The 57,671-nt window shown below is 60.9% G+C and carries 50 protein-coding genes (2 of these 50 running past the window's edge); 34 read left to right on the forward strand and 16 right to left on the reverse strand.

Translation table 11 applies throughout. The annotated features are described in order from the left end of the window. The 3 genes from T3A99_RS21280 to T3A99_RS21290 form a co-directional block, all read left to right on the forward strand. Positions 1–227 carry the final stretch of a pyridoxal phosphate-dependent aminotransferase gene (locus T3A99_RS21280; RefSeq protein WP_107321540.1) on the forward strand. It extends 922 nt beyond the left edge of the window, so only the last 227 of its 1,149 coding nucleotides appear in the window; its start codon lies beyond the left edge, outside the window; its stop codon occupies positions 225–227. Next, complete coding sequence (locus T3A99_RS21285; RefSeq protein ID WP_281459517.1) at positions 215–1,006, forward strand: amidohydrolase; 792 nt, start codon at positions 215–217, stop codon at positions 1,004–1,006. Before T3A99_RS21280 ends, T3A99_RS21285 begins: the two co-directional genes overlap by 13 nt. A 70-nt stretch (positions 1,007–1,076) precedes the next feature. Beyond that, positions 1,077–1,493, forward strand: coding sequence for a hypothetical protein (locus T3A99_RS21290; protein ID WP_047227483.1), 417 nt, complete (start codon positions 1,077–1,079; stop codon positions 1,491–1,493). 206 nt (positions 1,494–1,699) lie between these two features. Here T3A99_RS21290 and leuA read toward each other — a convergent pair whose 3' ends face one another. From leuA to xseA, 3 genes are all read right to left on the reverse strand, one after another. Next, positions 1,700–3,379: a 2-isopropylmalate synthase gene (leuA, locus tag T3A99_RS21295; protein ID WP_047227484.1), complete on the reverse strand. Its 1,680-nt coding sequence runs from the start codon at positions 3,377–3,379 to the stop codon at positions 1,700–1,702. Positions 3,380–3,845: 466 nt separating this feature from the next. After that, positions 3,846–4,667, reverse strand: coding sequence for a peptidoglycan DD-metalloendopeptidase family protein (locus tag T3A99_RS21300; RefSeq protein ID WP_047227485.1), 822 nt, complete (start codon positions 4,665–4,667; stop codon positions 3,846–3,848). Positions 4,668–4,670: 3 nt separating this feature from the next. Next, the gene (gene xseA, locus T3A99_RS21305) at positions 4,671–6,050 is read right to left on the reverse strand and encodes an exodeoxyribonuclease VII large subunit (RefSeq protein WP_322834932.1); all 1,380 of its coding nucleotides are present in this window, start codon (positions 6,048–6,050) and stop codon (positions 4,671–4,673) included. A gap of 151 nt (positions 6,051–6,201) precedes the next feature. Between xseA and T3A99_RS21310 the strand changes: the two genes are divergently transcribed. The 3 genes from T3A99_RS21310 to guaA all read left to right on the forward strand — a co-directional run bounded on the left by T3A99_RS21310 (position 6,202) and on the right by guaA (position 10,120). Further along, positions 6,202–6,750, forward strand: coding sequence for a hypothetical protein (locus T3A99_RS21310; RefSeq protein ID WP_047227486.1), 549 nt, complete (start codon positions 6,202–6,204; stop codon positions 6,748–6,750). Positions 6,751–6,993: 243 nt separating this feature from the next. Further along, positions 6,994–8,463 carry an IMP dehydrogenase gene (gene guaB, locus T3A99_RS21315; protein ID WP_047227487.1) on the forward strand — a complete coding sequence of 490 codons (1,470 nt, stop codon included), beginning with the start codon at positions 6,994–6,996 and terminating at the stop codon, positions 8,461–8,463. A 79-nt stretch (positions 8,464–8,542) separates the two neighbouring features. Next, positions 8,543–10,120 (forward strand): glutamine-hydrolyzing GMP synthase, encoded by a 1,578-nt coding sequence (gene guaA, locus T3A99_RS21320; protein WP_047227488.1) that lies wholly within the window; start codon positions 8,543–8,545, stop codon positions 10,118–10,120. 184 nt (positions 10,121–10,304) lie between these two features. On the opposite strand, the gene T3A99_RS21325 is transcribed toward guaA, so the two are convergent. After that, a complete protein-coding gene (locus T3A99_RS21325) occupies positions 10,305–12,602 on the reverse strand; it encodes an autotransporter outer membrane beta-barrel domain-containing protein (RefSeq protein ID WP_173407358.1) in 2,298 nt (765 codons plus the stop codon). 268 nt (positions 12,603–12,870) lie between these two features. After that, entirely contained in the window at positions 12,871–13,770 is a 900-nt protein-coding gene (locus T3A99_RS21330; RefSeq protein ID WP_322834933.1) for an alpha/beta hydrolase, read from the reverse strand. A gap of 495 nt (positions 13,771–14,265) precedes the next feature. Here T3A99_RS21330 and T3A99_RS21335 point away from each other — a divergent pair, with 495 nt between their 5' ends. The 4 genes from T3A99_RS21335 to tadA all read left to right on the forward strand — a co-directional run bounded on the left by T3A99_RS21335 (position 14,266) and on the right by tadA (position 17,111). After that, on the forward strand, positions 14,266–14,541 hold the full coding sequence (locus T3A99_RS21335) for a hypothetical protein (RefSeq protein ID WP_322834790.1): 276 nt from the start codon (positions 14,266–14,268) through the stop codon (positions 14,539–14,541). Between the two features lie 3 nt (positions 14,542–14,544). Next, positions 14,545–15,069 (forward strand): helix-turn-helix transcriptional regulator, encoded by a 525-nt coding sequence (locus T3A99_RS21340; protein WP_047227490.1) that lies wholly within the window; start codon positions 14,545–14,547, stop codon positions 15,067–15,069. A gap of 168 nt (positions 15,070–15,237) precedes the next feature. Further along, positions 15,238–16,614 carry a multicopper oxidase family protein gene (locus tag T3A99_RS21345; protein WP_076386220.1) on the forward strand — a complete coding sequence of 459 codons (1,377 nt, stop codon included), beginning with the start codon at positions 15,238–15,240 and terminating at the stop codon, positions 16,612–16,614. Continuing rightward, positions 16,614–17,111, forward strand: coding sequence for a tRNA adenosine(34) deaminase TadA (gene tadA / locus T3A99_RS21350; protein WP_047227492.1), 498 nt, complete (start codon positions 16,614–16,616; stop codon positions 17,109–17,111). The genes T3A99_RS21345 and tadA overlap by 1 nt, the downstream gene beginning before the upstream one ends. Before the next feature lie 260 nt (positions 17,112–17,371). Here the strand turns inward: tadA and cmoB are convergent, their stop codons facing one another. From cmoB to T3A99_RS21390, 8 genes are all read right to left on the reverse strand, one after another. Continuing rightward, on the reverse strand, positions 17,372–18,328 hold the full coding sequence (gene cmoB, locus T3A99_RS21355) for a tRNA 5-methoxyuridine(34)/uridine 5-oxyacetic acid(34) synthase CmoB (protein ID WP_047227493.1): 957 nt from the start codon (positions 18,326–18,328) through the stop codon (positions 17,372–17,374). Next, positions 18,325–19,068 carry a carboxy-S-adenosyl-L-methionine synthase CmoA gene (gene cmoA / locus T3A99_RS21360; protein ID WP_139051087.1) on the reverse strand — a complete coding sequence of 248 codons (744 nt, stop codon included), beginning with the start codon at positions 19,066–19,068 and terminating at the stop codon, positions 18,325–18,327. The genes cmoB and cmoA overlap by 4 nt, the downstream gene beginning before the upstream one ends. Before the next feature lie 95 nt (positions 19,069–19,163). Continuing rightward, positions 19,164–19,799, reverse strand: a complete 636-nt coding sequence (locus T3A99_RS21365) for a lysoplasmalogenase (protein ID WP_047227495.1) — start codon at positions 19,797–19,799, stop codon at positions 19,164–19,166. A 2-nt stretch (positions 19,800–19,801) separates the two neighbouring features. After that, a complete protein-coding gene (locus T3A99_RS21370) occupies positions 19,802–20,194 on the reverse strand; it encodes a protease inhibitor I42 family protein (protein ID WP_107321546.1) in 393 nt (130 codons plus the stop codon). A 209-nt stretch (positions 20,195–20,403) separates the two neighbouring features. Beyond that, positions 20,404–22,818 (reverse strand): endopeptidase La, encoded by a 2,415-nt coding sequence (lon, locus tag T3A99_RS21375; RefSeq protein ID WP_047227497.1) that lies wholly within the window; start codon positions 22,816–22,818, stop codon positions 20,404–20,406. A 150-nt stretch (positions 22,819–22,968) separates the two neighbouring features. Further along, entirely contained in the window at positions 22,969–24,282 is a 1,314-nt protein-coding gene (locus T3A99_RS21380; protein WP_047227498.1) for an MFS transporter, read from the reverse strand. A gap of 172 nt (positions 24,283–24,454) precedes the next feature. Continuing rightward, positions 24,455–25,696 (reverse strand): HlyC/CorC family transporter, encoded by a 1,242-nt coding sequence (locus T3A99_RS21385; protein ID WP_173407355.1) that lies wholly within the window; start codon positions 25,694–25,696, stop codon positions 24,455–24,457. Positions 25,697–25,708: 12 nt separating this feature from the next. After that, entirely contained in the window at positions 25,709–26,521 is an 813-nt protein-coding gene (locus T3A99_RS21390; RefSeq protein ID WP_047227500.1) for a cytochrome C assembly family protein, read from the reverse strand. Between the two features lie 207 nt (positions 26,522–26,728). On the opposite strand from T3A99_RS21390, the gene ffh reads away from it, so the two are divergent. From ffh to T3A99_RS21445, 11 genes are all read left to right on the forward strand, one after another. Beyond that, positions 26,729–28,105: a signal recognition particle protein gene (gene ffh / locus T3A99_RS21395; protein WP_047227501.1), complete on the forward strand. Its 1,377-nt coding sequence runs from the start codon at positions 26,729–26,731 to the stop codon at positions 28,103–28,105. Positions 28,106–28,356: 251 nt separating this feature from the next. Continuing rightward, on the forward strand, positions 28,357–28,608 hold the full coding sequence (gene rpsP, locus T3A99_RS21400; RefSeq protein ID WP_003198088.1) for a 30S ribosomal protein S16: 252 nt from the start codon (positions 28,357–28,359) through the stop codon (positions 28,606–28,608). Positions 28,609–28,613: 5 nt separating this feature from the next. After that, on the forward strand, positions 28,614–29,150 hold the full coding sequence (gene rimM / locus T3A99_RS21405; protein ID WP_047227502.1) for a ribosome maturation factor RimM: 537 nt from the start codon (positions 28,614–28,616) through the stop codon (positions 29,148–29,150). Continuing rightward, a complete protein-coding gene (gene trmD, locus T3A99_RS21410; RefSeq protein ID WP_171061421.1) occupies positions 29,132–29,941 on the forward strand; it encodes a tRNA (guanosine(37)-N1)-methyltransferase TrmD in 810 nt (269 codons plus the stop codon). The genes rimM and trmD overlap by 19 nt, the downstream gene beginning before the upstream one ends. Before the next feature lie 9 nt (positions 29,942–29,950). After that, complete coding sequence (gene rplS, locus T3A99_RS21415; protein WP_003175895.1) at positions 29,951–30,301, forward strand: 50S ribosomal protein L19; 351 nt, start codon at positions 29,951–29,953, stop codon at positions 30,299–30,301. Between the two features lie 131 nt (positions 30,302–30,432). Beyond that, on the forward strand, positions 30,433–31,329 hold the full coding sequence (gene xerD, locus T3A99_RS21420) for a site-specific tyrosine recombinase XerD (RefSeq protein WP_047227504.1): 897 nt from the start codon (positions 30,433–30,435) through the stop codon (positions 31,327–31,329). Between the two features lie 321 nt (positions 31,330–31,650). After that, positions 31,651–32,382, forward strand: a complete 732-nt coding sequence (dsbC, locus tag T3A99_RS21425) for a bifunctional protein-disulfide isomerase/oxidoreductase DsbC (RefSeq protein ID WP_076386216.1) — start codon at positions 31,651–31,653, stop codon at positions 32,380–32,382. A 132-nt stretch (positions 32,383–32,514) separates the two neighbouring features. Then, positions 32,515–33,819, forward strand: coding sequence for a homoserine dehydrogenase (locus T3A99_RS21430; RefSeq protein ID WP_047227506.1), 1,305 nt, complete (start codon positions 32,515–32,517; stop codon positions 33,817–33,819). A gap of 146 nt (positions 33,820–33,965) precedes the next feature. Further along, positions 33,966–35,375: a threonine synthase gene (gene thrC / locus T3A99_RS21435; RefSeq protein WP_047227507.1), complete on the forward strand. Its 1,410-nt coding sequence runs from the start codon at positions 33,966–33,968 to the stop codon at positions 35,373–35,375. A gap of 120 nt (positions 35,376–35,495) precedes the next feature. Then, entirely contained in the window at positions 35,496–36,866 is a 1,371-nt protein-coding gene (locus T3A99_RS21440; protein WP_076386214.1) for a transporter substrate-binding domain-containing protein, read from the forward strand. A 185-nt stretch (positions 36,867–37,051) separates the two neighbouring features. Further along, positions 37,052–37,339: a DUF3509 domain-containing protein gene (locus tag T3A99_RS21445; protein ID WP_047227509.1), complete on the forward strand. Its 288-nt coding sequence runs from the start codon at positions 37,052–37,054 to the stop codon at positions 37,337–37,339. A 332-nt stretch (positions 37,340–37,671) separates the two neighbouring features. Here T3A99_RS21445 and T3A99_RS21450 read toward each other — a convergent pair whose 3' ends face one another. Next, positions 37,672–38,871, reverse strand: a complete 1,200-nt coding sequence (locus tag T3A99_RS21450) for a CaiB/BaiF CoA transferase family protein (RefSeq protein ID WP_139051084.1) — start codon at positions 38,869–38,871, stop codon at positions 37,672–37,674. Positions 38,872–39,017: 146 nt separating this feature from the next. Here T3A99_RS21450 and T3A99_RS21455 point away from each other — a divergent pair, with 146 nt between their 5' ends. The 3 genes from T3A99_RS21455 (at position 39,018) to T3A99_RS21465 (ending at position 42,894) form a co-directional block, all read left to right on the forward strand. Beyond that, a complete protein-coding gene (locus T3A99_RS21455) occupies positions 39,018–39,560 on the forward strand; it encodes a YaeQ family protein (protein ID WP_047227511.1) in 543 nt (180 codons plus the stop codon). Between the two features lie 171 nt (positions 39,561–39,731). Continuing rightward, a complete protein-coding gene (gene recJ / locus T3A99_RS21460) occupies positions 39,732–41,441 on the forward strand; it encodes a single-stranded-DNA-specific exonuclease RecJ (protein ID WP_274090887.1) in 1,710 nt (569 codons plus the stop codon). Between the two features lie 346 nt (positions 41,442–41,787). Beyond that, positions 41,788–42,894: an NADH:flavin oxidoreductase/NADH oxidase gene (locus T3A99_RS21465; protein ID WP_047227513.1), complete on the forward strand. Its 1,107-nt coding sequence runs from the start codon at positions 41,788–41,790 to the stop codon at positions 42,892–42,894. Between the two features lie 202 nt (positions 42,895–43,096). Here T3A99_RS21465 and T3A99_RS21470 read toward each other — a convergent pair whose 3' ends face one another. After that, complete coding sequence (locus T3A99_RS21470; protein ID WP_047227514.1) at positions 43,097–44,722, reverse strand: glucan biosynthesis protein D; 1,626 nt, start codon at positions 44,720–44,722, stop codon at positions 43,097–43,099. Between the two features lie 364 nt (positions 44,723–45,086). Between T3A99_RS21470 and T3A99_RS21475 the strand changes: the two genes are divergently transcribed. Continuing rightward, entirely contained in the window at positions 45,087–45,272 is a 186-nt protein-coding gene (locus T3A99_RS21475; RefSeq protein WP_047227515.1) for a hypothetical protein, read from the forward strand. 267 nt (positions 45,273–45,539) lie between these two features. On the opposite strand, the gene T3A99_RS21480 is transcribed toward T3A99_RS21475, so the two are convergent. After that, the gene (locus T3A99_RS21480) at positions 45,540–46,964 is read right to left on the reverse strand and encodes a gamma-aminobutyraldehyde dehydrogenase (protein WP_047227516.1); all 1,425 of its coding nucleotides are present in this window, start codon (positions 46,962–46,964) and stop codon (positions 45,540–45,542) included. 196 nt (positions 46,965–47,160) lie between these two features. Here T3A99_RS21480 and T3A99_RS21485 point away from each other — a divergent pair, with 196 nt between their 5' ends. From T3A99_RS21485 to prfB, 9 genes are all read left to right on the forward strand, one after another. Next, on the forward strand, positions 47,161–47,874 hold the full coding sequence (locus T3A99_RS21485; protein ID WP_160891624.1) for a tellurite resistance TerB family protein: 714 nt from the start codon (positions 47,161–47,163) through the stop codon (positions 47,872–47,874). A gap of 271 nt (positions 47,875–48,145) precedes the next feature. Then, positions 48,146–49,768, forward strand: coding sequence for a methyl-accepting chemotaxis protein (locus T3A99_RS21490; RefSeq protein ID WP_076386211.1), 1,623 nt, complete (start codon positions 48,146–48,148; stop codon positions 49,766–49,768). Further along, positions 49,768–50,304, forward strand: coding sequence for a chemotaxis protein CheW (locus tag T3A99_RS21495; protein ID WP_047227519.1), 537 nt, complete (start codon positions 49,768–49,770; stop codon positions 50,302–50,304). Before T3A99_RS21490 ends, T3A99_RS21495 begins: the two co-directional genes overlap by 1 nt. Continuing rightward, a complete protein-coding gene (locus T3A99_RS21500; RefSeq protein ID WP_322834791.1) occupies positions 50,301–51,578 on the forward strand; it encodes a protein-glutamate O-methyltransferase CheR in 1,278 nt (425 codons plus the stop codon). The genes T3A99_RS21495 and T3A99_RS21500 overlap by 4 nt, the downstream gene beginning before the upstream one ends. After that, positions 51,575–52,246 (forward strand): chemotaxis protein CheW, encoded by a 672-nt coding sequence (locus T3A99_RS21505; RefSeq protein ID WP_047227521.1) that lies wholly within the window; start codon positions 51,575–51,577, stop codon positions 52,244–52,246. The genes T3A99_RS21500 and T3A99_RS21505 overlap by 4 nt, the downstream gene beginning before the upstream one ends. After that, positions 52,243–54,504, forward strand: a complete 2,262-nt coding sequence (locus tag T3A99_RS21510) for a hybrid sensor histidine kinase/response regulator (RefSeq protein WP_274090888.1) — start codon at positions 52,243–52,245, stop codon at positions 54,502–54,504. Before T3A99_RS21505 ends, T3A99_RS21510 begins: the two co-directional genes overlap by 4 nt. Further along, a complete protein-coding gene (locus T3A99_RS21515; RefSeq protein WP_047227523.1) occupies positions 54,501–55,511 on the forward strand; it encodes a chemotaxis response regulator protein-glutamate methylesterase in 1,011 nt (336 codons plus the stop codon). Before T3A99_RS21510 ends, T3A99_RS21515 begins: the two co-directional genes overlap by 4 nt. A gap of 46 nt (positions 55,512–55,557) precedes the next feature. Next, complete coding sequence (locus T3A99_RS21520) at positions 55,558–56,559, forward strand: diguanylate cyclase domain-containing protein (RefSeq protein WP_047227524.1); 1,002 nt, start codon at positions 55,558–55,560, stop codon at positions 56,557–56,559. A 256-nt stretch (positions 56,560–56,815) separates the two neighbouring features. After that, positions 56,816–57,671 (forward strand): peptide chain release factor 2 gene (gene prfB, locus T3A99_RS21525; protein ID WP_107321555.1). Its coding sequence is split into 2 segments (ribosomal slippage): positions 56,816–56,887 and positions 56,889–57,671, totalling 1,095 coding nucleotides; it runs 240 nt beyond the window's last position; the frame shifts between segments, so codons are not numbered across the junction.

The raw sequence follows: 57,671 nt of genomic DNA on the forward strand, positions 1-57,671 counted from the left end.
AGCGAGTACCCGGCACCTATTTCCAACTGGTGGATTACTCGCAGATCCGCCCGGACCTCAATGACGTCGACATGGCAGTCTGGATGACCCGTGAGCACGGCGTGGCGACGATCCCTGTCTCGGTGTTCTACCAGAACCCACCCGAAGGCCAGCGCTTGGTGCGCCTGTGCTTTGCCAAACGCGAGGAGACGCTGCGCGAAGCGGCGGAAAAACTATGCGTGATCTGAGTACCTTGCCCAATCTCAATGTTGCGCTGATCCAGACCACCCTGGCCTGGCACGATCGCCAGGCCAATCTGGAACATTTCGAGGGCTTGCTTGCGCAGGCGCGCGGGGCGGACCTGATTATCCTGCCGGAAATGTTCACCACGGGTTTTTCCATGGAGTCCGAGACCCTGGCTGAGCCGGAAAACGGTCCTTCGCACAAGTGGCTCCAGGCTCAGGCTGCGAAGCTCGGAGCGGTGATCACCGGCAGTGTGATTATCCAGGCCGCCGACGGCAGCCATCGCAATCGTCTGCTCTGGGCACGACCGGACGGCGAAGTGCTGCATTACGACAAGCGTCATCTGTTCCGCATGGCCGGTGAGCATAATCACTACACGCCGGGCGAGCGCCAGGTGCTGTTCGAACTCAACGGCTGGCGGATCCGCCCGCTGATTTGCTATGACCTGCGTTTCCCGGTGTGGAGCCGCGACGCCGAGGACACCGACCTGTTGCTGTACACCGCCAACTGGCCCGGCGCGCGGCGCCAGCACTGGAACCGCTTGCTGCCGGCCCGAGCAATCGAGAACCTGTGCTACGTGGCCGCGGTAAACCGCATCGGTCACGACGGCAAGGGCTTTGCCTATACCGGTGACAGTCAGGTGCTGGACTTTCAGGGCGAAACCCTGCTCAGCGCCGGTGAGGCCGACGGGGTATTCACTGTGTGCCTGAGTGCAGCGGAGCTGGCGGCATATCGCACTCGCTTTCCGGCGAACCTGGATGCCGATCGTTTTGAATTCATCTGATTGAAACGTTTCAGCCCTTCAGAAGCGCTGGTGTTTGCCGATAACCGGGGCAGCCAAGGAGAAGTCCCTTATGACCAGCATCAGCGCAATCACGGTAAATCCATACCCTCTCTCTGCACCCAAGGTTTCCATCAAGGGTGCGGAAGACGAAGCAGCAGTCAGCCCTGCGGTATCGACTGACGCCAGCGAAGACAAAGACCGCCAGTTGAAAGTTGACACCAGTGGCGCGAACATCGGCGGTGCTCCAGCCAGCGGCAGCGGCGATGTCATCGAGCAGCTGAAAAAACAGATAGAGCAAACTGAAAAACTGCTGGCCGAGCAGCAAGCCCAGTTGGCTCGCGTGCAGAAAAGCCAGGCCAACCAGGAGCAGAAAGCCCAGGAAGCCATGGCGATCCAGACTCAGATCATGGCGACCCAGGCCACATTACAGACCTTGCAGGCCGCTTTGCTGCAGGCGATGACAATTTCGATCGATACCCATGCCTGATATTTGGGTTGTCTGACAGGCCGCCATCGCGAGCAAGCTCGCTCCCACACTGATCTTCAGCGGGTTCAAAATCCTGTGCCCACCTCAGATTCCCTGTGGGAGCGAGCCTGCTCGCGATGAGGCCGGAACAGTCACCCAAGTCATCAGCCAAACAAAAAGGCCCCAGGGTTCACACCCCAGGGCCTTTTTGCATTTCAGCTAAACCATCAGGCCGCTTTGGCTTCCGGCTGGCTCAGGGAGCGGTTCAGCGCGCTGAACAGGGCCTTGAAGCTGGCGGTGGTGATGTTTTCATCGATACCCACGCCGTGCACCGCACGCTCACCGTTGACCCGCAGCTCGATGTACGCCGCAGCCTTGGCGTTGGTGCCGGCGCCGATGGCGTGTTCGTTGTAGTCCATGATCTCCACCGGAATCGGCAGCCCGGCCACCAGCGCTTCCAGCGCGCCGTTGCCCTTGCCGCGCCAGTGCAGGTTGGTCTCGCCCTGGCCCTTGCTGGCCACTTCGACTTCCACGGCGCTGTTGCCGTTTTCTTCCTGCAGACGATGGCTGACCAGCGCGTACGGGGTGTTGGCTTGCAGGTATTCGCTGTGGAGCAGGGCATGGATCTGCTGGGCGGTCATTTCCAGGCCCAGGCGATCGGTTTCGCGCTGAACCACCTGGCTGAACTCGATCTGCATGCGACGCGGCAGGCTGATGCCGTATTCCTGCTCCAGCAGGTAGGCGATACCGCCCTTGCCCGACTGGCTGTTGACCCGGATCACCGCCTCGTAGCTGCGGCCAATGTCGGCCGGGTCGATCGGCAGGTACGGCACTTCCCACAGGGTGTCCGGTTTCTGCTGGGCAAAACCTTTGCGAATGGCATCCTGGTGCGAGCCGGAGAACGCGGTGTGAACCAGGTCGCCCACGTACGGATGACGCGGGTGCACCGGGATCTGGTTGCACTCTTCGACCACTTTGCGCACGCCGTCGATGTCGGAGAAATCCAGCTCAGGGTTGATGCCCTGGGTGTAGAGGTTCAGCGCGACGGTCACCAGGTCGACGTTACCGGTGCGTTCGCCGTTGCCGAACAGGCAGCCTTCGACACGGTCGGCGCCGGCCATCAGGCCCAGTTCGGTGGCGGCTACGCCGGTGCCACGGTCGTTATGGGTGTGCAGGCTGATGAGCACGCTGTCGCGACGGGTGATGTTGCGACCGAACCACTCGATCTGGTCGGCGTAGACGTTCGGAGTCGCGACTTCCACGGTGGCCGGCAGGTTGAGGATGACCTTGCGCTCAGGCGTCGGGTTCCAGACCTCGATCACTGCATCGCAGACTTCCTTGGCGAACTCCAGCTCGGTGGCGCTGAAGGTTTCTGGCGAGTATTCGAACTGCCACTGGGTTTCTGGCTGCTGCGCGGCGTATTTGACGAACAGCTTGGCCGCATTCACCGCGATTTCCTTCACGCCTTCCTTGTCCTGGTTGAACACGATGCGGCGGAACGAAGGGCTGGTGGCGTTGTACAGGTGGACGATGGCTTTTTTCGCGCCGCGCAGGGATTCGAACGTGCGGGCGATCAGGTCTTCACGGGCCTGGGTCAGCACCTGGATGGTGGTGTCGTCCGGGATGTGGCCTTCTTCGATGAGGGTACGCACGAAGTCGAAGTCGGTCTGCGAAGCCGCCGGGAACGACGCTTCGATTTCCTTCACGCCCACGGCGACCAGGGTTTTCCAGAAACGCAGCTTCTTGGCGGCGTCCATCGGCTCGATCAGCGACTGATTGCCGTCACGCAGGTCGGAGCTGCACCAGATCGGCGCGGCGGTGATGGTCTTCGACGGCCAAGTGCGATCCGGCAGGTTGATGGTCGGGAAGGCGCGGTACTTGGAAGACGGGTCTTTGAGCATGCTCATCGCAGAATCCTTTTATTGTCGTGGCCGGGAAAAGGCGGCCTGCCGGTGGTTCGAACGGGGTGGCTTTACAGCCGGAACGAGGTGCCGCGATTCAGCCCGGCAGTCGTGCGCTGACGAGGCACAGGCTACGGTGCTGGCGAAGCTGAATGAGGGTGTGAGAGGTTTTCATGCCTTCAACCCTAACCGCGCGGAGGGCGGATCGCAAGCAGTCGGGAAAAATTGAGATAAGTTCTGTTTTTAGGCGGGTTTGCGCGATTTAATCGCGCAGGTTCGAGGTGATGATCTTTGAAATTGCGTGGATGTTTTGAGCTTGGCAATTCGCTGGATGGTGGTGATGCGGCTGCCGTCATCGCGAGCAGGCTCGCTCCCACAGGGATTTTCTGTTGGTCACAAATGGTGTGTTCACAAGAGATCCAAGTGTGGGAGCGAGCCTGCTCGCGATGACGGCAGCTTCACCGCAAAAAACTCAGGGCTGGAATGCCCCGATAAAAATCGCCGGATCCACCCGCGCATCGTTCAGGCTGATATTCCAGTGCATGTGCGGGCCAGTTGCCCGGCCCGTGGAGCCGACTTTGCCGACGACCGTGCCGCGCTTGAGCTGCTGGCCGACCTTCACGTCGATCTTCGACATGTGGCAGAACATGCTGATGAAACCCTGGCCGTGATCGACAAACACGGTGTTGCCATTGAAGAAGTAATTGCCGGTGAGGATCACCTTGCCAGCGGCCGGAGTCTTGATGGGTGTGCCGGCGGGCACGGCGAAGTCCAGGCCTGCGTGGGGGTTGCGTTCTTCGCCGTTGAAGAAGCGCCGCACGCCGAACTTGCTCGACATCGGACCATTGACCGGCTTGTCCAGCAGCAGGTTGCTGGGGATGTTCGGGCTGAAGCTGCGATAGGCCTTCAGTTGCACGGCCAGTTCGGCGTTGATGCGTTTGAGGTCCGCCGGGTTCGGATTGACCTGGCGCTTGTTCTTCAGGGTGATGTGTTGCTCGGGGTACTTTTTATAGCCGACCACGAACGGCTGGGTGCTGCCGCCACTGCTGATCTGCTGGGTGCCGGGCTTGACCGTCAGCGGGATGCCGACAATCGCCAGCCAGTTATCCTTTTCCTTGACCACCAGCACCGGTTTGCCCTGGTAACTGGCTTTTGGCGCCTGGGCCGCGCTGCCCAGGTCCACCACGGCCACGCCGCCGGGCACCGGTTTGTTCAGCAGGCGGGTGATGTAACTGTCGGCGTTGGCGTTGAAGGTCAGGCACAGCAAGAGCAATGGGGCGAGATATCGCGGCATGAATCAATCCAATAGAGAAAGGGTGACCGGCGTCAGGTGATTGTCTTCGACCCGCACCAGCAGTTCGCCTTCACCGAGCCGCGCGGTCAGGCGCTGGCCGGTTTGGGTCTGCGCGGCGTTGCGGATCGCCTGGCCGCGTTCGTCCAGCAAAATACTGTAGCCGCGGCCGAGGGTCGCCAGGGGGCTGACAATGTGCAGCGTCTGCATCTGGTTTTGCAGTTGCAGGCGTCGCGCCTTCAGGCCCTCGCGCATGGCCCGGGGCAAGCGCGCGGCGAGGCTGTCCAGGCGTTGGTGCAGCAGTGCCAGGTGCCGCCCCGGATGTTGCCCGGCCAGGCGGGTTTCCAGGCGGATCAGGCGTTCGCGGCGGGTATTGAGGCTGCGCTCGAAGGCCCGGCGCATGCGCATGTCCAGGTCGTCGAGGCGCTGGGCTTGCTGGCGCAGGCGCTCACCGGGGTGGCGCAGGCGTCGGGTCAGCCCTTCGAGGCGCAGTTGATCGCGCATCAGGCGGTCGCGTATGCGCATCACCAGCCGCCGGTGCAGGCTTTCGACCCGGCGCACCAGGTCGCCAGCATCGGGGGCCAGCAGTTCGGCAGCGGCGGACGGGGTCGGGGCGCGCACGTCAGCGACGAAATCGCTGATGGATACGTCGGTCTCATGGCCGACGGCGCTGACGATCGGCGTGACGCAGGCGTCCACCGCCCTGGCCACGGCTTCTTCGTTGAAGCACCACAAGTCTTCCAGCGAGCCGCCGCCTCGGGCCAGGATCAGCGCATCGAACCCCCGGGCATCCGCCAGTTTCAGCGCACGGACGATTTGCGCGGTGGCTTCGCGGCCCTGTACGGCGGTGGGGATCAGCGTCAGGGAAATCTGCGGCGCACGGCGGCGGAACACGCTGATGATGTCGCGGATCACCGCGCCGGTGGGCGAACTGATGATGCCGATGCGTTGCGGATGGGCCGGCAGCGGCACCTTGCGCTCGGCGCTGAACAGGCCTTCGGCGCTGAGCTTTTCCTTGAGCGCATCGAAGGCCAGGCGCAGGGCGCCATCGCCGGCCGGTTCCACGGTGTCGAGAATCAGCTGATAGTCGCCGCGCCCCTCGAACAGTGAGACCTTGCCGCGTACTTTCACCGCCAGTCCGTCTTTGAGGGCTTGACGCACCCGCGCGGCATTTTGCCGGAAGAGTGCGCAACGCACCTGGGCGCCGCTGTCCTTGAGGGTGAAATACACATGGCCGGAGGCAGGGCGGGCAAGGTTGGAAATTTCGCCCTCGACCCAGATGTTGCTGAACACGTCTTCAAGCAGCACCCGCGCACGGCCGTTGAGCTGGCTGACAGTCAGGACCTCGCGGTCCAGGCCCAGTCGGGCAAAGGGATCTTTAATCATGGGCAGCATGATAAGGGCATTCGCTGCTCAATCTCCATGTTCACCGAAAAACCTTCCGGGAATTGGCGCGGTACAATGCACCATTGCCCATAGGTTCAAGGTGGGCGCGGGCTTGCTCGTCGCCACCCGTAGATTCGCCGCAGGATGTCCCATGAATTCGCAAAGCATCATCGTCCCGAAAATTTCCTCCTTGCCGGTCCACGAGCCTCGGGCCCGGGCGGTTGTGCGCTGGCTGGTGCGCAAGAATATCGTCGAAGAACAACTGACCACCTGCGGGCGTACCGGCAATCGCATGGCCCACGCCATCGCCCCCGGCGCCCGCGAGGTGGTCATGCACCCTGAGGCCTTGCCGTTTGGCGAACCGGTCAATGGCCTGGAAATCATCACCAAGCGCTGCATCTATACCCCGGCCAAAGGCTTTCTCGAGGAAGCGGGCTGCGCCGAATGCCGCAAGGAAATCGGCGAGGCGCTGTTCGAAAGCCTGGAAGACTGGATGCCGGCCCGCACCGACAACTTCACCTGCCCAGAGTGTGGGCATGAAGATGACATCAACGGGTTTCTGTTCCTGCAACCGTGTGGCTTTTCCAATTTGGGGTTTATCTTCAACAACTGGCTGGAGGCGGGGTTCAAGCAGGACTTTATCGACGAGTTCGCCGACTGGCTGGATCAGCCGGTGAGTTGGGTGAAGGTGGAGCTATAGAGGCGACGCGGTAACCGGTGTGGGAGCGAGCTTGCTCGCGAAAGCGGTGGGTCAGCTACATATAAGTGAATGACACCCCGCCATCGCGAGCAAGCTCGCTCCCACAGGGAAATGCGTTGGCAGTCAGGCATTGATTTAGCCCATCGATCACCCCGGCAATAATAGACAGAGTTTTACATTGAGCCAGAGGGGGTGCATGTATATAATGGCGCGCTTCCATTTTCCCGCTCGGGAGCCCCCGCGATGCTGCGTATCAGCCAAGAAGCTCTGACCTTCGACGACATTCTCCTAGTGCCCGGTTATTCCGAGGTACTGCCTAACGAAGTCAGTCTCAAAACCCGTCTTACCCGTGGCATCGAACTGAATATCCCGTTGGTTTCCGCCGCCATGGACACCGTGACCGAAGCCCGTCTGGCCATTGCCATGGCCCAGGAAGGCGGTATCGGTATCATCCACAAGAACATGACCATCGAACAGCAGGCCGCCGAAGTGCGCAAGGTCAAGCGGTTCGAGGCTGGCGTGGTCAAGGACCCGATCACCATCGAGGCTGACGCCACGGTTCGTGATCTGTTCGAACTGACCCGCATGCACAACATCTCCGGCGTTCCGGTGCTGCACGATGGCGACCTGGTCGGCATCGTCACCTCCCGCGACGTGCGTTTCGAGAACCGCCTGGACGCCACCGTCCGTCAGGTGATGACGCCTAAAGAGCGTCTGGTCACGGTCAAGGAAGGCATCGGCAAGGACGAAGTTCGCGAGTTGCTGCACAAGCACCGCATCGAGCGCGTGCTGATCGTCGACGACAAGTTCGCCCTCAAGGGCATGATGACCGTCAATGACATCGAAAAAGCCAAGGCTTATCCGCTGGCCAGTAAGGACGACCAGGGTCGTCTGCGCGTAGGCGCTGCGGTCGGCACCGGCAAGGACACTGGCGACCGCGTCGCGGCCCTGGTCAATGCCGGCGTCGACGTGGTGGTGGTCGACACCGCCCACGGTCACTCCAAAGGCGTGATCGACCGCGTTCGCTGGGTCAAGCAGAACTTCCCTGAAGTGCAGGTGATCGGCGGCAACATTGCCACCGGCGCTGCCGCCAAGGCCCTGGCCGAAGCTGGCGCCGACGCGGTCAAGGTCGGTATCGGCCCAGGCTCGATCTGCACCACCCGCATCGTTGCCGGTGTCGGCGTGCCGCAGATCAGCGCTATCGCCAACGTCGCCGCAGCCCTTGAAGGCACTGGCGTACCGTTGATCGCCGACGGCGGCATCCGCTTCTCCGGTGACCTGTCCAAGGCCATCGTCGCCGGGGCCTCCTGCGTGATGATGGGTTCGATGTTCGCCGGTACTGAAGAAGCGCCGGGCGAGATCGAGCTGTTCCAGGGCCGTAGCTACAAGGCTTACCGCGGCATGGGCTCGCTGGGTGCCATGTCCCAGGCCCAGGGCTCCTCCGACCGTTATTTCCAGGACTCCTCCGCGGGTGCCGAGAAGCTGGTGCCCGAAGGCATCGAAGGTCGCGTGCCATACAAAGGCACCCTGAGCGCCATCATCCATCAACTGATGGGCGGCCTGCGTTCTTCCATGGGTTACACCGGCAGCGCCAACATCGAAGAGATGCGCACCAAGCCGGAGTTCGTGCGCATCACCGGCGCCGGCATGGCCGAGTCCCATGTCCACGACGTACAGATCACCAAGGAAGCGCCGAACTACCGCGTAGGTTAAGGCCTTCAGCAAAACGTTAATCACCGGGGCTGTTCATTCAGCCCCGAGTTGTTTCTGATTCACTACATGAGAATGAGTCATGGCCCTCGACATTCACGCTCACCGCATCCTGATCCTCGACTTCGGTTCCCAGTACACCCAGCTGATCGCCCGCCGCGTGCGTGAAATCGGCGTGTACTGCGAATTGCATCCGTTCGACATGGATGACGAAGCGATTCGCGAATTCGCGCCTAAAGGCGTCATCCTCGCCGGCGGCCCCGAGTCCGTGCACGAAGCCGACAGCCCGCGTTGCCCGCAAGCGGTGTTCGACCTGGGCGTGCCGGTCTTCGGTATCTGCTACGGCATGCAGACCATGGCTGAACAGCTGGGCGGTAAGGTAGAAGGCTCCGACCTGCGTGAGTTCGGTTATGCCCGCGTCGACGTGGTCGGCAAGAGCCGCCTGCTGGATGGCATCGAAGACCACATCGACGCCGACGGCCTGTTTGGCCTCGACGTGTGGATGAGCCACGGTGACAAGGTCACCAAGATGCCGGAAGACTTCCACATCCTGGCCAGCACCCCGAGCTGCCCGATTGCCGGCATGTTCAACGATGATCGCCGTTACTACGGCGTGCAGTTCCACCCGGAAGTGACCCATACCAAGCAAGGCGGTCGCATCCTGTCGCGCTTCATCCTCGATATCTGCGAGTGCGAAGCCCTGTGGACACCATCGAAAATCGCTGAAGACGCCATCGCCCAGGTTCGCGCCCAGGTCGGCACCGACAACGTACTGCTCGGCTTGTCCGGCGGCGTGGACTCCTCGGTGGTTGCCGCGTTGCTGCACAAGGCCATCGGCGACCAGTTGACCTGCGTCTTCGTCGACAACGGCCTGCTGCGCCTGCACGAAGGCGAGCAAGTGATGGCCATGTTCGCCGAGAACATGGGCGTCAAGGTGATCCGCGCCAACGCCGAAGAGCAGTTCCTGAACAACCTGGCCGGCGAGTCCGACCCGGAGAAGAAGCGCAAGATCATCGGTCGCACCTTCATCGACGTATTCGATGCCGAATCCTGCAAGCTGGACAACATCAAGTACCTGGCCCAAGGCACCATCTACCCCGACGTGATCGAGTCGGCCGGCGCCAAGAGCGGCAAGGCCCACGTGATCAAGTCCCACCACAACGTCGGTGGCCTGCCGGAAGAAATGAACCTCAAGCTGGTCGAGCCGCTGCGCGAGTTGTTCAAGGACGAGGTGCGTCGCCTCGGCCTGGAACTGGGCCTGCCGTACGACATGGTCTACCGCCACCCATTCCCGGGCCCGGGCCTGGGCGTGCGGATCCTTGGTGAAGTGAAGAAGGAATACGCCGACCTGCTGCGTCGCGCCGACCACATCTTCATCGAAGAACTGCGCAAGGCCGACTGGTACCACAAGGTCAGCCAGGCGTTCGTGGTGTTCCAGCCGGTGAAATCGGTTGGCGTGGTCGGCGATGGCCGTCGCTACGCCTGGGTCGTGGCCCTGCGCGCCGTGGAAACCATCGACTTCATGACCGCTCGCTGGGCGCACCTGCCGTACGAGCTGCTGGAAACCGTTTCCGGGCGGATCATCAACGAAATCGAAGGCATCTCCCGCGTGACGTATGACGTGTCGAGCAAGCCGCCGGCGACGATTGAGTGGGAATAAGGTTGATCCGCAGCTCTCTGTTTTATAAGTAAAAAACTAGAGAGCCCCAGGTCGAAACAGAATTGTGACCTGGGTGATATTCAGTCAGGCAAGTGACATCGCCAGACGCTTACAGGCTTTACCATCAGCCTCAAACAACAAAACCCGCATTGGCGGGTTTTGTTGTTTCAGACGAACACGTTGATCAGAAGTCGTAACGCACGTTCGCAGTGAAGGTGTCGGCGTCGAAACCACTGCTGGTCAGGTAGTTGTACGTCCCTCCCACGCTCCACGCGCCCACGCGGTAGTTCGCGCCCAGTCCCAGCTCGTAGCTGTCGCGCGCCGGTGTCGCGCCTGTGGTGGTGAAGGGGGTACCACCGAGTACGAAGGTGGAGGTGGTGCCGGCCTTGTCGCCGATGAAATCGTGCCAGGCCATCAGCTTGGCTTCCGGTTCCAGGCTGCCCACACCTACGTCAAAAGCGGCCGCCAGACGAGCGCCCAGGCCCATTTCGCCGATTTCATAACGCTGGCTGCCGACGTTGAGGGCGGCTGAGCTACCTTTTTCACGGTACGAATCAATCGACACGTTGGCATAACGCGCACCGATCTGTGGTTCCAGCAGCCACTGCTTGTCGAGCTGGAAAGTGTAGCCTGCCAGTGCGTTGACGCCGAAGATCTCACTGTCGTAGTCGGCCTTGGCGCGGGTACCGGCGATGTAGCGTTTGGACTCGTTGTCGTTCCAGCCATACATCAGCGAGGTGTCGACAAAGAAGTTGTCATGGGTCCAGTTGCCGTACAGGGTCAGTGCATGGCCGCTGACGTCGGTTTTGTGGCCCAGGTCGGATTTAACGTCGCTGGTCAGGTAGCTGTAAGCCAGGCCCATGGTGGTATCGGCGTTGAGCTTGCCGTCGGCACCCACGGCGATGCCGTTGGTGTTGGCGTCGTAGCCGTCGATACCGTGGCGGCTGTCCTGGTTGGCATCGCTGGACAGCGCTTGCAGCCATACGCCTTGTTCTGCCAGGACGTCACCGGAGGACAGACCGCTACGCGCTTTGCTGGCGCGGCGGTTGATGGCACTTGCGACCAGGTTCTGGCTGTTGGTGGCGGCGTTGATCGCCCCGCGGCTGACGTCCGGGGTCAGGGTTTCGGCAAGTTCGGCCAGATCTTCACTGGTGGCGGCGTTGGCGAAACGCTGGAATACCGGGTCACTTTCGTCCAACTGGCCCATGACCGTGTTCTTGAACGGATTGATGGCGTTCACCGCGTTGCGCGAACCACGGGCACCCAGCAGGTCTTGCGTGATCGCCTCATCACTGCGGGTGGCAACCAGTGCTTTCACGTCCTGACCTTCAATGCCGAAGTTCCTCACCTCAAGCAACGCCGAGGAGGAAACCACGGACAGGTTCTGCGGGTCTTCCCAAGTGCCAGAGTTGATGAGGGTGTAGCGGGTGCCCGACGTGCGGAAGTCGTCGGAGCGAGCCTGCAGTTCGATCTGGCTGCCTGGAGAGAAGTAGGTATTGCCGGTGACTTTCAGGATCGGCGTGTTGGGCAGTGTGTTGTTATCCAGCAGCAGGCGCAAACGCGCAGTCTCGCTGTCCATGTCGAGGTCGCCCACAATCGTAGTCTGCGGGCGAAGCAGAGTCAGGCGGCCCCCGTCGATATCGACGAAACCGGCGCGGATGGTCGAGCCATCGAACATCGCGTCCCCTTGCACCAGCACACCACTCAGGCCCAGCAGGTCACCCTTGACCTGACCACCTTGCCAGTAGAAATACGAAGGGGAGGCATTGTCGTCCGCCAGAATTGCTGCGGTGCCGCCTTCGATCAGGCCACCTGTCTGCCTGATGGTGAGGATGTCGAAACCGCCGGAGGTGTCGAGACTGCGAAAATGGATACCGACTCCATCGGCGGAGATAGTCCCGCTGTTGTTGATATCGCTCTTGAAGGGAGCGCCTGTCATCTGACCGGTAAAGCGAGCGTTCTCGATCTCGATACCCGCAGAGTCGATGCCACGAGCGGTGATAGTGCCCGAGTTATTGATGTTCGCCTGGGTCGAGGTGATCATCATGCCGTTGGCATCTTCGCCAGTCACAGTGATGTTGCCGTTGTTGTTCACTTCGCCAGCGATATTCGCCAGATACAGGTCCAGCCCCATGGCGCCATTGCCGCTCACCGTAATGTCGCCATGATTTACCAGATCGCCAGCGACGGTGGAATTGAGGGTCATGGCGATGCCGGCCGGGATGTCGCTGGGGTTCGCGGCCGTCAGGTTGATGTTGCCCTGGTTGACCAGGTTGCCCGCCAGGGTCACGTCGGTCAGCTCTACACCAGCGTTTTGCGACGTCCCGGTGAAGGTGGCGTTATTGAAAACGTCACCGGAGCTGCTGTATGCCCCTGTGCTCAGGTCGTGGTTGAAGTCGGGTGCGGGTGCGGCATGGACCGTGGCAGTGGCAGCCGCGATGGACAGCGCCAACAACGAGCGGCGCAGGTGGGAGATGTTCAAGACAGTATCCTTACAGGGTAGAAACTGACAGAGAACAACCTGCGCGTCAGCGTCTGTTTTAGGCTTCCCTGCCAGCTTGTCAGTGAAGTGCTGATTCAAGCGCGGTGAAATTTACACGATGCTTGTAGGGCAAATCACCATAAAAAGAATAAATGACGAAGAAAAAGCTAAAAAATGCGACGTTACAGTTATTTTTTGAGGCTTTATAGGGTTATTCAGCAATAAGCGGAACTTAAGGTCACCGTCGTGGTCACGCCCGGGTCAGGCACTAGGGGGAATAGTGTTCGGATGTTTTTAAACGGACGTGCCCACCCTTAATCTCAGGATTCTCATGTGCCAATGGAATTTTGGCCCACCGGCTCCATGTCGCTTCCCACCCCCTATCATGGCTGGCTCCTGGTACATGGACGTATTGGGAAAGGGGCGAGCCCAGCGCCTGTTGGTACCTATCAGCTAAACGACCTGGAACAATCAGGTCTGCTTCTCCGATGAGATGACGCTGGGGCAATAAGGCGAGTCGACTACGATAGTCCAGCGGATCCAGTGAACCGTCGAGTGGCGACAGTCCTTTCATCGTCGCCCACAGACGTGGACTGAGATTGCCAGCAAGGGTTTGCACCTGAGTAACATCATTGCGCTGTGCCGCTAACAATAATGCGAGAGCGCCTCCACCTGAATACCCCACCAGTTCGAACTCCCTATTGCCATATCGCTGTTTCAGTTGGTCCAGCGCCTGGCTGAGACGGGTGACCACTTCCTGAGAAAAGCGGCGATTGGTCCAGAGTGCTGATTGACAGACTGCGGCCATGACGAACTGGCAGGGGCGTGCCAGGTACGCGTTCGGTGTCGGATCATCGACCGCCAGTCGTGGCACTAACAGATTGTGCGGGCTCGGATCCAGGCTGGGTTGAGTGGCCGTCGCCCAGGAATGGCCATCGCCTTCCAGGTAGACACGCAGGCGAGTCATCTTTTCCCCAGTGTGCGGCGCAAGTATGAGGAGGGGGAAGGCGTGGCCTGGCAAGACCTCCCATTGTCGGCCGTGCTCTTCAGCCAGTTGTTGCAGTGCCTCGCGCGGCGATTGGCAGGCGATGAGAAGCGCGCTGACCATCACCATCCAGGCTTTATAGAAGCCGGCCAATGTCCCACGACAGGAAAAGTATCTACTCATCATCTGTCGTAACACACCTTGGCAATTGGCAGCATCGGCATTGAAGTCGGCATTGGCGGTGTAGTTCTTGGTTAAGTTAGGGCGGCGATGGCAGGATGTGGCGACCAGCCTATCCCAGTTCGAAGCGCTGCCATTTATAGATCCGATTTCGATCCCCAAGTTGCTGATTCAACGCAGCAGATGCGCGAAGAGTCTCTTATCTGCGCATGCTGCACGAATGACCACCGTATCGATGTGTACAGGAAAACCCTGTGGATAACCTCTCCAGGGTTTTTTCATTTTGACTGGCCTTACTATTTCTCATCTGCGGGTCTCCTGAGGAAAGCTTCTGTCAGGCGGTTTTCCCGTCACGTTTCGCTACGATTACCGTCTCAGCGGGGGCCGAGAGGCGCTTATCATCGGGCGGTATGGCCTACGGGTATCGCAGCTATTGAAGAGCGGGCCAAGGTTGTCGATTGACAACCTAGTGGGCCATGCGAATACTGGAGATCACGGATGAGTCGTCCCTCGCACCCGAAGAAAGAGGTCGAAGAAGTGCTTAGGCATGCCGAAGCGCAGGGCTGGCGTGTAGTAGTTGGCGGTAGTCACGCCTGGGGGCGGGCTTATTGTCCTTATAACGATGAGGACTGCCGCTGCGGTGAGTTCTGCATTACGTCGATATGGAGCATGCCAAAGAACCCTGGCAATCACGCGCGAGCATTGCGGCGCGTTGTGGACAATTGCACTGCGCATCGTAATTGGCGCGAAGCTGATGACGGTGCTGAGGACTAGGAAATGGAATACACCTTTACCTTGAAATATCAGCTCGCTGGTGATGACTGTCCCGCGGATGAACTGGTCGAGCGGCTGGGTGAGGCTGGCTGCGACGACGCTCTGGTAGGCATTGGGCAACCGGGGCGGCTGGCGCTTGAGTTCACTCGGGAGGCTGAGGATGCGATCAAGGCCGTGCTTAGTGCCCTGGGCGATGTCCGCCGCGCGGTGCCGTCGGCCAAACTGATCGAGGTTGCTCCTGATTGGGTCGGGCTGACCGACGTAGCCGAAATCGTAGGCGTATCTCGACAGAACATGCGCAAGCTGATGTTGGCTCATCCTGGCAGCTTCCCGACGCCTGTGCACGAAGGGAGTTCGTCTATCTGGCACTTGGCAGACATCCTGACCTGGCTGCAGGCCAAGGGCAGCTATTCACTTCCCAAGCACGTGTTGGATCTGGCGCAGGTGGCTTTGCAGGTCAACGTTGCGAAAGAGGGGCGGCGGTTACCTGGCTTGGCTGTCAGAGAGTTGGAAGTTTTGGTTGGGTGACGGTCTGAACCGCTTGGGGCGCCATTAGGCGCCCTTGTCGCATCTGACGATGATGGCTCGACCGGGCGACGCGACAATCCTTCACTTAATATTTCTCAATTGCAGGTGTATCGTATTCGCCTTTTGCGGGCCCCAGGGTCCGTCGCAGATTCAAGAGGTGGTCGCTTAATGTCCTTTACCCGTCGCCAAATACTCGGTGGCCTGGCCGGTCTTGTTGTCGTTGGCGTAGGGGCGGGGGGCGCGTCGCGGTATTGGTTGGGCAAGATGGCCGATGCCGAGGCCGGTCACGACTATGAGTTGATCGCCGCGCCCCTGGACGTGGAGCTGGTGGCCGGGCACAAGACCCAGGCCTGGGCTTTTGGTCCGTCGGCACCGGGTACTGAATTGCGGGTGCGTCAGGGCGAATGGTTGCGGGTGCGCTTCATTAATCACCTGCCGGTTGCGACCACCATTCACTGGCACGGTATCCGTCTGCCGCTGGAGATGGACGGCGTGCCGTATGTCTCGCAATTGCCGGTGCTGCCGGGTGAATACTTCGATTACAAGTTTCGTGTGCCGGACGCCGGCAGCTATTGGTATCACCCCCACGTCAACAGCAGCGAAGAGCTCGGTCGCGGGCTTGTTGGGCCTTTGATTGTCGAGGAGCGTGAGCCCACCGGCTTCAAATACGAACAAACCCTCAGCCTCAAGAACTGGCATGTGGATGAGCAAGGCGAGTTCGTCGCCTTCAGCATTCCCCGTGAAGCGGCGCGTGGAGGGACGGCCGGGCGTCTGTCGACTATCAACGGCGTGCCGCTGCCGGTGATTGATCTGCCGGCCGGGCAGATCACCCGGGTACGCTTGCTGAACCTGGACAATACCCTGACCTACCGCATCAACATTCCTGGCGTCGAGGCGCAGATCTACGCCCTGGACGGTAACCCTGTCGCGCCGCGCCCGTTGGGCAAGGAATACTGGCTCGGTCCAGGCATGCGCATTTGCCTGGCGATCAAGGCGCCGGCGGCCGGGGAGGAGTTGTCATTGCGCAATGGTCCGGTGCGGCTGGGCACTTTGCGCTCCGTGCCCAACAACGAGGCGCCGGCCCAGTGGCCGCCCGCGCTGCCACCTAACCCGGTGGCCGAGCCGGACCTGGCCAATGCCGAGAAACTCAACTTCAATTTCGAGTGGGTCGGTTCGGTGTCGGTCAATGTCGACAACGGCAAACCACCGAGTTTGTGGCAGATCAACGGCAAGGCCTGGGACATCACCGACAAGACCTGCGCCGACCGGCCAATCGCCACGTTGAAAAAAGGCCAGAGCTATATTTTCGAATTGAAGAACATGACTCAGTACCAGCATCCGATCCATTTGCACGGCATGAGCTTCAAAGTGATTGCGTCCAACCGGCACAAGGTCATCCCATATTTCACCGACACTTACCTGCTGGGCAAGAACGAGCGGGCGCAGGTCGCGCTGGTGGCGGATAACCCGGGGGTGTGGATGTTCCACTGCCATGTGATCGACCACATGGAAACCGGCCTGATGGCCGCCATCGAGGTGGCGTGATGCGCCAGATTCGCCCCGCCAAAATCATCGACCGCAGCCGTGACCAGGATTTCATGCGCGAAGCCCTGAGCCTCGCCGCACAAGGCGCGGCTTTGGGTGAAGTGCCGGTGGGCGCGGTGCTGGTGCAGGACGGTGAGATCATCGGCCGCGGCTTCAACTGCCCGATCAGCGGCCACGACCCCAGCGCCCATGCGGAAATGGTCGCCATCCGCGCCGCCGCCCAGGCCGTGAGCAACTATCGCCTGCCCGGCAGCACCCTCTATGTGACGCTGGAGCCGTGCAGCATGTGCGCCGGCCTCATCGTTCACTCGCGCATCGCCCGGGTCGTCTACGGCGCCCTGGAGCCCAAGGCCGGCATTGTGCAGAGCCAGGGGCAGTTTTTCAGCCAGGGGTTTCTGAATCACCGGGTGATGTTCGAGGGCGGGGTGTTGGCTGACGAGTGCAGTGCGGTGTTGAGCGAGTTCTTCAAGGCCCGCAGAGCCAAATCCCAAGACTGACGCTGTACCCTGTGGGAGCGGGCTTGCTCGCGAAAGCGGCGTGTCAGTCACATAGATGTTGAATGGTCCGCCGCCATCGCGAGCAAGCTCAGCTCCCACATGGGGTCCCGGGTGTCCACAGATCCTGCGTTCACCACAATCCCTGTGGGAGCTGAGCTTGCTCGCGATAGCGGTGGGTCAGCTTGCATTCATGTTGAATGTGCTGCCGCCTTCGCGAGCAAGCCCGCTCCCACAGAGGGGGGTTATGGTACCTGGGCGATTTATTTCCGCGCCACAATCACCGCCCGCATTGGCGCCGGCAGTCCTTCGATGGTTTTGCTGTGGTCGGCGGGATCGAGAAAGTCGCTAAGCGACTGATACTTCATCCACTCGGTGCTGCGCTGTTCTTCCACAGTGGTCAAGCTCACGTCCACACAGCGCACATCGCTGAAGCCGGCGCGGCGCAGCCAGCGTTCCAGGGCCGGTACCGAGGGCAGGAACCACACGTTGCGCATCTGTGCGTAACGGTCCTCGGGGACCAGCACCTGATGTTCATCGCCCTCGATCACCAGGGTTTCCAGGACCAGTTCGCCGCCCTTGACCAGGCAATCCTTGAGCGCCAGCAAATGCTCGATTGGCGAGCGGCGATGGTAGAACACGCCCATGGAAAACACTGTGTCGAAGCCTTCCAGCTCCGGCGGCAGCGCCTCGAATGGGAAAGGCAGGTGCCAGGCGTTGGGCTGCGAGAGGTAGCGCTGCACCGCCTGGAACTGGCAGAAGAACAGCCAGTTGGGGTCGACGCCGATCACCGTGTCGGCACCGGCGCCGAGCATCCGCCACATGTAATAACCATTGCCGCAGCCCACATCGAGAATGCGCTTGCCCACCAGGTCCAGGTGCGGGGCGACCCGCGACCACTTCCAGTCCGAACGCCATTCGGTGTCAACGTGCACGCCAAACAGGTCGAAAGGCCCTTTGCGCCACGGCGACAGGCCCATCAGCGCAGTTCGCATCTGTTCACGGGTTTCGTCGCTGCAATCGGTGTCGAGGGTCAGGCCGTTCAGCAGGTCGATCCGGGTCGGTTGCAGCACCGGCAAGGCATCGAGGGCGCTTTGCCAACGCTCCAGGTCGCCATGACCCTTTTCCATTTTGCTGTCCAGTTGCGTTTGCAGCGTCGCGGCCCAATCGGCCAGAGGTGTGCCGGCCAGATGGCGGGCCAGGGGAGACAGATCAATCATGGCAGGGCAATCAACGAGGCAAAATTAAGACACTGGAACCACGGCACGACTTTCGAGAAACCGGCTGCCAGCAGGCGTTCGCGGTGTTCTTCGAGGCTGTCGGGCTTCATGACGTTTTCGATGGCGCTGCGCTTCTGGGCGATTTCCAGCTCGCTGTAGCCGTTGGCGCGCTTGAACGCCACATGCAGGTCGTTGAGCAGCGCGTGCTCTTGTTCATCGTTAAAGCGCAGCTTCTCCGAGAGGATCAACGCACCGCCGGGCAGCAGGGACTGGCGAATGCGGCTCAACAAGGCGGTACGCTGATCCGGCGCGATGAATTGCAGGGTGAAGTTCAGCGCTACCACCGAGGCCGGCTGGAACGTCAGGGCGAGGATGTCGCCTTCGATCACTTCAACCGGCAGCAACTCCTGGAACATCGAGTCCTGGCCGTTAAGGTACTCGCGGCAGCGCTCGACCATGGCCGCCGAGTTATCCACCGCAATCACCCGGCAACCGTCGGTGCGCACATGGCGGCGCAGGGCCTGGGTCACCGCGCCCAGGGACGAGCCCAGGTCGTAGAGGACGCTGCCCGGCTGGGCAAATTGCGCGGCGAGCACGCCCAGGTTCTCGACGATGGTCGGGTAACCCGGCACCGAACGCTTGATCATGTCCGGAAACACCCGCACCACGTCCTCGTTAAAGGCGAAGTCAGGCACCTGGGCCAGGGGCTGGGCGAATAGACGATCGGGTTCTTTGCTCACGGCAGTTCCAGCGGCATGGGTGGTGAAAAGGCCGGCATTTTAACCAAAAAACCTCTGGGAGCGAGCCTTTGTGAGCGCCGGGCTTGCTCTCTGGTTCAGTGGTTTTTTTGAGTGAAGGCCGACGCCGCAATGCCCCACTGGCCCAGCCAATAACTGATGATGATCAGGTAAGGCGCGGCATGAAAGGGCGCCACGAACCGGTTTATGCCAATGACGCTGTCGGAAAACACAAACGCCAGAGCCCCGGCAGCGGCCAGCCAGGCCGAGCGCTCGGGGACTTCAGTACCCAATCGCGCCAGCGCACGCCAGAGCATGGCGCTGATGGCCAGGCCATAGACAATCACCGGGACGAGCAAAGGCCCCAGACCGCTCGATATCAGAATCCCCAGCAGCGTTGCGCCAAGCCCCAATGCCAGGGCCAGCGATAGCAACGCCGGACGGCGACAGTCGCTGAGGTAGGCTTTCAGATAGGCCAGGTGCGCCAGCAGAAACGCGCCAAGGCCGAACACGAACAGATCCCCGGGCCAAGCCAGCAGCACATCGCCCACCAGCGAGAAAATCAAGCCCAGGCTGATCCAGCGTCGATATTCGCTGGGTGGCGCATCGTGCAGCCAGCCGAGCAGGGCCAGCACCGGCATCGGCTTGACCAGCAGGCACAGCAGGGTGGCATGCACAGTGAGCCCGTACACATAGGTGGCCGCGCCCATCAATGCAAGGATCAGCCAACCCATGGTCAATTCACCGAAATGGCGCAGTCGAAGGTTTCCACCGGCGGCACTTCAGGTGCCCAGGGCTGTTGATAAGTCAGGCGCAAGCGACCGGTTCCGGCAGCAAATGCCTGGAAACGCCAGGTTGATACCCCGGCCGCGCCGACGATGCCGGCGTCTTCCGGGTTGCGGTAAACCTCAGGCCCCAAGGCCTTCAGCACGCCGCCAGCCGAATCCTGGACTGCCCAGCGATAACCGGTGCTGGGGTTGCTGGGCAAATTCAGGATCAGGTTCTGGCCGTTAGTGAGCTGCACCGGGCACTGGCTCAGTTTTTCCACGGTCACGTTGTGTTTCGGTTGCGTGGCGCAGGCACTCAGCAGGGCGAGACTGAAAGGGACGAGCAGGCGGGTGAGGGACATAAGGGCTCCGGCATTCACGACGAACGGCGAGCATAACCGAAGATGCTACTGGGTGTGTCAGCGGGGCATGTGTTGGATCTCATGGCCTTATCGCGAGCAGGCTCGCTCCCACAAGGGTTTGGTGTGGATCACACATGTTGTGAACAACACAAAGCCACTGTGGGAGCGAGCCTGCTCGCGATGAGGCCCACACAAGCGCTACAGGACTATCAGAACAACACCTTGGCCACATCGGCAAACCGCTTGGCGAAGTGCACGGTGACGCCTTCCTTGAGGTAGTCCGGCAGTTCTTCGAAGTTGCCCCGGTTGGCTTCCGGCAGGATCAGCTCATTGATTTTCTGCCGTCGCGCCGCGATCACTTTCTCGCGCACCCCACCAATGGGCAGCACGTGCCCGGTGAGGGTCAGTTCGCCGGTCATGGCCACGCCTTTTTTCGGCGCCTGGTTGCGAGCCAGGGACAGCAAGGCGCTGGCCATGGTCACCCCGGCACTCGGACCGTCCTTGGGGGTGGCGCCTTCCGGTACGTGCAAGTGAACGAAGGCTTCGTCGAAGAACTTCGGATCGCCGCCAAACTGCTTCAAATGCGAGCTGACGTAGCTGTGGGCGATTTCCGCTGACTCTTTCATCACCTCCCCCAGTTGCCCGGTGAGCTTGAAGCCGCGATTGAGCGTGTGGATGCGCGTCGCTTCGATCGGCAGCGTCGCGCCGCCCATGCTGGTCCAGGCCAGGCCGGTAATCACACCGATGCCGGACAGCACTTGCTCGTTGCGGAACACCGGCTTGCCCAGCGATGCCTCAAGGTCCTTGGGCCCAAGCTTGATCACGGCTTTCGGGTCATCGATCAGTTTCATCACCGCCTTGCGCACCAGCTTGCCCAGCTGTTTCTCCAGCTGCCGTACCCCGGCCTCACGGGCATAACCGTCGATCAGGGCCTTGAGGGCGCTGTCGGTGATATTCAGGCTGCCTTTGGACACGCCGGCCTTGGCCAGTTGTTTGGGCCACAAATGGCGCTTGGCGATGGCGACCTTCTCTTCGGTGATATAGCCGGACAGGCGAATCACTTCCATCCGGTCCAGCAGCGGGCCAGGGATCGAGTCCAGGGTGTTGGCGGTGCACACGAAGAGCACTTTCGACAGGTCCAGGCGCAGGTCCAGGTAGTGATCGAGGAATTCGACGTTCTGCTCCGGGTCGAGGGTTTCCAGCAAGGCCGAGGCCGGATCGCCCTGGTAGCTCTGACCCATCTTGTCGATCTCGTCGAGCATGATCACCGGGTTCATCACTTCGACATCTTTAAGCGCCTGCACCAGCTTGCCCGGTTGAGCACCGATGTAGGTGCGCCGATGGCCCTTGATTTCGGCTTCATCGCGCATGCCGCCGACGCTGAAACGGTAGAACGGCCGACCCAGGGTTTCGGCGATGGACTTGCCAACACTGGTCTTGCCCACCCCCGGCGGCCCCACCAGCAGCACGATGGAGCCGCTGATTTCGCCTTTATAGGCACCCACGGCGAGAAACTCGAGGATGCGGTCCTTGATGTCCCCCAGCCCGGCATGGTGCTGGTCGAGCACCTTGCGCGCGTGCTTGAGGTCGAGCTTGTCCTGGCCATACACGCCCCACGGCACCGACGTCGCCCAATCGAGGTAATTGCGGGTGACCGCGTATTCCGGCGAGCCGGTTTCCAGGATCGAGAGCTTGTTCATTTCCTCTTCGATGCGCTTTTGCGCCTGGGCCGGCAAGTCCTTGCCCTCCAGCCGTTGCTCGAATTGTTCGATATCGGCGCTGCGATCGTCCTTGGTCAGCCCCAGCTCCTGCTGGATGACCTTCAACTGTTCCTTGAGGAAGAATTCGCGCTGATGCTCGCCAATCTTGTTGTTGACCTCGGCAGAAATCTCCTTCTGCAGCCGCGCGACTTCAACTTCCTTGCGCAGCATCGGCAGCACTTTTTCCATGCGCTTGAGCATGGGGACGCAATCGAGCACTTCCTGCAACTCACTGCCGGTGGCCGAGGTGAGTGCGGCGGCAAAGTCAGTCAGGGGCGACGGGTCGTTGGGGCTGAAGCGGTTGAGGTAATTCTTCAGCTCTTCGCTGTACAGCGGATTGAGTGGAAGCAGTTCCTTGATCGCATTGATCAACGCCATGCCATACGCCTTGACCTCGTCGGTCGGCTCGCTTGGCTGGTGCGGGTATTCGACTTCCACCAGGTACGGTGGGCGATGGTGCTTGAGCCAGGTGCGGATGCGCACGCGAGTCAGACCCTGGGCAACGAACTGCAGTTTGCCGCCTTCGCGACTGGCGTGGTGTACCTTGACCAGCGTGCCATACAGCGGCAGCGCTGAGGTGTCGAAGTGGCGCGGATCTTCCTGGGGCGTGTCCATGAAAAACAGCGCCAGGGAATGGTGTTCGGATTTGGCGACTAATTCGAGGGTTTCAGCCCAAGGTTCCTCATTGACAATGACCGGCAGCACTTGGGCCGGGAAGAACGGGCGATTGTGGATTGGAATGATGTAGACCTTGTCCGGCAGGTTTTGGCCGGGCAGGGCCAGGCCGGTGCCGGAGGAGGTGTGTTCGATGTGTTCGGAGTCGGCGTAATCGTTCGTGGCTTCAGTAGAGTGCTGGTCGCTCATGGGGCACCTGCGCAATGGAGTATGGGTCTTAGATGGGGCAGGTGAGGGGTGGTTTCAATGGTGGGCGATTGTTAGCTGTTATTTCATTGCAAGGCATTCAGCCTTGTGACAGGTTCGGTGCGGGCCTGTCGCCGGGCCCGCACCGAGGGTTCAGGCGACCCTGTTCAAATCGTTATGGCGCGTCTCTTTCAGGCACAGTACCGCGATCACGCTGAGCACCGCGGCCCCCGAGACATAACCACCGACGTAGCTCAAACCGCCCATTGCCACCAGTTTCTGGGCAAAGAACGGGGCGGCCGAAGCGCCGACGATGCCGCCCAGGTTGTAGGCGGCCGAGGCGCCGGTATAGCGCACATGGGTGGGAAACAGTTCTGGTAGCAAGGCGCCCATGGGGGCGAAGGTCACGCCCATCAGAAACAGCTCGATGCACAGGAACAGCGCCACGCCCAAGGTTGTGCCCTGGGTCAGCAAGGGCTCCATGAGGAAGCCCGAGGCAATTGCCAGTACGCCCCCGATAAGCAATATCGGTTTGCGGCCGTAGCGGTCGCTGGCCCAGGCCGACAGCGGCGTCGCGGCGGCCATGAACAGCACCGCAAAGCACAGCAGGCCGAGGAAGGTTTCGCGGCTGTAGCCGAGGGTGGACACACCGTAGCTCAGGGAAAACACGGTCGAGATGTAGAACAGCGCATAACACACCACCATCGCCGCGGCACCCAGCAACGTCGGCGCCCAGTACTGGCTGAACAGCTCGACCAGCGGAACTTTCACCCGTTCCTGGCGGGCCATGGCATCGGCGAAGACGGGTGTTTCATGAAGCTTGAGGCGCACATAAAGGCCGACGATCACCAGCACCGCACTGAGCAGGAACGGGATGCGCCAGCCCCAGGAACGGAACTGCTCGTCGTCCAGGGTCATGGCCAGGGTCAGGAACAACCCGTTGGCCGCCAGAAAGCCGATCGAGGGCCCCAGTTGGGGAAACATACCGAACCAAGCGCGTTTGCCCTTGGGCGCGTTCTCGGTGGCAAGCAACGCTGCGCCACCCCATTCACCGCCCAGGCCCAACCCCTGGCCAAAACGCAGCACGCACAACAGGATCGGCGCCCAGGCGCCAATACTGGCGTAACCGGGCAGTACGCCGATCAGCGTGGTACACACACCCATCAGCAGCAGGGAAGCCACCAGCGTGGACTTGCGCCCGATCCGGTCGCCGAAGTGGCCGAACAGCGCCGAACCCAGCGGGCGAGCGAGGAATGCGATGCCGAACGTCAGGAAGGACGAGAGCATCTGTGCCGTGCCTGAGGTTTGCGGGAAGAACACCGGCCCGATCACCAGGGCCGCAGCCGTGGCGTAGACGTAGAAGTCATAGAACTCGATGGCCGTGCCGATGAAGCTTGCGGTCGCCACGCGGGTGGCGGAGTTCGTCGGCGGGGCAGACACAGCTTCGTTGCAAGTGGTCGTTGTCATGCGGTTATCCCTGACAGTCATGTGCTCCGTTGGAGCTAATTATTATGGTCGAACTCCCTCGGCTCGCTGGCGCGCGCTGGATAAGCGGGTTGAGTATAGGAAGGGGGCTAACGATTCAACAAGAGAGCCCGTACACAATAGCGGCGCTTGCGCACAACCCTGTGGCGAGGGCTTAGGACGCCAGCGGCACCGAACTGTTGTGCCACACCAGCACCTGGCTGACGCGGTTATCCACGGTTTCGATGATTTCCAGCCGATAGCGGCCGATCTTCAGGCAGACCGGGCTTTCGGGAATGGTCTCCAGTGCTTCGGTCACCAGGCCGTTGAGGGTCTTGGGGCCTTCGCAAGGCAGGTGCCAGCCCAGGGTCCTGTTCAGTTCGCGGATCGACGCGGCGCCATCGATCATGAGGCGTCCATCAGGCTGGGGATGGACGTGGGGGTTGTCGAGGCTGTGCTCGCTTTCGAACTCCCCGACGATTTCTTCAAGGATGTCTTCCAGGGTGACAATGCCCAGCACTTCGCCATATTCGTCCACCACCATGCCCAGGCGTCGTTGCTGCTTGTGGAAGTTCAGCAATTGCAGCTGCAGTGGCGTGCTTTCGGGAACGAAGTAGGGTTCGTGGCAGGCAGCCAGCAGCGCTTCCTGGGTCAGGCTCGCATCCTTGAGCAGGTGGCGGATCTGGCGGGTATTGAGCACCGCTTCGACCTGGTTGATGTCGCTGTGAAATACCGGCAGGCGAGTACGGCGGTTCAGGCGCAACTGTTCAATGATGTCGCCGATGGGGTCGTCGAGGTTGATGCCATCGACCTCACTGCGGGGCACGAGAATATCGTTGACGGTAATGTTGTCCAGGGCATGGATGCCGGAAACCGGATGCGGCCGACCGCTGTTGTGTTCGGGGTCGTGATCGTTGCGCGCGGGTGTGGGCATTTCATCGTCGTTTTGCTGTACCACGCTTGCCTGGCGGGCAAACGGACGCAACAGCAATTGACTGATGCCATTCAACAGCCAGGCAAATGGATAAAGAATCTTCAAGGGTACGCCAAGCAAGGCGTTGCCCAACGCCAGTACCGCGTCGGGATGGCGGGTGGCCAGGGTGCGCGGCAGGTAATCGGCAAAGACCAGCAAGGCCGCACTGGTACCGAGCCACGCTACCCAGGCGCCGTGTTGCAGCCAGGTAAAAATCGCCAGCAGTGTTCCGATCACCACCGCGAGGGCGCGGCAGAGGGTATTGCACAGAATCAGACTGTCCCGGGGGAAACTCAGCTTCGCCAGCGGTTTGTCACCGGCGCGCGAAGCCTTGCGTTGGGCCAGCAAATGCTGCTGGGCGGCTTCGATGGCCGTGAACAGGGCGGACCAGAGGATCAGCACGACCAGTACAGCGAACAGCGGGCCCACGGGCAACATATCCATCAGAGGCGTCCGTCAGACATGCAGAATGTATTCACGAACCAGCTTGCTGCCGAAGTACGCCAGCATCAGCAGGCAGAAACCGGCCAGGGTCCAGCGAATGGCTTTATGGCCGCGCCAGCCCAGCCGATTTCGGCCCCACAGCAGTACGCTGAACACCACCCACGCCAGGCACGCCAGCAGTGTTTTGTGCACCAGGTGCTGGGCGAACAGGTTTTCGACGAACAGCCAGCCAGAGATCAGCGACAGCGACAGCAGCGTCCAGCCGGCCCAGAGGAAGCCGAACAACAGGCTTTCCATGGTCTGCAAGGGCGGGAAGTTGCGGATCAGCCCGGAAGGGTGCTTGTGCTTGAGCTGGTGATCCTGCACCAGCAGCAGCAAGGCCTGGAACACCGCGATGGTGAACAGGCCGTAGGCGAGGATCGAGAGCAGGATGTGGGCCAGGATGCCCGGTTCTTCATCGATTATCTGTACCGTGCCTGACGGCGCGAATTGCGCCAGCAGCACCGTGGCCAGGCCCAGCGGGAAAAGCAGCACCAGCAGGTTTTCCACCGGGATGCGTGAACAGGCCAGCAGCGTCAGGGCGATCACGGCCACGGCAATGAGGCTGGCGGCGTTGAAGAAGTCCAGGCCCAGGCCAATGGGCGTCATCAGGTGGGTATAAAGGCTGGCCGCGTGGCCGAGCACCGCCAGCACGCCAAGCATGACCAGCAGGCGTTTGTTCGCCTTGGCGCCGGTGGCCAGGCGGGAGCCTTGATAGAGGGTCGCAGCGGCATAAAGACAAGCGGCGGCGAGGGAGGCAAGCAAACTGGGTGACAAGGGGAGCATAAATCCTGTTAGGCAGGCCCGAAAGGCGCTGAGTTTGGCATAGAATCCCCATCGCACGAAAGACCAGCGCAACTGACGGCGAGGTGTGCGCCGGGCGCAGTCTTCGCTATAATCCGCGACCTGCCCACGCCGCAGGCTCGCCGAGCACATTTTTTACGGTCTGGGCCGCCATTATCCCGGTCTTATCTGGGCCTGAAAGGATCGCGCATGTTTGAAAACCTAACCGACCGTCTCTCGCAGACGCTGCGCCATGTCACCGGCAAGGCGAAGCTGACCGAGGACAATATCAAAGACACCCTGCGCGAAGTGCGCATGGCGTTGCTCGAAGCCGACGTCGCCCTGCCGGTGGTCAAGGACTTCGTCAATTCGGTCAAGGAACGCGCCGTCGGCGCCGAGGTGTCGCGCAGCCTGACGCCGGGCCAGGCGTTCGTGAAGATCGTCCAGGCCGAACTCGAAAGCCTGATGGGCGCCGCCAACGAAGACCTGAACCTGAGCGCCGTGCCGCCAGCGGTGGTGCTGATGGCCGGCCTGCAGGGCGCGGGCAAGACCACCACGGCCGGCAAGCTGGCGCGCTTCCTTAAAGAGCGCAAGAAGAAGTCGGTGATGGTGGTGTCCGCGGACATCTATCGCCCGGCGGCGATCAAGCAGCTCGAAACCCTGGCCAACGACATCGGCGTGACGTTCTTCCCGTCCGACCTGAGCCAGAAGCCGGTGGACATCGCCCAGGCGGCTATTAAAGAAGCAAAACTGAAATTCATCGACGTGGTCATCGTCGATACCGCCGGTCGCCTGCACATCGACGAAGAGATGATGGGCGAGATCAAGGCGTTGCATGCCGCGATCAACCCGGTGGAAACCCTGTTCGTGGTCGATGCCATGACCGGCCAGGACGCGGCCAACACCGCCAAGGCGTTCGGTGATGCGCTGCCGCTGACCGGCGTGATCCTGACCAAGGTCGACGGTGATGCCCGTGGCGGTGCCGCGCTGTCGGTCCGTGCCATCACTGGCAAGCCGATCAAGTTCATCGGTATGGGTGAGAAGAGCGAAGCGCTCGAGCCGTTCCACCCCGAGCGTATTGCCTCGCGGATCCTCGGCATGGGCGACGTGCTCAGCCTCATCGAGCAGGCCGAGCAGACCCTCGACAAGGACAAGGCCGACAAACTGGCCAAGAAGCTGAAGAAGGGCAAGGGCTTCGACCTCGAAGACTTCCGCGATCAGCTGCAACAAATGAAGAACATGGGCGGCCTCGGCGGCCTCATGGATAAACTGCCGAGCATCGGTGGCGTGAACCTGGCGCAGATGGGCAATGCCCAGGGCGCGGCTGAAAAGCAGTTCAAGCAGATGGAAGCCATCATCAACTCCATGACCCCGGCCGAGCGCCGCGACCCTGAGCTGATCAGCGGTTCGCGCAAACGCCGCATCGCCATGGGGTCCGGTACCCAGGTGCAGGACATCGGTCGCTTGATCAAGCAGCACAAGCAGATGCAGAAGATGATGAAGAAATTCTCCGCCAAGGGCGGGATGGCCAAGATGATGCGCGGCATGGGCGGTATGTTGCCCGGCGGCGGCATGCCGAAAATGTAAAGAATCTGCGCCGGCTGTCATGCCGGCGTTGCCCCGCACGGATGCGGGGATCTCCAGCAAACCCGTGCTGCACGGGAGCTGACCTGCCGTTTTTCATGACGGCTCTATGGCAAATCTTGATCGCATGGCGCCAGGCGCCGGAAAAAGACATTTGCAAAAGTCCGGATATTCCTTAGAATATGCGGCCTTTCGGGCACCTATGCCCGCTGTGCATTTAGATTTGCAGCACCGACTACAGGAACGATGTTCACATGCTAACAATCCGTCTTGCCCTTGGCGGCTCCAAAAAGCGCCCGTTTTACCACCTGACCGTAACCGACAGCCGCAACCCGCGTGACGGTTCCCACAAGGAGCAGGTTGGTTTCTTCAACCCTGTTGCCCGTGGTCAGGAAGTTCGTCTGTCCGTGAACCAAGAGCGCGTAGCCTACTGGCTGAGCGTTGGTGCACAACCTTCTGAGCGTGTTGCTCAGTTGTTGAAGGAATCGGCTAAGGCTGCGGCCTGAGCAATATGAACGCGACGCCAAAAGATGCTGATGATTTGATCGTTGTCGGCAAAATCTATTCTGTTCATGGCGTTCGCGGCGAAGTGAAGGTGTATTCCTTTACTGATCCGATCAAAAACCTGTTGGACTACAAAACCTGGACGCTCAAGCGCGAAGGTAGCGTGAAACAGGTTGAGCTGGTCAGCGGACGTGGGAACGACAAGTTCCTGGTCGCAAAGCTCAAGGATCTCGATGATCGTGAAGAAGCGCGTCTTCTGGCCGGTTTTGAGATCTGCGTGCCACGCAACCTGTTCCCTGAACTGACCGACGGCGAGTACTACTGGTACCAGCTGGTGGGTCTGAAGGTCATCGACCACCTCGGGCAATTGCTCGGGAAAATCGATCACCTGCTCGAGACCGGTTCGAACGATGTCATGGTGGTCAAGCCTTGCGTCGGCAGCCTGGATGATCGCGAACGCCTGTTGCCCTATACCGAGCAATGCGTGTTGGCCGTCGACCTTGCAGCAGGCGAGATGAAGGTGGAATGGGATGCGGATTTCTAAACGTGGCTAATTTGCGCGTTGAAGTCATCACGTTGTTTCCCGAGATGTTTTCCGCCATCAGCGAGTACGGCATAACCAGCCGCGCGGTGAAACAGGAGCTGTTGCAGCTTACCTGTTGGAATCCGCGGGACTACACCACGGATCGGCATCACACTGTGGACGATCGCCCGTTTGGCGGTGGTCCGGGCATGGTGATGAAGATCAAGCCCCTGGAAGACGCTCTGGTTCAGGCCAGAACCGCAGCCGGGGAGGGCGCGAAGGTGATTTACCTGTCGCCCCAAGGCCGTCAGCTGACTCAGTCGGCGGTACGCGAGCTGGCAAATTCGGATGCATTGATCCTGATTGCCGGCCGTTATGAAGGCATTGACGAGCGTTTTATTGAAGCTCATGTCGATGAAGAGTGGTCGATTGGCGACTATGTACTGTCTGGCGGCGAGCTGCCGGCGATGGTCCTGATCGATGCGGTTACACGACTGCTGCCTGGAGCTTTAGGGCATGCAGATTCCGCCGAGGAAGATTCCTTTACGGATGGTCTGCTGGATTGCCCGCACTACACCCGACCGGAGGTGTATGCGGATCAGCGTGTTCCCGACGTGTTGCTAAGTGGCAACCACGCGCACATCCGGCGTTGGCGTTTACAGCAGTCCCTTGGTCGGACCTATGAACGACGCGCCGATCTTCTGGAAAGCCGCTCGCTTTCTGGAGAAGAGAAGAAGCTGCTCGAGGAATATATCCGCGAGCGGGACGATAGTTCACAACGTATCGATGGTAAGTCCGACGACTTGCCTTAGGAGCACAGCATGACTAACAAAATCATTCTTGCACTCGAAGCAGAGCAGATGACCAAAGAAATCCCTACCTTTGCCCCGGGCGACACCATTGTCGTTCAGGTGAAAGTGAAGGAAGGCGACCGTTCGCGTCTGCAAGCGTTCGAAGGCGTTGTTATCGCCAAGCGTAACCGCGGCGTAAACAGTGCATTCACCGTTCGTAAAATCTCCAACGGTGTTGGCGTAGAGCGTACTTTCCAGACCTACAGCCCGCAAATCGACAGCATGGCTGTCAAGCGTCGCGGTGACGTACGTAAAGCCAAGCTGTACTACCTGCGTGACCTGTCCGGTAAAGCAGCTCGCATCAAGGAAAAACTGGCTTAAGTCCAGCTTCCGATGCAAAAAAAGCAGCCTGCGGGCTGCTTTTTTGTTGCCTGCGATTTGGTCTTTGAGCACCCTGCATCTCATCATTTCCATTTCGATGCCGCGTACGCACGCATCCCTCATGAGTTTTTATGCCAGCCATTGATCACCCGCTGATAGACCAGTTTCTCGACGCCCTATGGCTGGAGAAGGGGCTGTCCGACAACACCCGCGATGCCTATCGCAGCGACTTGGCGCTGTTCAATGGCTGGTTGCAGGAACAAGGCCTGGAGCTGGCCAATGCCGGGCGAGAGTTGATCCTCGATCACCTGGCGTGGCGTCTGGAGCAGAACTACAAGCCGCGCTCGACCGCACGGTTTCTCTCGGGTTTGCGTGGGTTTTATCGTTATTTGCTGCGGGAAAAGCTGATTGCGGTGGATCCGACCTTGCGCGTGGAGATGCCGCAGCTGGGGCGACCGTTACCCAAGTCCCTGTCCGAAGCCGATGTAGAGGCGCTGCTGGCGGCGCCGGATCTCAGCGAAGCCATCGGTCAGCGCGACCGGGCCATGCTGGAGGTTTTGTACGCGTGCGGCCTGCGGGTCACCGAGCTGATCAGTCTCACGCTGGAGCAGGTCAACCTGCGTCAGGGCGTGCTGCGGGTGATGGGCAAAGGCAGCAAGGAGCGTCTGGTGCCGATGGGCGAAGAGGCAATCGTCTGGGTCGAGCGCTACATGCGCGATGCGCGTCATGAACTGCTGGGCGGGCGTCCCAGTGACGTGCTGTTTCCCAGCCTGCGCGGCGAGCAGATGACTCGCCAGACCTTCTGGCACCGTATCAAGCACCAGGCCAAGGTGGCCGGGATCGGCAAGTCACTGTCCCCACATACCTTGCGCCATGCCTTCGCCACGCACCTGCTCAACCACGGCGCCGACTTGCGTGTGGTGCAGATGCTGCTGGGCCACAGCGACCTGTCCACCACTCAGATCTACACCCACGTCGCTCGGGCGCGGTTGCAGGATCTGCACGCCAAGCATCACCCCCGAGGCTGAATGAAGATCCCTGGATTGATGAGTACCCGATAGCCCATGTGGGAGCGAGCCTGCTCGCGATGACGGTGGCGCATTCAAAATCAATGCAAGCTGACCCACCGCTATCGCGAGCAGGCTCGCTCCCACAGGGAGTTGTGGTGAGCGCCAGATATGTGAACCCACGCCAGCACACAGAAAAAAGGCATCCATATGCCTTGTATCACCGGCATTCGGCCATGCGGGCCTTATGTGGTAGGCTTTGCCGGTTTGCACAGTGGGCGGTTGGAACCCGAATCTGCCGGTCGGCGTTCCCCGTCCCATTTGTCCGTCTCAGGAGCTCCCATGCGTTTGATCCAGATGTTCACCGCCGCCGCCATTGCGTTGGCCAGTACTGTTGCCATCGCCGACGACGCGGCCGACAAGGCTATCCGCAAGAGCCTGGAAAACCTTCAGATGGAGGTGCCGATCGAAACCATCACGGCCAGCCCCATGTCCGGCCTGTATGAAGTCAAGCTCCAGGGCAGCCGCGTGCTCTACGCCAGCGCCGACGGTCAGTACATCGTCCAGGGCAACCTGTTCGAGCTCAAGGATGGCAAGCCGGTCAACCTCACCGAGAAGACCGAACGCCAGGGCATTTCCAAGCTGATCAACGGTATTCCTGTTGCCGAAACCGTGGTTTACCCGGCGGTCGGCGAAACCAAGTCCCACATTACCGTGTTCACCGACACCACCTGCCCGTATTGCCACAAGCTGCACGCCGAAGTGCCGGAGCTGAACAAGCGTGGCATCGAAGTGCGCTATGTGGCATTTCCGCGTCAGGGCCTGGGTTCGCCGGGTGATGAGCAGTTGCAGGCGGTCTGGTGCTCCAAGGACAAAAAAGCGGCCATGGACAAGATGGTCGATGGCAAGGAAATCAAGGCCGCCAAGTGCGAAAACCCGGTTTCCAAGCAGTTCGCCCTCGGTCAGTCCATCGGTGTGAACGGTACGCCGGCCATCGTTTTGGCGGACGGCCAGGTGATTCCGGGCTACCAGCCGGCGCCACAAGTCGCCAAACTGGCCCTTGGCGCCAAATGATCATGGGCAGTGCGTTTATGAAGATCACGGCTCGGCGAAAACCTTCGTCGGGCCGTTAAACACAAAGTCGCGTTGCTGCGCGGCTGTATTTCACGGCCGACCTTGCGTCGGCCGTTTCATGGGGAGTCAAGAGTGAATCCGGTCAAAGTAGGCATCTGTGGGTTAGGTACCGTCGGTGGCGGCACCTTCAACGTACTTCAGCGCAACGCCGAGGAAATTGCTCGTCGTGCCGGGCGTGGAATCGAAGTGGCACAAATTGCCATGCGCACGCCAAAGCCTCAGTTCCAGACGACCGGTATTGCGATTACCAACGATGTCTTCGAAGTGGCCACGAACCCTGAGATCGACATCGTCATAGAGCTGATGGGCGGCTATACCGTTGCCCGCGAGCTGGTACTCAAGGCCATCGAGAATGGCAAGCATGTGGTCACCGCGAACAAGGCGCTTATCGCTGTTCACGGTAATGAGATTTTCGCCAAGGCGCGGGAAAAGGGCGTGATCGTTGCGTTCGAAGCCGCCGTGGCCGGTGGCATTCCGGTGATCAAGGCGATTCGTGAAGGCCTTTCGGCCAACCGCATCAACTGGGTCGCCGGGATCATCAACGGCACCGGGAACTTCATTCTCACCGAGATGCGCGAAAAGGGTCGCACCTTCGAAGACGTGCTCGCCGAGGCCCAGGCCCTGGGTTACGCAGAAGCCGATCCGACCTTTGACGTGGAAGGCATCGACGCGGCGCACAAGCTGACGATCCTGGCGTCTATCGCCTTTGGTATTCCGCTGCAATTCGACAAGGCATACACCGAAGGCATCACCAAGCTGACCACCGCTGACGTGAACTACGCTGAAGCCTTGGGCTACCGCATCAAGCACCTGGGCGTAGCCCGTAGCACGGCCAGTGGCATTGAGCTGCGCGTGCACCCGACCTTGATCCCGGCCGATCGCCTGATCGCCAACGTCAACGGCGTGATGAACGCTGTGATGGTCAACGGCGACGCCGCAGGCTCCACGCTGTTCTACGGTGCTGGCGCCGGCATGGAACCGACCGCTTCCTCGGTGGTGGCCGACCTGGTGGATGTGGTGCGTGCGATGACCTCCGACCCGGAGAACCGTGTGCCGCACCTGGCTTTCCAGCCGGACTCGCTGTCGGATCATCCGATTCTTCCGATCGAAGCATGCGAAAGTGCCTACTACCTGCGTATCCAGGCCAAGGACCACCCAGGGGTACTGGCTCAGGTGGCGAGCATCCTTTCGGAGCGCGGCATCAACATCGAGTCGATCATGCAGAAGGAAGTCGAGGAACACGATGGCCTGGTGCCGATGATCCTGCTGACCCACCGAGTGGTCGAGCAGCGCATCAACGACGCGATCACCGCGTTGGAGGCTCTCCAGGGCGTCGTCGGGCCGGTGGTCCGTATCCGCGTCGAGCATTTGAATTGAAGCAGCTACAAGCTCCAAGCTAAAAGCTGCAAGTTAAATCAATACAGCTGCAAGCCATGAGCTGCAAGCTACAAATAAAAGCCCGGCTGCTTTTAACTTGTAGCTTGCAGCTTGACGCTCGAAGCTCAAACCAAAGGTTTGCTCCTATGCGCTATATCAGCACCCGCGGCCAGGCACCGGCCCTGAATTTCGAAGATGTCCTGCTGGCCGGCCTGGCCACGGACGGCGGCCTCTATGTGCCGGAAAACCTGCCGCGTTTCACCCAGGAAGAGATCGCCTCCTGGGCCGGCTTGCCGTATCACGAGCTGGCCTTCCGGGTCATGCGCCCGTTTGTCACCGGCAGCATCCCGGACGCCGACTTCAAGAAAATCCTGGAAGAGACCTATGGCGTCTTTTCCCACAACGCCATCGCGCCGTTGCGTCAGCTCAACGGTAACGAATGGGTGATGGAGCTGTTCCACGGCCCGACCCTGGCTTTCAAGGACTTCGCCCTGCAATTGCTCGGTCGTCTGCTGGACTACGTGCTGCAAAAGCGTGGCGAGCGTGTCGTGATTGTCGGTGCCACTTCCGGCGATACCGGTTCGGCCGCCATCGAAGGCTGCAAGCATTGCGAGAACGTCGACATCTTCATCCTGCACCCGCACAACCGTGTCTCGGAAGTGCAGCGTCGGCAGATGACGACGATTTTCGGCGATAACATCCATAACATCGCCATCGAAGGCAACTTCGATGACTGCCAGGAAATGGTCAAGGCCAGTTTTGCCGACCAGAGCTTCCTCAAAGGTACGCGGCTGGTCGCAGTGAACTCGATCAACTGGGCGCGGATCATGGCCCAGATCGTTTATTACTTCCACGCGGCCCTGCAACTGGGCGGCCCGGCCCGTTCGGTATCGTTCTCGGTGCCTACGGGTAACTTCGGCGATATCTTTGCCGGTTATCTGGCGCGCAACATGGGGCTGCCGATCAACCAGTTGATCGTCGCCACCAACCGCAACGACATCCTGCACCGCTTCATGAGCGGCAACCAGTACGTCAAGGAAACCCTGCACGCTACGCTGTCGCCGTCCATGGACATCATGGTGTCGTCGAACTTCGAGCGCTTGCTGTTCGACCTGCACGGTCGCAATGGCGCGGCAATTGCCGGCCTGATGGACAGCTTCCGGCAGGGCGGTGGTTTCAGCGTCGAGCCTGAGCGCTGGACCGAAGCGCGCAAGCTGTTTGACTCCCTGGCGGTGGATGATGCGCAAACCTGCGAGACCATTGCCGAGGTGTTCGAGCAGAGCGGTGAATTGCTCGATCCACATACGGCCATCGGTGTGAGAGCCGCTCGTGAGTGCCGTCGCAGTCTGGACATTCCGATGGTGATCCTGGGCACTGCTCATCCGGTCAAGTTTCCGGAAGCGGTGGAGAAGGCCGGTGTAGGAAAAGCGCTCGAACTACCCGCACATCTTTCTGATTTGTTTGAGCGAGATGAGCGTTGCACCGTGTTGCCCAATGACTTGAAAGCCGTGCAGGCCTTTGTCAGTCAGCATGGCAACCGCGGCAAGCCTCTCTGAGCGCTGAAACCTGTCACATTTTGAAGCCCGTCTCCTGACGGGCTTTCTTGTTTCTGCATGCCAAACTGATCGGGTTTTCGCCCTTGGAGGGACGGGCGAGTAATCTCGAAGGATATGCAGATGTTGTTTTTTATCAGACGCAAACCAGCCCTGGGCTGGATGATGGGCCTGGTCCTGGTGTTTTGGACACTGGGGGTGGACGCCGCACAGTTGGCGACCTACGAAACGCCACCGTTCGGCCCCGGCGAACGGTTGGTGCTGGATCCGCAGGAATTGAAATGGATCGAGCAAAACCCGCAGGTCATCGTGGCCTCGATGCAGTTTCCGTTGTACCTGTTCAAGAATGAGCATGGGCAGTGGAACGGCCTGAACAACGACATTCTCCAGCGTATTGCGCGCATGACAGGCCTTGAGTTTGTGCATCGGGAGTCGTTCTCCCCTGAACAATTGCTGGCGATGCTGGAAAACGCAGAGGCCGACATGACGACCACGCTGGCGATGAACGACGAACGCAGGGATTTTCTGAGCTTCAGCCACGCCTTTGGCGGTTCCGGCTGGGTATTCGTCGGGCGCGACGGGGAGTCCGTCCCCGATTCGCTGGAGCAGCTCAATGGCAAGATCCTGGCATTGCCGGCACGGCATGCATTGGAGGCGCAGATCCGGCGCGACTACCCGGCCATCGAGTTGCGCACGGTCAAGACTTACGGGGAAGCGAGGGCCCTGGTGGAGAGCCGGGAGGCCCACGCCACCATTGAAAACGAAACCGGGGTGCACCTTTATCCGGCGGGACAGTTGCGTGTAGGAAGAAGTCTGGAGGGCAAGTGGGAACCGGATTATCTGGCTGTACGTCAGGATCTGCTCCCATTGCTGAGTATTCTGAACAAGGCGCTGGAAGCTTTTCCGGCCGAAGAAATGCGGGCGCTGCGTTCCAAATGGATGGCCGGTATCGCCCCTGGCCAGGCGCCATCGGTCTGGTTGCGGATTTCCCGCTGGGGTTATTGGTGTGTGACGGTGGTCGTGTTGTTCGCTCTGCTGTCCCTGCTCTGGAACCGCCGCCTGCAGATACAAATCGACCAGCGCCTCAAGGCCGAGGCTGTCCTCAATGATCAGTTGATGCTCCAGAGGGCCTTGATGGATGCCATTCCCGATCCGATCTTCATTCGTGACCTGGAAGGGCGCCTGATCATGTGCAACAAGAGTTACGAAGAGCAGTTCGCGACGCGCTTTGAAAAGTTGCGGGGGACCCGGCTGACGGATTCCGCGGTGTTCCCGCCGGCGACTGCCGAGCTGCTGCATGGAGAGGTCATGGAGCAACTGCGAACCGGCCAGTCCCGGTTCGTCGATCGTCAACTGATGTTCAGGAGTGGATTACGCAAAATCTATCATTGGTCGGTGCCTTTTTATGGGGCCGATGGGCAGTTGCGCGGTTTGCTGGGAGGCTGGATCGATGTCGGGCGCCGGTGGAACCGCGCTGAGCCATTGCTGGCTTGATGCAGGCTGCTCGTGAGGAAATTTCTTCAAGCGGTAGCTGTTGTTTGCCTGTCATATTGGACGCGCATGCTCGGTTCAACGGCTTCGAGGTGTACCGGCTCGGTATGCGAACGAACTTTCTGCTGCGGCCCACGGTCATTTACTGTGAACAAGCAGTTGTTTTCGGACTATTGAAGGGTGAGCGAATGGAAAGTATCAGCCTATTGCTGGGTGAGGCTTTGAGCCCGTATCAGGTGACGCTGACTCCCTCTGGCGCCAGGGGCGAGTGTCTGGTAACGCTGAAGAATGCCTCCGGGGCCATCATGGTCGAACGTATGTTCAACCAAGCGCAATTGACCGACAGACGCCAACTGACGGACGTGGTCGATGGCCTGCACCGCGACGTGCTGATTGCCGAGGGCCGGCTTGAGCCCTGTGTGATCGCGGCGCTGCGTAATCTGGCACGTGACAAGGTGATGGCTCTCCCAAATTGAACACTATTTCGTGGGAACCTTCCTACGTCCTGATGAGTCAGACCCTTTACCAGCAAGATCAAGCATTGTGCTCCGGTGCTTGTCGCTTGTTGTACGGACCTGAATGGTCGCGTTTAACCCCGAGTTGTCTCCCCACTTCTCGGGGTTTCTTTTTGCCCGGCGTTTAAGGTTTTAGCGTGCTCTGGCGCTGAGCGATGCCGAACCCTTGTGGGAGCGAGCCTGCTCGCGATTGCGGTGTGTCAGTCAATATCAAGTCGACTGAACCGACGCTATCGCGAGCAGGCTCGCTCCCACAGTTGATCTTCAGTGGCCACAGACTTTCGTTCACCGCATCAAATGGCGCCGTCGATGCGCAGTTGGGCGATCTGCTGTGCATCATAGCCAAGCTCGCCTAGCACTTGGGCATTGTGCTCACCCAGCGTCGGTCCCACCCATTCAGAGGTGCCCGGTGTGTCGGAGAGTTTCGGTACGATGCCCGGCATCTTGAACGCCTTGCCGTCCGGCAGCTTGGCCTGGAGAAACATTTCCCGGGCCAGGAACTGTGGATCGCTGAACATATCTTCGGCGCTGAAAATCCGGCTGGCCGGCACTCCCGCCTGGTTCAAATGCTCGATAACGGTATCGAGCGGGAGTGAATTGACCCAGCGATCGATGACCCCGTAAAGCTCATCGCGGCGGCTGTCGCGCCCGTCATTGCTGGCCAGTTGCGGGTCATTGGCCAGATCCTCACGGCCGATGACCTGCATGAAGCGCTTGAAGATCGCGTCGCCGTTGGCGCCAATCTGCACGTGCTTGCCATCGGCACTGGTGTGGATAGACGACGGGGTGATGCCGGGCATGATGTTGCCGGTGCGCTCACGGATGAAACCGAACACATCGAACTCCGGCACCATGCTTTCCATCATGGCGAAAATCGCCTCGTACAGCGCCACATCCACCACTTGCCCGGTTCCGCCGTTGACCTCGCGATGACGCAGCGCCATCAGTGCGCCAATCACGCCCCAGAGGGCGGCAATCGAATCGCCGATGGATATGCCGGTGCGCACCGGTGGCCGGTCTTCGAACCCGGTGATGTAACGCAGGCCGCCCATGGACTCGCCCACTGCGCCAAACCCGGGCTGATCTTTCATCGGCCCGGTCTGACCGAAGCCCGAGAGCCGCACCATGACCAGTTTCGGGTTCAGCGCATGTAGGACTTCCCAACCCAGGCCGAGCTTTTCCAACACTCCGGGGCGAAAATTCTCGATCAGGATGTCGGCTTCGCCGATCAGCTTTTTCAGAATCGCCAGACCTTCGGGGTGCTTGAGGTTCAGGGTCAGGGATTTCTTGTTCCGCGCCTGGACGAACCACCACAAGGACGTGCCTTCATACAGCTTGCGCCATTTACGTAACGGGTCGCCGCCATCGGGCGATTCGACCTTGATCACCTCGGCACCGAATTCACCGCAGATCCGCGAGGCAAAAGGTCCGGCGATCAAGGTGCCGAGTTCGATGACTTTGACGCCCGCAAGGGGTTTGGCAGTAAGCGACATGACGGATCCTGTAGAACAAAGGCAGAACGAAAGAGCGTTTTATCATAGGCCGGCGTCAGTCGCCGCAGGTTGATGGTCGGCAATTCGTGGAATGCCCGCCTCATCGGTTAGACTTGCCGCCTTTCCTCGTATCAAGAAGCCCGTTCATGGCCCAGCCGTCCACGACCTATAAGTTTGAACTGAACCTCACCGACCTCGACCGCAGTGTGTACGAGAACGTGAAGCAGACCATCGCCCGTCATCCTTCGGAAACCGAAGAACGCATGACCGTGCGCCTGTTGGCCTACGCTTTCTGGTACAACGAGCTGCTGGCATTTGGCCGAGGTCTGTCGGATGTCGATGAACCTGCGCTGTGGGAAAAAAGCCTGGATGACCGTGTGCTGCACTGGATCGAAGTGGGCCAGCCCGACGCCGACCGCCTGACCTGGTGCTCGCGCCGCACCGAACGCACGAGCCTGCTGGCCTACGGCAGCCTGCGAGTCTGGGAAGGCAAGGTGATCCCGGCGGTAAAGAACCTCAAGAACGTCAACATCGCCGCCGTGCCCCAGGAAGTGCTGGAGACGCTCGCTAAGGACATGCCCCGCGTGATCAAGTGGGATGTGATGATCAGCGAGGGGACGATTTTCGTGACCGATGATCGCGGCCAGCATGAAGTCCAATTGCAATGGTTGCTGGGTGAGCGCGGCTGAGCCATTGACCCGGTATTGAGTGAGCCATTGTGGGAGCGGGCTTGCTCGCGAAGGCGGCAGATCAGTTTGCATTGATGTTGAATGTGCCGCCGCTTTCGCGAGCGAACCCGCTCCCACCCAAGCTTTCCTTGCCATTACCTTCACGATTTCCAGAGAAAACTTTGTCACCCCATGCGCATAGAACCCCGCCAGCTACCCGACACCCTGCCATTCCTCGGTGACCTGCCGCCCCTGTTGACGCGCCTGTATGCGGCCCGTGGCGTGCAGTCCGAGGCTGAACTGGACAAGAGCCTGGCGCGCTTGATTCCTTATCAGCAACTCAAGGGTATCGACGCGGCCGTGGATCTGTTGGTGGTGGCGCTGGAGCAGCGCCAGCGCATCCTGATCGTCGGCGACTTCGATGCCGACGGGGCGACGGCCAGCACGGTGGGCATGTTGGGCCTGCGTTTGCTCGGGGCGGCCCATGTCGATTATCTGGTTCCCAATCGCTTCGAGTATGGCTACGGACTGACCCCGGAAATTGTCGAGGTCGCCCTGACCCGTGAGCCGCAGTTGCTGATCACCGTGGACAACGGCATTTCCAGTGTCGAAGGTGTGGCAGCGGCGAAAGCGGCGGGGCTCAAGGTGCTGGTTACCGACCACCATTTGCCGGGCCTCGAACTGCCGGCGGCGGATGCCATCGTCAACCCGAACCAGCCGGGCTGTGAGTTCTCGAGCAAGGCATTGGCCGGGGTCGGTGTGATTTTTTATGTGCTGATGGCCTTGCGGGCACGTCTGCGCAGCCTGGGCCGGTACGCCAGCAGCCCCCAGCCAAACATCGGCGAACTGCTGGATCTGGTGGCACTGGGCAGCGTGGCGGATGTGGTGCCTCTGGACGCCAACAACCGGATCCTGGTGCATCAGGGCCTGGAACGCATTCGTGCAGGGCGCGCCCGACCCGGCATCAAGGCGATCCTGGAAGTGGCCAGGCGCGATCATTCTCGTATCACTTCCACGGACCTCGGGTTTATCCTCGGCCCGCGCCTGAACGCAGCCGGGCGTCTGGACGACATGAGCCTGGGCATCGAATGCCTGCTCACTGACGATCCGGCCTTGGCGCGGGAGATGGCGGCGCAACTGGACGGCATGAACCAGGATCGCAAATCCATCGAACAGGGCATGCAGCGTGAAGCGCTGGCCCAGCTCAAGGACTTGCCGGTGGAGTCCATGCCGTTCGGTCTATGTCTGTTCGATCCTCAGTGGCACCAGGGCGTTATCGGGATCCTCGCCTCGCGGATGAAGGAGCGGTATTTCCGCCCGACCATTGCTTTTGCCGATGCCGGAGACGGCCTGCTCAAGGGCTCGGGGCGCTCGGTGCCGGGTTTTCATATTCGTGATGCCCTGAGTGTGGTGGCGGCGCAACATCCAACGCTGATCAGCAAGTATGGCGGCCACGCCATGGCGGCGGGCCTGACGTTGGCGCAAGAGAATTTTCCACTGTTCGCCGAGGCGTTCGACGCTGAAGTGCGCCGGCAATTGCGCGAAGAAGACCTGACCGGGCGCCTGTTGTCGGACGGCACCCTGGCGGTGGAAGAGTTCCACCTGGAGCTGGCTCGGGCGCTGCGTCACGCCGGGCCCTGGGGGCAGCATTTCCCGGAGCCGATGTTTCACGGTGTGTTCCAGTTGGTCGAACAGCGCGTGGTGGGCGAACGGCACCTCAAGGTCGTCCTCAAAAGCGAATGCGGCTCGGTGAAACTCGACGGTATCGCCTTCGGCATCGACCGCGATATCTGGCCAAACCCCACTGTGCGCTGGGTGGAACTGGCCTACAAACTCGACCTCAACGAGTTTCGCGGCCAGGAAACGGTGCAGTTGATGATTGCCCATATCGAACCGCGGTAGACACGCCGCCATCTTGCGTTCGTACTCTGTGGCGAGGGAGCTTGCTCCCGCTGGACGCGCCAGCGTCCCCTTGCGATGTGATGGCTGCAATGCCGGGGCTGCTTCGCAGCCCAGCGGGAGCAAGCTCCCTCGCCACAGGGGTACACCATTGCGTCACACCGTCGATTTTTAAGTTCTGAACCCTCCCGCCTCCCAGGTTGTCGACTAGGCTCTAAGCACTGCTTGATAGCCCTTGTGACGTCTTGTCGGATTTCTTTGCCCGCGGGGGCGGGTGTTGCACCTTTTGTCACTCGTCGACTTTTCAAACAGAACCCTGGAGCCTGCCCACTGATTCGAGAGGTGCCCCATGAGTCTGCTGCTGGAACCCTATACCCTTCGTCAATTGACCCTGCCCAATCGCATCGCGGTGTCGCCGATGTGCCAGTATTCGAGCGCCGATGGCCTGGCCAATGACTGGCACCTGGTACACCTCGGCAGCCGCGCCGTGGGCGGTGCCGGCCTGGTGTTCACCGAAGCCACTGCCGTCACTGCCGACGGTCGCATTACTGATCAGGACCTGGGGTTGTGGAACGATGAACAGATCGGCCCCCTGCAACGCATCACCCGCTTCATCACCGCCCAAGGGGCCGTGCCCGGCATTCAACTGGCCCACGCCGGACGCAAGGCCAGCACCTGGCGACCCTGGCTCGGCAAGCATGGCAGCGTAAAACCGGAGGAGGGCGGCTGGGTTCCGGTCGGCCCGTCGCCGATTGCCTTCGATCCGCAGCACACCCAGCCGATCCAACTGGACGAGGGGCAGATTGCCGGTGTCATCCAGGCGTTCGTGGAGGCGGCCAAACGTAGCCTGACGGCCGGGTTCAAAGTCGTGGAAGTCCATGCAGCCCACGGTTATCTGCTGCATCAATTCCTGTCTCCCTTGAGCAATCAGCGGCGCGATCAATACGGCGGCTCGTTCGAGAATCGCATCCGGCTGGTGCTGCAAGTGACCGAAGCGGTCCGGGCGGTATGGCCTGAGGAATTGCCGGTGTTCGTGCGCGTATCAGCCACCGACTGGGTCGAGGATGGCTGGAACCCGGATGAAACCGTGGAGCTGGCGCGGCGATTCAGGGCGCTGGGGGTGGACCTGATCGATGTGTCATCGGGCGGCACCGCTGTGAATGCGGAAATTCCCACCGGTCCGGGGTATCAGACGCGCTTTGCCGAACGGGTGCGCAAGGAGTCGGAAATCGCCACCGGCACTGTCGGCATGATTACCGAACCGGCCCAGGCCGAGCACATCTTGCGGACCTGCCAGGCCGACATCATTTTCCTGGCCCGCGAACTGTTGCGTGATCCGTACTGGGCGTTGCATGCCGATGATGACCTGGGGGGCCGCAAGGCCACGTGGCCAGCGCAGTATCAGAGAGCCACGCATCGGGACCAGCCGATTCATGAGTCGGATTTGCGCGATTAAGGGTTAGCTTGAAACAAAACGCCCCGGTCGTTTTGGCCGGGGCTTTTGTTTATTGGGCTGGATGGTACGGCGTCTGTACGTGCCTCATCGCGAGCAGGCTCGCTCCCACAGTGGATTGGTGTTGTTCACAGAATTTGTGATCCACACCCTACCCTGTGGGAGCGAGCCTGCTCGCGATGGCGTCATCCCTGACGCGCAAGGATCAAGGGTATTTACGCTTATCCGGCGCCGGCGGGAAGTACTGGTACAGCCAGGTCTCGCTCAAGGTCCGGTCATTGGTGCGCAGGAACAGGCGCATCTCCACCGGGTCCACGCGATCGTCGGTCGGGTACCAGTCGAAGGTGATGCGGTAACCCTTGATCGCATCGAGCACCAGCACGTTGAAGTCCTTCACCTCGCCGTGGGAGCAGGTCACTACCGGTTCGATACCGGTGCCAGGGGGGAGCTGATCGAGGCCGCCGCCGTTGAAGTCCACGGCAAAACGTCGGGCCCAGACGGTGGGGTAGTGCTCGCCCGGTGCCCAGCCTTCGATGAAGCCGCCCATGCCTGAACGGGTCGCGTTGACCTGGGCCAGCTCGGTGCTCACCGGTGGCAAGGCGCTCCAATAGAGCTTGTAGCCGTAGTTCAGCGATTCACCGGCAGCGACCGGCTTCTTCGGCGTCCAGAATGCGACGATGTTGTCCAGGGTTTCACCGGTCGTAGGAATTTCCAGCAGATCGACCGAGCCTTCGCCCCAGGCCGTTGTCGGTTCGACCCACAGGCTCGGGCGCTTGCTGTACCAGTCCACGGTGTCCTGGTAGCTGGCGAAGTCGTGATCGGTCTGCACCAGGCCGAAGCCTTTGGGGTTGTTGTCGGCGAAGGCGTTGAACTGCAGGGTGGCGGGGTTGTTCAGCGGGCGACAAACCCACTCGCCATTGCCGCGCCACATCGCCAGCCGGTCGGAGTCGTGAATTTGCGGGTGGATGGTGTCGCACATGCGCCGCTCAACGGTGCCGCAGCTGAACATGCTGGTCATCGGCGCGATGCCCAATTGCTCGATGGCGGTACGGGCATTGATGTGCGCATCGATTTCCATCACGACGCGGGTGGGCTGACAATCGATGTCAAAACGATAGGCGCCGGTGGCGCTGGGCGAGTCGAGCAGGGCGTAGACCACGAAACGGGTACTGTTCTTGTCCGGGATTTCGAACCAGAACTTGGTGAAGTCCGGGAATTCCTCACGCTTCTTGGCGTAAGTGTCGATGGCCAGGCCCCGGGCCGATAATCCGTACTGGCCGGTGTTGTCCACGGCGCGGAAATAACTGGCCCCCAGAAACGAAACGATATCGTGCCGGTCCAGCTCCGGCGCCTTGAACACCCTGAACCCTGAGAAGCCCAGGTCACCGGTCAACTGCGAAGTGTTGACCGTGGTTTTCTCATAGTTGAACAACTCCGGGCGGAAGTGCACTTCACGGGCCATGCGGGTCTTGGCATCGACACTGTACATGCGCACCGGTTGCTTGAAGCCCATGCCGACGTGGAAAAACTGCACGTCCAGTTGACCGTCCAGCTCCTTCCACAGCGAGTGGTTGGCGTCGTAGCGGATGGCGTTGAATTGCAGCGGGGACATCATCGCCAGTGTCGGCGGCAAAACTTGCTTGGTGTCGACGTAACGGCTCTTGGCCAGTTCCCGGGCCTGTTCTTTCAACCCATTGAAATCGAAAGGACGGGCCTCGCCGTCGGCGGTCCGGTCAGCAGCCCAGGCGCGTGCGGCCATAAGCCCTGAAGCCGAAAGCCCGGTGTAGGCAGCGAAAGCCATGGACGCCTTGAGCAGATTCCTGCGGTGCATAAATACAACCTTTCTGGAAACAATCCCGAGCCTTTCCTGGCAACAGAGACTGGTAAAGAAGTTCGGACATGCCTTTGGCCAAACGCGACGGACGTTAGAACAGATGCCTGAGAGCTGGATCGGTTCACCGAGGCGCAAAATCATAGGGGATACGTGGCACGGGAGAGAGAGGAAAGCGTGGTTTAGTTAAATTTCCTTACAGATATTTCCTTTTTTAACGGGTAACTCTGCATTTTTTGACTAATTACTCTAAAACTCCCTGTTCACGGTGTGAATCCTCCCTATCCTTTAGCGTGATAGAGGTTGAACCCGCGGATTCAGCAGGTGCTATCGGTCAATTCGACGTACAGAAGGACAAGGCTCAATGACAAAAATACAGGGCATCACCCAATTGCTGGGGATCCTTCCATGCTTGACGAGCGCGCGCCGGACCCGGCCGCTCAGCATGGACGAACTAAGACTGGTGGAACGCTATCGCGAACTGTCGGAAAACGACCGGATCGCCATGCGTTGCCTGATGGATGCGATGCGCAGTGTTTCGAGGTTTTGAATGAGTGCGGATCTGCTCGTAGAGAGCTCGGATTGCGCCTTTATCCATCTTTCTGGTTTCACATCAGCCAGTAGGAGGCGGGAAAAATAACGTGCTGGCCGATTTTTTTATCGGTGCCCATGCGGCTGTGAATGGCCTGCCTTTGCTCACTCGTGATGCCAAACGCTACCGAAGTTATTTTCCCTCAGTGGCGTTGGTAGTGCCGTCATGACACTTGAACCGCCACGACCAGACTCTGCCGTCCGGCCGTGGTAGTCGTTCTTTGGTTCAATGCTTGAACATCACATGCCGCACTACTGTGTAGTCCTCCAGTCCATACATCGACATGTCCTTGCCATAACCGGAACGTTTCTGACCGCCATGGGGCATTTCGCTGACGAGCATGAAGTGGGTGTTCACCCAGGTGCAGCCATATTGCAGGCGTGCCGCCAAGCGATGGGCGCGGCCGATGTCGGCGGTCCAGACTGAAGACGCCAGGCCGTAGTCCGAGTCGTTGGCCCAGGCCAGCACCTGCGCTTCGTCGATGAACGGTGTGACGGACACCACCGGCCCAAAAACCTCGCGGCGCACGATTTCGTCGTCCTGCTGGGCGTCGGCCAATACCGTTGGTTCAAAGAAGAATCCGTTGCCGTCCACGGCCTTGCCACCGGTAATCAGGCGAATATGCGACTGGGCGATGGCCCGTTCGACAAAGCCGGCCACGCGGTCGCGGTGCTGGGCAGTGATCAGCGGCCCCATCTCGGTGTCCGGGGCGGTTTGCAGGCCGTATTTGATGCTGGCCACCGCCGCACCGAGTTTCTCGACGAACCTGTCGTAGATGCCTTGTTGGGCGTAAATGCGGCAGGCAGCGGTGCAGTCCTGGCCGGCATTGTAGAAACCGAAGGTGCGGATGCCTTCCACGGCTGCGTCAATGTCGGCATCGTCGAAAATGATCACCGGGGCCTTGCCGCCCAGTTCCATGTGGGTGCGTTTGACGCTGTCGGCGGTGCTGGAAATGATGTTCGCGCCTGTGGCGATGGAGCCGGTCAGCGAAACCATGCGCACCTTTGCGTGAGTGACCAACGGTTGCCCGACCGTCTGACCACGACCGAACAGCACGTTGAGTACACCCGCGGGGAAAATTTCCGACGCCAGTTCCGCCAGCCGCAACGCCGTCAGTGGGGTCTGCTCCGAGGGTTTGAGCACTACGGTGTTACCGGCGGCCAGGGCTGGGGCGATTTTCCAGGCGACCATCATCAACGGGTAATTCCACGGCGCGATGGAGGCGATCACGCCCACCGGATCGCGGCGGATCATCGACGTGTGCCCCGGCAGGTATTCGCCACCCGCCGAGCCGCTCATGCAACGGCTGGCGCCGGCAAAGAAACGGAACACGTCGGCAATTGCCGGGATCTCGTCGTTCAGCACGGCGTTCAAAGGTTTGCCGCAATTGTCCGATTCGAGCCTGGCCAGTTCTTCGCCGTGGGCTTCGATGGTGTCGGCCAGCTTGAGCAGGAGCAGGGAGCGGTCCTTGGGCGATACCTGGGACCAGCTTTGGAAGGCACTGTCGGCCGCGCGCACGGCGGCATCGACCTGAGCTTCGCTGGCTTCGTTGATTTCCACCAGCACCCGGCCCAGCGCGGGGTTGAACACGGCCTGGCCGGGCCCGTCGCCGTTCACCAGGTGACCATTGATCAGCAGTTTGGTTTGCATGTCCAAGCCCTCGTCAAAGCTGTTTTTGCTGCGGTTTTTCAGTTGATTCGAGTCTATATCGTTTTATCGGGTTCGCCGCAGCCACAGGAAAATTGGCAAGCAACATCTCGAAGCACTCTCACCGACAGACTCGGGCACTTTCGAACTAGGCTGATTGCCTTAATGATCCGGTTACCCGAATGCGTGGAGGCAGCAAATGAACACCCGTGGATTGCTCGATCAGCTTCTCAAGTCCGGTCAGGAAATGTTGCAGAACAAGGCTGGCGGCTCCCAAGGCAAGTCATCCGGCGGCCTGGGCGGTTTGCTCGGCGGTGGTGCTGGCAATTTGGGCGGGATGCTCTCCGGCGCGGGTGGCGGGGCGCTGGCCGCCGGAGCCATGGGCCTGTTGCTGGGCAACAAGAAGGCTCGCCAGTTTGGCGGCAAGGCCCTGACCTATGGTGGTCTGGCGGCATTGGGCGTGATCGCCTACAAGGCCTATGGCAATTGGCAAGCCCAGCAGGGCAGTGCGCCGAAAACTGAACCGCAGACGCTGGATCGTCTTCCCCCGGCCCAGGTCGAGCAGCACAGCCAGGCGATCCTCACGGCCCTGGTGGCGGCGGCCAAGGCCGATGGCCACGTCGACGAGCGTGAAAAGCAGTTGATCGAAGGCGAGTTCACCAAGCTCGACAACGATCAGGAGCTGCAACACTGGCTGCACGCCGAGCTCAACAAACCCCTGGACCCTGCCGATGTCGCCCGGGCCGCCAGCACGCCGGAAATGGCCGCCGAGATGTACATCGCCAGTGTGATGCTGGTGGATGAGGAAAACTTCATGGAGAAATCCTACCTCGATGAACTGGCGCGCCAGCTCAAACTGGAGCCGGGGTTGAAGACTGAGCTGGAGAAGCAGGTACGTCAGGCCGCTCTTTGAGCCAGGCCTGACCCCAAGGTAAATATCACCCCCTGTGGGAGCGAGCCTGCTCGCGATAGCGGTATGTCAGTCGACACCATTATTGACTGATGCATCGCAATCGCGAGCAGGTTCGCTCCCATAGAACTTTTGCATCGACTGCCACATTGATGCCTGGCTTGAGCTGTTTGAACAGCTGAGCGAATCACCAAACTCCTTCCTCACCGCCATACAGCCGCAACGTCGCCCTCGGCTATACTCCCCAGCATTTCAAAATGCCCGAGGTTGTACTGTGAAGAACTGGACGTTGCGCCAACGCATCCTGGCGAGTTTTGCGGTGATCATCGCCATCATGCTGCTGATGGTGGTCGTCACGTATTCGCGGTTATTGAGGATCGAGGCCAGCGAAGAAAAAGTACGCGTCTACGCGGTGCCGGGGGTGTATTACAGTTCCATGATTCGCGGTGGCTGGGTCGACAGCTACGTCAAGACCCAGCAGATCGTCGGCCTCTCGGGCCAGCGGGAAATCACTGCCGAGGACAAGGCCCTCTACCAGGGCTACGAGCAGCATCTGCGCGAGGAAATCCAGCACTATCAAAAGCTGATCCAGGACCCTGCCGACCAAGTCTCCTTCGACGAATTCGAGGTCAATCATCAGGACTTCAACAAGGCCCTGGCGAAGGTTCTGGACCTGTATGAACGCAAGGATTTCGAAGGGGCACAGCTGGCGCTGGAGAAAGAGCTGACGCCGGCATGGCTCGACGGTCGCGGGCATTTGAACCAGATCATCGAACGCAACCGGGAGCTGGCGGAAAAAGCCGCCCTGACCATCAGTCAGTCGGTAACCGCCGCTGAAGTTGCCATGGGGCTGTCGTTTCTCGTGGCGGTGCTCATTGCCATGCTCTGTGGCCTGTTGTTGATGCGCGCGATCATGGCGCCGATGAACCGCATTGTGGAAATCCTCGGCATCATGCGCAGCGGCGACCTGAGCGGGCGCCTGAACCTTGCGCGTAAAGACGAGTTCGGTGCGGTGGAAACCGGCTTCAACGACATGATGGCCGAGCTGACATCGCTGGTGTCCCAGGCCCAGCGCTCTTCGGTGCAGGTCACCACCTCGGTCACCGAGATCGCCGCCACCTCCCGCGAGCAACAGGCCACGGCCACCGAAACCGCCGCTACCACTACGGAGATCGGCGCGACCTCTCGGGAAATTGCCGCCACGTCCCGGGATCTGGTGCGCACCATGACCGAAGTTTCCAGCGCCGCCGACCAGGCCTCGGTGGCGGCCGGTTCCGGCCAGCAAGGCCTGGCGCGCATGGAAGAAACCATGCACTCGGTGATGGGCGCGGCGGATCTGGTGAACGCGAAGCTGGCGATCCTCAACGAGAAGGCCGGCAACATCAACCAGGTGGTGGTGACCATCGTCAAGGTGGCCGACCAGACCAACCTGTTGTCCCTCAATGCCGCCATCGAGGCCGAGAAGGCGGGAGAGTATGGCCGCGGTTTTGCCGTGGTCGCCACTGAGGTTCGGCGCCTGGCGGATCAGACAGCCGTGGCGACCTACGACATCGAGCAGATGGTGCGCGAGATCCAGTCCGCCGTCTCCGCTGGAGTGATGGGCATGGACAAGTTCTCCGAAGAAGTGCGCCGTGGCATGGCCGAGGTGCAGCAGGTCGGCGAGCAACTGTCGCAGATCATCCACCAGGTACAGGCGCTGGCGCCGCGGGTGTTGATGGTCAACGAAGGCATGCAGGCCCAGGCCACCGGCGCCGAGCAGATCAACCATGCCCTGGTGCAATTGGGCGATGCCAGCAGTCAGACGGTGGAGTCCCTGCGCCAGGCCAGTTCTGCCATCGATGAACTGAGCCAGGTCGCTGTGGGGCTGCGCAGCGGCGTCTCGCGCTTCAAAGTCTGATGAGCGAGTTCGAGGCCAGACGTGGCGCCGTGTCGGCGGCCCGTCAGTCGTTGTTCCTGGTGTTTTGCATCGGCAACGAACGCTACGCCCTGCAAGCCATCGATGTGGTGGAAGTGCTGCCGCGCTTGCCCCTCAAACCGATTGCCCAGGCACCGTCCTGGGTGGCGGGGGTGTTTGCCTGGCGCGGCGCGGTGGTGCCCGTGATCGATCTGTGCACGCTGACCTTCGGTCAGAGCGCCCAGGCGCGTACCAGTACGCGGCTGGTGCTGGTGCATTACCGACCCGACGCGCAGCAGGCGGGGCAGGTTCTGGGGCTGATTCTGGAACAGGCCACCGACACCTTGCGTTGCGATCCGGCGGATTTCCGACCTTATGGCTTGGATAACCCACAGGCGCCGTACCTGGGCCCGGTGCGCGAAGACGCGCAAGGCCTGTTGCAATGGGTGCGGGTCAATGACCTGCTCGACGAGTCGGTCCGTGCCGTGCTGTTTCCCACGCCTCCCTTGAACTTCGATGACCTCGAGGGACGGGCATGAACAGCGACCAGCGGTTTTTCGATTTTCTCAAGGTGCGCATCGGCCTGGATGTCACCTCCGTCGGCACCGCCATCATCGAGCGGGCCGTGCGCCAGCGCATCATTGCCGTGCCTGGGCGTGCGGCAGATGAGTACTGGCAATGCCTGCAACATTCTGCCCAGGAGCAACAGGCGCTGATCGAAGCGGTGATTGTCCCGGAGACCTGGTTCTTCCGTTATCCCGAGTCCTTCGCCACCCTCGCCAGGCTGGCCATCAAGCGTCTGGCCGAGATCAAGCACCTGCGTGCGCTGCGCATCCTCAGCTTGCCCTGCTCCACTGGCGAAGAGCCTTACTCCATTGCCATGGCGTTGCTCGACGCGGGCCTGGGACCGCATCAGTTCAAGGTGGACGCGCTGGACGTCAGTCCGCTGTCGATAGAACGTGCCAGGCAAGCGCTTTACGGCAGGAACTCGTTCCGTGGCGCCGACCTCGGCTTTCGCGAGCGATATTTCAGCGCCGAGGCAGAGGGGTATCGCCTCAGCGAGCGGGTGAGTGAACAGGTGCGTCTGCAAGTGGGCAACCTGCTGGATCCGACCTTGCTGGTGAACGAGGCCCCTTACGATTTTGTGTTCTGCCGCAATCTGCTGATCTATTTCGACCAGCCGACCCAGCAGCAGGTGTTCGAGGTGCTCAAGCGCCTGACCCACCAGGACGGCGTGCTGTTTATCGGCCCCGCCGAGGGCAGTTTGCTGGGGCGGTTGGGCATGCGTTCAATCGGGATTGCCCAGTCGTTTGCTTTCAGTCGCCAAGGTGCCCCGCAGCCACAGCCGCTGCCCGCCTTGATGTCGACGCCATTGCCGGCCCCGCTGCCGCTTGGCCAGGTCGCGCCTCGAGTCATTCCACCGGTGGTCCGGCCCCGGCCGTTCGCAGCAAGCGTGGCTCCGATCACTGAGCCGAAAAACAGCGACGCCACTACCTTACTGGCCAATATCGCGGCGCTGGCCAATGCTGGCAAAAGCGCCGAAGCCCGTGCGGCCTGCCAGCAGTACCTGCGCAATCATGCGCCGGCGGCCCAAGTGTTCTACTGGCTGGGGCTGCTCAGTGACATGGCCGGTAGCGCGCTTGAGGCCCAGGGTTTTTATCGCAAGGCGCTCTATCTTGAACCGCAACACGCCGAGGCCCTGGTGCATCTGGCGGCGTTGCTGGCTTCCCAGGGAGACGCGGCCGGTGCCCGTCGATTGCAGGACCGCGCCGCTCGCAGCGGGCGCATGGCTGACAGTGAGCGTAAACAATGAGTGGTTCGGCTAATGACAACCTGACCCATGACGATGCCCAGGCCATCGACGATTGCTGGAATCGCATCGGGGTGCATGGCGATAAATCCTGTCCGTTGCTGGCCGAGCATATTCACTGCCGCAACTGCGCGGTGTATTCGGCGGCTGCCACCCGTTTGCTCGATCGCTACACCTTGCAGCACGACGACCGGGACTTGGCCCACGCGCCGCTGGACACCGATATCGTCACACGATCGCTGTTGATGTTCCGACTGGGCGAAGAGTGGCTGGGCCTGACCACCCGCAGTCTGGTGGAAGTGGCGCCGTTGCAGCCGATTCACTCGCTGCCCCACCAGCGTTCGCGGGCCTTGTTGGGCGTGGCGAATGTGCGCGGGGCCTTGGTGGCCTGCCTGTCGCTGGTGGAACTGTTGGACCTGGAACCCGGCGGGGCAGTGGTGGCCGGCGCGCGGGTCATGCCGCGCATGTTGATCGTCGCGGCCCAGGGCGGCCCGGTGGTGGTGCCGGTGGACGAGGTGGACGGCATTCACGCCATCGATGAACGCGTCCTGGGCGCGGCCTCGCAATCGGCGGCCAAGTACACCCGTGGCGTATTGAAGTTCAAGGGCCGCAGCTTGCGCTGGCTGGACGAAGAACAGTTGTTGTCCGCCATGACCCGGAGCCTGTCATGACCCCTGATCAAATGCGTGACGCCTCGTTGCTGGAGTTGTTCAGCCTGGAAGCCGAAGCCCAGACTCAGGTGCTCAGCGCCGGCCTGCTGGCCCTGGAACGCGACCCGACCCAGGCCGATTATCTTGAATCGTGCATGCGCGCGGCCCATTCCCTCAAGGGCGCGGCGCGGATCGTTGGAGTGAACGCCGGGGTCAGCGTGGCCCATGTCATGGAGGATTGCCTGGTCAGCGCCCAGGAGCGCCGTCTGGTCCTGCGCGCCGAGCACATCGACGCCTTGCTGCAAGGCACCGACCTGTTGACGCGAATTGCCACGCCAGGCAACAGCATCGGAGCCCAGGACGTCGATGCGTATGTGGCGTTGATGGGGCAACTGCTCGATCCTGCCGCTGCGCACACGCCTGCCGGGTCGCCGCGAATCGAGATGCAAGCGGAGGCTTTTCGCGTTGAGCCGGCCGAGGCAGAACCGCTCGCGGCAACGGAACCGCTGCCCAAGGGTAAGCGGGTCACCGAAGGGGGCGAGCGGGTCTTGCGGGTCACCGCCGAGCGCCTCAATAGCCTGTTGGACCTGTCCAGTAAATCCTTGGTGGAAACCCAGCGCCTCAAGCCCTGGCTGGCGACGATGCAACGGCTCAAGCGCCAGCAGAGCAACGGCTTGCGGGCCTTGGAAGAGCTGAATGTGCACCTCAAGGAACACGCGTTGAGCTTGCAGGCCGAGGAAGCGCTCAACGACGCCCGCCGCTTGCTGGCCGAAACCCAGCAATTGCTGGCGCAGAAAACCGCGGAGATGGACGAGTTCGCCTGGCAGGCCGGTCAGCGAGCACAGGTGTTGTACGACACGGCGCTGGCCTGTCGCATGCGACCGTTTGCCGATGTGCTATCCGGCCAGGCCCGGATGGTCCGTGACCTGGGGCGCAGCCTGGGCAAGCAGGTGCGCCTGGAGATTGAGGGCGATAAAACCCAGGTCGACCGCGACGTGCTGGAAAGACTCGAAGCGCCGCTGACCCATCTGCTGCGCAACGCCGTGGACCATGGCATCGAATCTCCGGAGCAACGGGTGCTGGCCGGCAAGCCCGCCGAAGGCCTGATCCGCTTGCGCGCCTCCCATCAGGCTGGCCTGCTGGTGCTGGAACTGGCGGACGACGGCGCCGGTGTGGACCTGGAACGGGTGCGGCGCAGCGTCGTCGAACGAGGGCTTTCCCCTGAGCAGACCGCAGCCAATTTGAGCGAAGAGGAACTGCTGACGTTCCTGTTCCTGCCCGGCTTCAGCCTGCGCGACACCGTCACTGAAGTGTCCGGGCGCGGCGTCGGCCTGGACGCCGTTCAGCATATGGTCCGGCAGTTGCGCGGCGCGGTGGTGCTGGAGCAGACAGCGGGCGAGGGCAGTCGCTTCCATCTTGAGGTGCCGCTGACGCTCTCAGTGGTGCGCAGCCTGGTGGTGGAAGTCGGCGGTGAAGCCTACGCCTTTCCCCTGGCTCACATCGAGCGCATGTGCGATCTCGCTCCTGAGGACATTGTGCAAGTCGAAGGGCGCCAGCACTTCTGGCACGAAGGGCGGCATGTCGGGCTGGTCGCCGCCAGTCAGTTGCTCAATCGTCCGGCATCACAGAACAGCAGCCAGGCGCTCAAGGTCGTGGTGATCCGTGAGCGCGAGGCCATCTACGGCGTGGCGGTCGAACGGTTCATCGGCGAGCGCACGCTGGTGGTCCTGCCCCTGGACGAACGCCTGGGCAAGATCCAGGACATCTCCGCCGGGGCTTTGCTGGACGATGGTTCGGTGGTGCTGATCGTCGATGTCGAAGACCTGCTGCGCTCGGTGGACAAGTTGCTCGACACCGGGCGCCTGGAACGCATCGCCCGCCAGAACCAGACGCAGACACCGCGCAAGCGGATCCTGGTGGTGGACGACTCCCTGACCGTGCGCGAGCTGCAACGCAAGCTGTTGCTCAATCGTGGTTATGACGTGGCGGTGGCCGTGGACGGCATGGACGGCTGGAACGCGCTGCGAGCGGAGGATTTCGACCTGCTGATCACCGACATCGACATGCCGCGCATGGACGGCATCGAGCTGGTGTCGCTGTTGCGGCGCGATAACCGTCTGCAGTCGCTGCCGGTGATGGTGGTGTCTTACAAGGATCGTGAAGAAGATCGTCGCCGTGGCCTGGATGCCGGCGCTGACTATTATCTAGCCAAGGCCAGTTTCCATGACGACGCCTTGCTCGATGCCGTCGTCGAATTGATCGGAGGAGCACGCGCTTGAAGATCGCCATCGTCAATGACATGCCCCTGGCGGTCGAAGCCCTGCGCCGTGCCCTGGCCTTCGAGCCGGCGCACCAGTTGGTCTGGGTGGCCGCCAACGGTGCCGAGGCGGTTCAGCGTTGCGCCGAATACACCCCGGACCTGATTCTGATGGACCTGCTCATGCCCATCATGGATGGCGTGGAGGCGACCCGGCGGATCATGGCCGAAACCCCGTGCGCCATTGTGATTGTCACCGGTGACAGCCAGCAGAACGTTCACCGGGTGTTCGAAGCCATGGGGTATGGCGCGCTGGATGTGGTTGATACCCCTACCTTGGGGGTGGGCAACCCCGCGGATGCGGCGGCACCGCTGCTGCGCAAGATCACCAACATCGGTTGGCTGATCGGTGAGCGCAATCACCGTGAGCGTGCTGCACCGGCTGCGCAGCGGATGTCGGTGTCACGCAATAGCCTGATTGCCATCGGGTCGTCGGCGGGTGGGCCGGCCGCGCTGGAGATCCTGCTCAAGGGCCTGCCCCGTCATTTCGCCCCGGCCATTGTGCTGGTCCAGCATGTGGACGAGGTGTTTGCTGCGGGCATGGCCCAATGGCTGAGCAGTGCGTCAGGCCACCAGGTGCGCCTGGCCCGGCACGGCGAGCCGCCGCAAAGCGGTACGGTGCTGCTGGCCGGCACCAACCACCATCTGCGCCTATTGAAAAACGGCACTCTGGCCTACACCGCCGAGCCGGTCAACGAGATCTACCGGCCGTCCATCGACGTGTTTTTCGAGAGCGTCGCCCACTTCTGGAGCGGTGACGCGGTGGGCGTTTTGCTCACTGGCATGGGCCGCGACGGGGCCCAAGGGCTTAAACTCATGCGCCAGCAGGGCTATCTGACCATCGCCCAGGACCAGCAGAGCAGCGCGGTGTACGGCATGCCCAAAGCGGCCGCGGCCATCGACGCGGCTGCGCAGATTCTAGCGCTGGACCACATAGCGCCACGGTTAGTGGAGATTTTTACCCAATGAAGAACCCCGGCAGCCTTGTCCACCAGCCGTATTCAGGTGAGTTCCCATGAGTGATTTACAGCTCGACGATTTCAAGCGTGACGAGAACGCGGCCATGGTCTTGCTCGTCGACGACCAGGCGATGATCGGCGAGGCGGTGCGGCGCGGGCTGGCCAATGAAGAGAACATCGACGTTCACTTCTGCGCCGACCCACACCAGGCCATCGCCCATGCGGTCCGCATCAAGCCAACGGTGATCCTCCAGGACCTGGTGATGCCCGGTCTTGATGGCTTGAGCCTGGTGCGCGAATACCGTAACCATCCGGCGACCCGGGATATTCCGATCATTGTCCTGTCCACCAAGGAGGACCCGCTGGTCAAAAGCGCGGCGTTCGCCGCCGGGGCCAACGATTACCTGGTCAAGTTGCCGGACAACATCGAACTGGTGGCGCGCATTCGCTACCACTCGCGGTCCTACATGATGCTGCTGCAACGCGATGCGGCCTATCGCGCCCTGCGGGTCAGCCAGCAGCAACTGCTCGACACCAATCTGGTGCTGCAACGGCTGATGAATTCCGACGGTCTGACCGGGCTGTCCAACCGCCGGCACTTCGATGAATACCTGGAGCTGGAGTGGAGAAGGGCGCTGCGGGACCAGTCCCAGCTCTCGCTGTTGATGATCGACGTGGATTACTTCAAGTCCTTCAACGACAATTTCGGCCACCTGGAGGGGGACGAAGCCCTGCGCAAGGTCGCCACGGCGATCCGTGATGCGTGCAGTCGTCCGTCCGACCTGCCGGCCCGTTACGGCGGCGAGGAGTTCGCCCTGGTCTTGCCCAGCACCTCGGCTGGCGGCGCGCGGTTGATGGCCGAAAAGCTGCGCCAGAGCGTCGTTGCCCTGAACATCCCCCACATCACGCCTCATGAGGGGGCGAACCTGACTGTCAGCGTTGGCGTCTCGACCTTCACGCCACAGCAAGGTGGCGATTGCCGCCAGCTGATTTCGGCGGCGGACAAAGGGCTGTACACGGCTAAGCACAATGGGCGTAATCGGGTGGGTATCGAGTAGTGCGTCCGGCCGGCTGGAGAGTTCTTGTGGCGAGGGAGCTTGCTCCCGCTGGGGCGCGTAGCGGCCCCGAAACCAGATAGCTCGGTGAGTCAGGTTGACTGAGCTGTGTTTTTTAGGGCTGCTGCGCAGCCCAGCGGGAGCAAGCTCCCTCGCCACAAGAATTGGTGTCCCTAAAGCCGCCAGGCGGGCTGCCGCTGGCGCTTGATTACGTTATACTCGCCGGCTTTCAAAAGTTCGCCAACGAGTGCTGCCCGCCATGGAAATCAACCCGATCCTGAACACCATCAAGGACCTGTCCGAGCGCTCCGAAACTATTCGGGGGTATCTTTGACTACGATCAAAAGCATGAGCGTCTGACCGAAGTCAATCGCGAGCTTGAAGATCCGAATGTCTGGAACAACCCGTCGTACGCCCAGGAACTGGGCCGCGAGCGCGCTGCGCTGGCGCAGATCGTCGAGACCCTGGATGAAATGTCCAGCGGCCTGGCCGACTGCCGCGACCTGTTGGACATGGCTGTCGAAGAAAACGATGAAGGTGCCGTCGGCGATGTCGTCGCCGAGCTGACACGCCTCGAGGAGGCGTTGGCCAAGCTGGAATTCCGGCGCATGTTCAGTGGCGAGATGGATGCCAACAACGCCTACCTGGACATCCAGGCCGGTTCCGGCGGCACCGAAGCCCAGGACTGGGCCAACATCCTGCTGCGCATGTACCTGCGCTGGGCCGACAAACGCGGCTTCGACGCGACCATCATGGAACTGTCGGCCGGTGAAGTCGCCGGAATCAAGGGTGCCACCGTGCACATCAAGGGCGAATACGCCTTTGGCTGGCTGCGCACCGAGATCGGCGTGCATCGCCTGGTGCGCAAAAGCCCGTTCGACTCCGGTAACCGTCGTCACACGTCGTTCTCGGCGGTGTTCGTTTCGCCGGAAATCGATGACAACATCGAAATCGACATCAACCCGTCGGACCTGCGCATCGACACCTACCGTTCCTCCGGGGCCGGTGGCCAGCACGTTAACACCACCGACTCGGCCGTACGGATTACCCACGTACCGACCAACACTGTGGTCAGTTGCCAGAACGAACGCTCCCAGCACGCGAACAAAGACACC

The sequence above is a fragment of the Pseudomonas sp. N-137 genome, from assembly GCF_034555295.1.
Taxonomy (GTDB): Bacteria; Pseudomonadota; Gammaproteobacteria; order Pseudomonadales; family Pseudomonadaceae; genus Aquipseudomonas; species Aquipseudomonas rhizophila.

Bases quoted from the DNA above. Each gene is read 5' to 3' on its own strand.
- T3A99_RS21495 (WP_047227519.1), top strand. From the start codon at position 49,768: ATGAGCGAGTTCGAGGCCAGACGTGGCGCCGTGTCGGCGGCCCGTCAG.
- recJ (WP_274090887.1), top strand. From the start codon at position 39,732: ATGCGCATAGAACCCCGCCAGCTACCCGACACCCTGCCATTCCTCGGT.
- dsbC (WP_076386216.1), top strand. From the start codon at position 31,651: ATGCGTTTGATCCAGATGTTCACCGCCGCCGCCATTGCGTTGGCCAGT.
- T3A99_RS21445 (WP_047227509.1), top strand. From the start codon at position 37,052: ATGGAAAGTATCAGCCTATTGCTGGGTGAGGCTTTGAGCCCGTATCAG.
- rimM (WP_047227502.1), top strand. From the start codon at position 28,614: ATGAACGCGACGCCAAAAGATGCTGATGATTTGATCGTTGTCGGCAAA.
- T3A99_RS21300 (WP_047227485.1), bottom strand. From the start codon at position 4,667: ATGCCGCGATATCTCGCCCCATTGCTCTTGCTGTGCCTGACCTTCAAC.
- T3A99_RS21505 (WP_047227521.1), top strand. From the start codon at position 51,575: ATGAGTGGTTCGGCTAATGACAACCTGACCCATGACGATGCCCAGGCC.
- T3A99_RS21340 (WP_047227490.1), top strand. From the start codon at position 14,545: ATGGAATACACCTTTACCTTGAAATATCAGCTCGCTGGTGATGACTGT.
- T3A99_RS21470 (WP_047227514.1), bottom strand. From the start codon at position 44,722: ATGCACCGCAGGAATCTGCTCAAGGCGTCCATGGCTTTCGCTGCCTAC.
- T3A99_RS21440 (WP_076386214.1), top strand. From the start codon at position 35,496: ATGTTGTTTTTTATCAGACGCAAACCAGCCCTGGGCTGGATGATGGGC.
- T3A99_RS21465 (WP_047227513.1), top strand. From the start codon at position 41,788: ATGAGTCTGCTGCTGGAACCCTATACCCTTCGTCAATTGACCCTGCCC.
- rpsP (WP_003198088.1), top strand. From the start codon at position 28,357: ATGCTAACAATCCGTCTTGCCCTTGGCGGCTCCAAAAAGCGCCCGTTT.
- rplS (WP_003175895.1), top strand. From the start codon at position 29,951: ATGACTAACAAAATCATTCTTGCACTCGAAGCAGAGCAGATGACCAAA.
- T3A99_RS21500 (WP_322834791.1), top strand. From the start codon at position 50,301: ATGAACAGCGACCAGCGGTTTTTCGATTTTCTCAAGGTGCGCATCGGC.
- cmoB (WP_047227493.1), bottom strand. From the start codon at position 18,328: ATGATTGATCTGTCTCCCCTGGCCCGCCATCTGGCCGGCACACCTCTG.
- guaA (WP_047227488.1), top strand. From the start codon at position 8,543: ATGGCCCTCGACATTCACGCTCACCGCATCCTGATCCTCGACTTCGGT.
- guaB (WP_047227487.1), top strand. From the start codon at position 6,994: ATGCTGCGTATCAGCCAAGAAGCTCTGACCTTCGACGACATTCTCCTA.
- leuA (WP_047227484.1), bottom strand. From the start codon at position 3,379: ATGAGCATGCTCAAAGACCCGTCTTCCAAGTACCGCGCCTTCCCGACC.
- lon (WP_047227497.1), bottom strand. From the start codon at position 22,818: ATGAGCGACCAGCACTCTACTGAAGCCACGAACGATTACGCCGACTCC.
- T3A99_RS21510 (WP_274090888.1), top strand. From the start codon at position 52,243: ATGACCCCTGATCAAATGCGTGACGCCTCGTTGCTGGAGTTGTTCAGC.
- T3A99_RS21370 (WP_107321546.1), bottom strand. From the start codon at position 20,194: ATGTCCCTCACCCGCCTGCTCGTCCCTTTCAGTCTCGCCCTGCTGAGT.
- T3A99_RS21335 (WP_322834790.1), top strand. From the start codon at position 14,266: ATGAGTCGTCCCTCGCACCCGAAGAAAGAGGTCGAAGAAGTGCTTAGG.
- tadA (WP_047227492.1), top strand. From the start codon at position 16,614: ATGCGCCAGATTCGCCCCGCCAAAATCATCGACCGCAGCCGTGACCAG.
- T3A99_RS21285 (WP_281459517.1), top strand. From the start codon at position 215: ATGCGTGATCTGAGTACCTTGCCCAATCTCAATGTTGCGCTGATCCAG.
- T3A99_RS21390 (WP_047227500.1), bottom strand. From the start codon at position 26,521: ATGCTCCCCTTGTCACCCAGTTTGCTTGCCTCCCTCGCCGCCGCTTGT.
- T3A99_RS21330 (WP_322834933.1), bottom strand. From the start codon at position 13,770: ATGAGTAGATACTTTTCCTGTCGTGGGACATTGGCCGGCTTCTATAAA.
- T3A99_RS21345 (WP_076386220.1), top strand. From the start codon at position 15,238: ATGTCCTTTACCCGTCGCCAAATACTCGGTGGCCTGGCCGGTCTTGTT.
- T3A99_RS21310 (WP_047227486.1), top strand. From the start codon at position 6,202: ATGAATTCGCAAAGCATCATCGTCCCGAAAATTTCCTCCTTGCCGGTC.
- T3A99_RS21455 (WP_047227511.1), top strand. From the start codon at position 39,018: ATGGCCCAGCCGTCCACGACCTATAAGTTTGAACTGAACCTCACCGAC.
- T3A99_RS21365 (WP_047227495.1), bottom strand. From the start codon at position 19,799: ATGGGTTGGCTGATCCTTGCATTGATGGGCGCGGCCACCTATGTGTAC.
- T3A99_RS21485 (WP_160891624.1), top strand. From the start codon at position 47,161: ATGAACACCCGTGGATTGCTCGATCAGCTTCTCAAGTCCGGTCAGGAA.
- ffh (WP_047227501.1), top strand. From the start codon at position 26,729: ATGTTTGAAAACCTAACCGACCGTCTCTCGCAGACGCTGCGCCATGTC.
- trmD (WP_171061421.1), top strand. From the start codon at position 29,132: ATGGGATGCGGATTTCTAAACGTGGCTAATTTGCGCGTTGAAGTCATC.
- xseA (WP_322834932.1), bottom strand. From the start codon at position 6,050: ATGATTAAAGATCCCTTTGCCCGACTGGGCCTGGACCGCGAGGTCCTG.
- T3A99_RS21520 (WP_047227524.1), top strand. From the start codon at position 55,558: ATGAGTGATTTACAGCTCGACGATTTCAAGCGTGACGAGAACGCGGCC.
- T3A99_RS21480 (WP_047227516.1), bottom strand. From the start codon at position 46,964: ATGCAAACCAAACTGCTGATCAATGGTCACCTGGTGAACGGCGACGGG.
- T3A99_RS21380 (WP_047227498.1), bottom strand. From the start codon at position 24,282: ATGACAACGACCACTTGCAACGAAGCTGTGTCTGCCCCGCCGACGAAC.
- T3A99_RS21475 (WP_047227515.1), top strand. From the start codon at position 45,087: ATGACAAAAATACAGGGCATCACCCAATTGCTGGGGATCCTTCCATGC.
- xerD (WP_047227504.1), top strand. From the start codon at position 30,433: ATGCCAGCCATTGATCACCCGCTGATAGACCAGTTTCTCGACGCCCTA.
- T3A99_RS21290 (WP_047227483.1), top strand. From the start codon at position 1,077: ATGACCAGCATCAGCGCAATCACGGTAAATCCATACCCTCTCTCTGCA.
- T3A99_RS21450 (WP_139051084.1), bottom strand. From the start codon at position 38,871: ATGTCGCTTACTGCCAAACCCCTTGCGGGCGTCAAAGTCATCGAACTC.
- T3A99_RS21385 (WP_173407355.1), bottom strand. From the start codon at position 25,696: ATGGATATGTTGCCCGTGGGCCCGCTGTTCGCTGTACTGGTCGTGCTG.
- thrC (WP_047227507.1), top strand. From the start codon at position 33,966: ATGCGCTATATCAGCACCCGCGGCCAGGCACCGGCCCTGAATTTCGAA.